This window comes from Paenibacillus sp. OSY-SE (genome assembly GCF_000283315.1).
In the GTDB taxonomy this organism is placed as follows: Bacteria; Bacillota; Bacilli; order Paenibacillales; family Paenibacillaceae; genus Paenibacillus_B; species Paenibacillus_B profundus.
On record NZ_ALKF01000205.1, the window covers coordinates 1 to 57,671 of the forward strand.

Consider the following 57,671-nt stretch of genomic DNA (forward strand, 5'->3'; position numbering starts at 1 on the left):
TATCCGCTTCCGTCGCTGTTGAATCCAAGTCATTGAGATGAGACTATGCGGGGATGACTCGGATTCAAAGGCGATCGCCAGGTCTATCCAGCGCATACCCTTCACCCGTATTTGTTTCATTTTCAACCTCCGGTACTGACACCGGTTCGGCCTGTTATTACGAGTCTATTTCTCTGCCATCTTATCACAAAACGCTTTGCCGTAGGCTGCCAGATCCGGCGGTCTGCGCGCAGATACCAAGTTGCCGTCGATAACGACCTCTTGATCGAGCCACGTTGCGCCTGCATTTTCCATATCGTCCCGAATGCCGGGAGTCGACGTTACCGTACGGCCTTGCAAAATTTTAGCAGAGATAAGAACCCAGCCTGCATGACAAATCTGTCCGATCGGCTTATCAGCCTCGTTCATCTGTCTGACGATGTTCAATGCATCCTCATAGCGGCGCAGCTTATCGGGAGCCCAGCCTCCTGGAACGAGCAGACCGTCGTAGGTGCTGGCATCGACATCTTTAAATGCGTAATTAGAAGTTGCTGGCACGCCATATTTCCCGATGTAAGTCTTACCAGGCTCGTCTCCGACCAGATGCACTTCAGCACCTTCTTCACGGGCGCGGTATATCGGATACCACAATTCTAAATCTTCAAATTCTTCATCCACAAAAGAGATGATTCGCTTTCCGCTTAAACGCATGAATGTTGTCCCTCCTTCGTATCTTGTACAGAGAAGCTTATTACCCAACTTCGCAATAAGCCGTTCCTATTTCCCAAATGATGTGTATTGAGTCTTTCCGATATATGACCTACGATGGTTTCAATAGGTTACATTGCTCGTGTATGGGTTGTTCGTTCTACTTTCTATTTAACCATAATGTCATGAAAATTAACATGTTTATTTAAAAGCGATCAGAATATTGTGATTTATATCATTGTTAAAAATGTTTTGTCATTCCAGTTGGTTTCTAGTTGTGTAAAAAAATACATCTTTTTGCATAGAAGGAGAATGAAAGACAAAGTCGAAATATACGTTAATCATAACGCGTAAGAGGCTATAGCATTAGGGTTCGAACTTCATTAACATCATCAAAAACATGAAAAATTAGGGGTGGACCGTATGTATAAACGTTGTACCTGTGGTCATTATATGGATTTAACGCTACGAACCGTTGTACACGCGCGTTCGGTGCATATTCACCGTGTTCCTGTATTTACTTGTACGAGTTGTGAACGTTCTGAACTGCTGTCGCTCGTTAAGAAAGAGATTGCAGAACTCATTCGAAATCGTATGAGCCTAATCGCTGCCAACTCGCATATCACCCAGCACGGACCGCTCGTGGTGTCATTTGATGAAGTTCATGAATTATCCAGCGTCCTGGCAGAATGTGTGGAAGAAGACGGTTGCGACGATATGGTGCCGGTGTTCGAACGCCGGATGGATGAACGCGTCAACCAACTGCTTGATCTGTATCTGATCGCGAAGACATGCAACGATACAATCTGGATGATGGACCTTCAGCGCAGATTAAAACAAGTTACATGTTTTAGTTTACAGCCATATAGGGTTAAAATAAGTTAAGAGGTTCCATAGATATCAGTTTGAATACAGATTGGCTGTTTTCAAGTAAGCGGATAAATTGTTAGCAGGAGGAGGTAAGCATGAAAGCTGTCAGTTCCTTGGAAAATTTGCAGGAAGCCATCGATTTGTCTTCACAGCAAATCGTAGTCTTATTCAAGCACAGCACGCGCTGTCCGATAAGCGCGCAGGCGGATGAAGAAATGGCGAAGGTGGAGGAGGACTATGGAAATAAGGGCGTAGGGTTCGGGCGTATACTCGTCGTGGAGAACCGTGATGTGTCCCTAGCTTGTGCAGAGAAGCTCGGCATCAAGCATGAGTCCCCTCAAGTGCTTGTACTAAAGAATGGCGAAGTCGCTTGGCACGCTTCACATAATGCGATCCGATACGACAAGTTGGAGTCTGTTTTGACAATGTAAAGGTAAGTTATGGTAAATCAAGGCGGTTTTGGCCGTGACATTGCGAATTTTCTGAAAATATCGTATCATTGAATGTAATATGTATGTTCGCATTAAATTTTCGGTAATTGGAGAGAAGGATCGTGACGGTAACTATTTATGATGTAGCGAGAGAAGCGGGCGTCTCAATGGCCACCGTTTCCCGGGTTGTGAATAACAATCCGAACGTGAAGCCGCAAACGCGTAAAAAAGTGTACGAAGCGATTGAACGTTTAGGTTATCGCCCGAATGCGGTCGCACGCGGACTTGCGAGCAAGAAGACGACGACCGTTGGGGTCGTCATTCCTGACATTTCCAATTCCATCTTTGCTGAAGTCGCGCGCGGTATTGAAGATATTGCGAATATGTATCATTACAATATCATTTTGTGCAACGCGGATAAGAAGAAGGATAAGGAAATACGTGTTATCAATACGCTCTTGGAGAAACAAGTGGACGGGCTCTTATTTATGGGCGGCGTTGTCACGGAAGACCACATTCAGGCCTTCCGCACCGCATCCGTGCCAATTGTGCTTTGTGCAACGACAGATGAGAATGGTATTATTCCGTCAGTCGATATCGATCATGAGGCGGCGGCTTTTGACGCGGTGAATACACTTATTCGCCACGGCCATCGTGATATTGCGATGATTAGCGGCACGCTTCAAGATCCGGCTAACGGATTTGCCCGGTTCCAAGGGTACAAGAAAGCACTGGAAGGTGCAGGAATCGAGTATAAGGAAGACTTGGTTCGAATCGGTAACTATCGTTATGAATCCGGTGTCGAAGCGATGAAGTATTTCCTTGGCTTGAAGAAGCGCCCGACTGCCATTTTTGCGGCAACAGATGAGATGGCCATCGGTGCAATCCACTGTATTCAAGATGCCAACCTGAAGGTGCCGGATGATTTCTCCGTCATTAGTGTCGATAATATTCGTATGGCCTCCATGGTACGTCCGCAACTGACTACAGTTGCACAGCCAATGTATGATATTGGTGCCGTAGCCATGCGTTTATTAACGAAGTTGATGAAGAAAGAGAACGTAGACAATTCACGCGTCATCTTGCCGCATGAGACGATTCTTCGTCTGTCGGTAAGCCAAGTGAACGAATAGCACACTGCCTAGTTGCAGGACAGAAGCCCCAGGACGATGGGGCTTTTTGTGTGAGCATGTATTTATCGAGACATAAGAGGAGGAATGGGTATGGCAATGGAAGCTGCCATTGGCATTATCGGCGCCATGGACGAAGAAATTGAATTGCTGCTGAAAGCCGCGCAACCGATTGAGGAAATTCAAGTGGCAGGGCTGCGTTATTTTCAAGGCAGTCTATTTGGCAAGCGCGTCGTCATTTGCAAGTCCGGAGTAGGGAAGGTTAATGCAGCCATTACGACACAAGTTCTCATCGACCGCTTTCACACGAAGACGGTGCTGTTCACCGGAGTAGCCGGTGCGGTTCATCCAGAGCTGAACATCGGGGATATCGTCATTTCAACGGCGTGCATGCATCATGATATGGATGTGACGGCGCTGGGGTTTGCGCCAGGTGTCATACCGTTCCAGGAGACGTCGCAATTTGCGGCTGACCCGAAGCTGATGCAGTTGGCTGAACGCGTATGTGAGGAGCATTTCCCAGGCCGCTACCAGACGGGCTTGATTTTGTCGGGCGATCAATTTATCGCGAGCCGGGATAAGGTGCGGGAGCTGTACGAGACGTTCGAAGGTGCCGCGTGCACGGAAATGGAAGGCGCGGCTGTAGCGCAAGCATGCTTTATTAACCAAGTTCCGTTTGTCGTCATTCGCTCTATGTCAGATAAAGCAGACGGCTCAGCGCATGTGAATTTTGCAGAATTTACGGTTGAGGCTTCTGAGCATTCTTATCGAATTGTGGAAAGCATGGTCAAGGAAATCGTCGTGTAACACGAGCAATTGAACTTTACAACTAGCAGGCCGTTGATATTGCGCATCTCATAGCCTTCCTCGTAGAGAAGGATGGAGCAAGCGTATGTCAACGGCCTATTTCAATCCCGCTGGTAGTTGAAGGACTTCATTCTCGAGTCAGTTCTAGCGCACATATTCCAGCGCCAGATTCTTCACATGAGCATTGCGCTCCTCAATGAAGTTCCGTCTAGGCATTGGGACCCAGCTCTCGACGTCATCAAGCCATGTCCCCGGCAGGGGCATAGGAGATTTCTGTGACCAATGGGTGACCCACGGGACAGGCAATTGGCGCAGTGGTTCATTCTCTAACAGCAGCCGCAGCGGGTCTTCGTTCATTTCTAACCAGAGCAGGCTCCACGCGCGCGGAACGACTTGCCATATTTCGTAGCCGCCGCCGCCAAGAGCGACCCATCTTCCGTCGCAATGCTCGTGCGCCAGCTGATGGATGAGTCGCGGCATCTCCGCGTAAATCCGCATGCTGCAGTGCATGTGTGACAGCGGATCCAGCGCATGTGCGTCGCAGCCGTGCTGACTGACGATCATATCGGGCTTGAACGAGCGGGCAACCTGTTGAATGGTCTCCCTGAAGCATTGCAGCCACGATTCGTCCTCTGTATACGGTTCCAACGGAACATTGACGCAGGCGCCGAATCCCTCTCCCGCCCCGCGCTCATGCACGAAGCCGGTCCCGGGAAATAAATATTTTCCCGTTTCGTGAATAGAGTAAGTAAAGACATCCGGGTCCGTATAGAACGACCATTGCACACCGTCTCCATGGTGAGCATCCGTATCGATATATAGGATGCGCGCGCCATAATGCTTGCGCAGCCAGGCTATGGCAACGGAGGCGTCGTTGTAGACGCAGAAGCCTGCGCCTTTCTCCCCAAACGCATGGTGAAGCCCTCCGCCCAAATGAAGGGCGTGTGCGGCTTGTCCCGACATAACTGCATCACATGCCGCGATAGAACCTCCTACAATGGCGCAAGCGGCGTCATGCATTCCGGGGAAGTAGGGGGTATCTTCTGTATGCAGCCCGTATTTATCTGCCCGTGACGTCCACTCCAGATGGGGACGAGGGTCACTGAGCCGCCTCACCGTTTCAATATAATCATCACGGTGAATTAATCCCAGCCATCGCTCCCACTCAGCGAGGGTTCCCTTGGGCCGGATAATTTGCGCTTCGTGCAAAGCTCCGGCATGATAGAGAAGGTCGTTCGTCATCACGACCCGCTGCTGATCGAATGGATGATCGGCGTGAAAGCGATAGCGGAGGGAATCATTGTGCATGAAGTATAGAGCATTTCCTGACATCTGATATCCATCCCTCTCATACAAACTAATAGAGGCAGTTCTAAGCGCAAAAACGCATGCAACACAATTAGTAGTGCGTGTTCAAAAAGGCCACTTTTCAGCACCGAAAAGGTTGCAAGAACCCGAAGCGTATGCTTCCGAAGTGGGTTTTGCTCCGCAAAACTTATAAGGAGGAGCGGAGTGTAGATGAGGCTACATGAGCACCTGAAATGTTTCCAAAGGAAACATACTCCGGAAGAATAAGCTCTTGAGGGTGAATGCAAGATTCGACGCCGAATAACATCTTGAGATGCTTCGTGATCAAAAGGGGGATTTTTGAACAACCTCTAATACATGAACCGTTGTCTAAAACGGACGCGATCGAACTGTTCCTTTGAATCGAGCGGCACGTCCTTTCCGATACGTACCATCAAACAGTTGGCAGGGTGGGCACAAATCTCGGGATCGTCAGTCGCATACCATATCATCTCGACCGACTGCATCAGCTTTTCCATCATTTTTCGGTAGTCCCATACGCTCAACCCCGTACCTTCCATATCCCAATGCCAATAATATTCGGTCGTAAATACGATATAGCTTTCCAATTGATCATCTTCAAATGCGGTGATGATGAGCTTTTTGCCTAATCCTAGAGAACGATAGTCATTTGCCACTTCGATGGCGCCGAGCTCGATTAAATCTTCCATATTTCCTTCGGACCAACGTTCCAGCTCATCGGGATAATGAAACGTGACATAGCCTACGATCGTCTGTCCGTCACGTGCAATAATGATGCGCCCTTCTGGCAGTTCCGCAATTTCGATGAGCGCCTGATGCTGTTCTTTCGGCCTTCGGAACGCGTTCAAATCGGCATGCATGCTTAAGGTGCGCAGCGCCTCAGGCTGAATGGGTCCTTCAACCACAACGATGCGTTCCTCATGAGGAATGATTTGCGCGTGATAACATTTTCGATGTTCCACACCTAGCAGCTCCTTTCGTCTCTATCCTATCGTTATAGCAAAAAAAGGGTGCTTTGAAAAGGAAAAGAATAGGCGAAAAGGTTTGCATGTGATATAATAATTTTGCCATAAAATTCATGGAATCTCCCCTTGACAGCACGAACGACATCATCGTCCTTGGAATTACAGCTTTCTGAAAGCGGTTTTATTGCATCGTCTGAAATCGTCTGATGGCTGAAGCGACCAATAAAGAAGGGAAAGAAATAGGAGGATGAAACGACTATGAGTAACGTGCAAGGAGAAATCATTGCTGCATCAGCAAGTAACCCGAATATGCAGAGCTATGAAAATTGGGCAGGAAATTTTAATTGGGAAGACGTGGAGAAGCAATTCTCTTGGTATGACACGGGAAAAGTAAACATGGCGTATGAAGCGATCGATCGCCATGCCGCGAATGGACGCGGAGACAAGGTGGCGCTTCATTACAGCGATGCGGAGCGGGATGAATCATACACATACGATGACATGCGCCGCAAGACGAATCAATTCGCGAATGTATTGCGTAAACACGGCATCCAGAAGGGTGACCGCGTCTTTATCTTTATGCCGCGCACGCCAGAGCTGTATTTTAGCTTTATGGGCGTATTGAAGGTGGGGGCGGTTGTAGGGCCATTATTCGAGGCATTTATGGAGACTGCCGTCAAAGATCGGCTGGAGGACAGCGGCGCGGTAGCGATCGTCACGACGTCAACGCTGCTTCAACGTGTGAAGCGCGAGGAACTGCCCCAATTGAAACATGTTATCGTGGTCGGCAACGATGTGCAGACCGGCGACGGACTGATTGATTTCCATGCTGAGATGGCCGATGCAGTGGAAGAAGCGGACATCGAATGGCTGGAGCGGGAAGACGGCCTTATTATGCATTATACATCCGGTTCGACTGGCAAGCCGAAGGGTGTCTATCATGTCCAGAATGCGATGATTCAACAAGCTTATTCAGGGAAGATCGTGTTGGATCTCAAGGAGGATGACATCTACTGGTGTACGGGCGATCCAGGTTGGGTCACAGGCACGGCCTACGGCATCTTCTCCCCATGGCTGAACGGCGTCACTAACGTCGTTCGCGGCGGGCGCTTCAGTCCTCAGGACTGGTACGGCACGATTGAAAAATATAAAGTGACGGTGTGGTACAGCGCGCCTACCGCTTTCCGCATGCTGATGAGCGCTGGCAACGACGTCATCGCGAACTTCGACTTGTCCAGCCTGCGCCATGTGTTGTCCGTAGGCGAGCCACTGAATCCGGAAGTGGTGCGCTGGGGGATGAAAGCATACAACCATCGCATTCACGACACGTGGTGGATGACGGAAACGGGCGCGCATATGATATGCAATTATCCTGCCATGCCTATCAAGCCGGGCTCGATGGGGCGTCCTGTGCCGGGGATCGAAGCGGCTATTCTCGACGATCGAGGCAACGTGCTGCCGCCATATCGCATGGGCAACCTGGCGATTCGCACGCCATGGCCGGCGATGATGCGCAAAGTATGGAACAACCCAGCCAAGTACGAAGAATATTTCCGCTTCTCCGGCTGGTACATCTCCGGGGATTCCGCGTATATGGATGAAGAAGGCTACTTCTGGTTCCAGGGTCGTGTCGATGACGTCATCAACACGTCTGGAGAACGAGTCGGTCCATTCGATGTCGAGAGCAAGCTGGTGGAGCACCCAGCTGTGGCGGAAGCCGGTGTCATCGGCAAGCCGGATCCGATTCGCGGGGAGATCATCAAGGCATTCATTTCCTTGCGCGAAGGGTATACGCCTTCCGACGAGCTCAAAGCGGAGATTGCCCAATTCGTCAAACAGGGGCTGTCCGCTCATTCCGCACCGCGGGAAATCGAGTTCAAGGACAAATTGCCAAAGACACGTTCTGGTAAGATAATGCGCCGTGTGCTGAAGGCATGGGAGCTGAGCCTGCCGACCGGAGACCTGTCTACGATTGAAGATTAATGTTCCGCACTCGTTCTATAAAGTGTTGACAAATTCATAATTGTGGGATATTATCCCAGTAGCGAAGCGAATTTGCAACGCGAAACGACAAGTACAGAAGAATGGACATAACATGTTACCGCAAGGGCATTCGTTATGGAAGTTCAGTCGCTATGTGACTGCCTTCTTAACGTATGCCCTTTTTGTCGTTCCGCTGTTTTCGCTTGCTTTACTTCCAATTTGGAGAGGGGTAATCGATATGAACGCAAAGCGTCCCACTTGGGGCAACTCCCTGAGGCTGCTCATCATATGCGTGCTGGTCGTGATGATGGCAGCAGGTTGCAATTCCGGCAGCAAGACGAATGAAACGGCGAGCAGCAACGGCAGCGGCACGGAGACCATGCAGAAAGAGGAGTCGAAGCAGGAGAACACCGATCAAGGCAATGATGAAGTGTCGGGCGATTTTGAAATCCAATATTTTGTAGGCGGCTACGGCGATCAAGGCTGGAAGATGATTTTGGCGGAATTCCAAAAGAAATACCCGAACGTGAAAATTAAGGAATCGGCTGGTTCTAAAATCAATGATCAGATGAAACCACGCTGGATTCAAGGCAACCCTCCTGATTTCGTATACATTGATGGTGCGGGATCGAATGCGACGCAAATGGTGCTTGACGATCAATTGATGGATTTAACCGATTATTATAAGGATGCCAAAAACGCGGATGACAATATCATTAAGGATGAGCTTCTGTTGAAGCCGATTGAATACGACGGTAAAATTTACACGCTTCCATTCGTGTTTGGTTCTTGGGGTGTGTTCTACGACAAAAAGCTATTTGCCGATAATGGGTGGACCGAGCCGAAAGATTTCGACAGCTTCTTGAGCGAGTCGAAGAAGATTAAAGATTCCGGCAAAGTGAATGCGCCGCTCATCTACACAGGGAAATATCCGTACTATTTCCACGGTGGCATTCTGGATTCGGCGTTTGTCGTGAACAACAATGACGATACGTCGATTTTACTCGATATGGCAGCATTAAAAGAAGGTATCTTCAAGAGTGACCCCGTAAAGAAAGCGTTGGCGCAAATGGTGCAAATAAGGGATGCCGGCATCATTGATCCAGCCTCAGCACCGATCAATCACATCGACTCGCAGATGCTATTCCTCCAGCATAAGAATGCATTTATACCGAACGGTCTCTGGTTAGAAAATGAAATGCAGAAAGATGTGCCGCAAGGTTTTGAATTCGGTTTCATACCTTCGATTACACAGCCAGCAGGCGGCAAACATATTGCGATACCGTTTACAGCAACGGTCGGCATTGCGAAGAAAGCGAAAAATCCTGCGGCGGCGAAAGCCTTCCTGGAATTTTTGTTCACGAAGCAGTCAGCTATTACATGGGCGGAACAGACCGGAGCTCTCGGCAATCTGAAGGCAGATCTCGACAATTCCAATGCAAGCGCCCTCGTGAAGTCAGCGATGAAATTTTATGGTTCTGACAATACGATCGTAGCGCCTTACGTGCAGCTGAATGCGGATGTCGACAAGGTGAAGCAAGATTCTACGCTCGCGCTTATGACCGACAGCATTACGCCAGAAGAATGGATGGATCGAATGGAGAAAGCGGCAGCGAAGGTGCGGAAATAACGGTAAAGATGAGGCGTATGCGCAAAGAAACGGATGTGTGTGGCCATTCGCCGCATGCATCCTTCCCAATACAATGTGAAATGGAGGGAGACACACGTGAACAGTACGCCACCTGTTCTAGGCGTGCCGGTTAAGCCGGAAGCGCCCCGCGGTTTCACTTGGAAGAAGAAACGAAACATGTTCATGTTCGTGTTCACCGTACCGACGCTGCTGTTTTTTTGCTTATTTATGATATATCCGATCTTTCACGGGCTCTACTTCAGCTTTACCGATTGGTCCGGCGGCTCAGAGACGAAAAACTTCATCGGATTCGACAATTATAAAGAGATGCTGAATGATCCGATTATCGGCACAGCGATTGTAAATGACTACTTCCTCGTGTTTTGGAAAGTGATCGGCATTGTCGGACTTGGTGTATTGTTCGCCGTCGTATTGACGAGGTTTCGGCTGCGTGGAACCGTATTTTTCCGATCTGTCTTTTTTATTCCGAACATATTATCCGTAGTTGTCATCGGGGTGCTGTGGAATTACATTTACAATCCGAGTATCGGATTTTTGAATTCATTTCTATCCTTATTTACGAGCGAGAACGTGCAGACGCCATGGCTCGGCGATACAAAGCTTGCAATATGGATGCTTCTGCCGCCCTCGATTTGGGCAGGAATTGGATTTGTTATGGTTCTCGTCATCGCGGCAATATTGAACATTCCAAAAGATTTGTACGAGGCGGCGAGCATCGATGGCGCGCAAGAGTGGCAGCAATTTTGTCGGATTACGATGCCGCTTGCATGGGAGCAGATTAAAGTCTCGATCTTGTGGGTCGTCATGACGACGCTGAACGGCTCCTTCGTGATCGTATGGATGATGACGGAAGGGGGACCGGATAATTCGACACAGGTAATGGGCTCCTACTTATATCAGATGGGATTCCGTCAATACCACTTCGGCTATGCTTCCGCTATCGGCGTCCTTATTCTTATTTTGTCATTAATTACGACTTTGGCTTTGCAGCGCCTCATGCGCAGAGATATGGTGGAATTAGCTTGATGCTTCGTGATCAAAAGGGGGCTTTTTGAACAACCTCAAATAATAAGCGTTCAAAAAGGTCGCTTTTCAGCACCGAGAAGGTTGCAAGAACACGAAGAAAGAGGAGCGGAGTGTAGGCGAGACTACATGAGCACCGGACTTCGAGAGTGAATGCAAGATTCGATGCCGAATGTGATCTTGGGATGCTTCGTGATCAAAAGGGGGCTTTTTGAACAACCTCTAATAATAAGCGTACAGAAGGGGGGACCTATATGCAATCTGCATGGCAGCATAAGCGCAACAACCCAGTCATCCGTTGGTTGCTTTACGCATTGATGGCGGTGTGGAGCGTCTGCGTCATATATCCGCTTATATGGACCGTTCTCGGCTCGTTGAAGAGCAATCAACAATTTATGCTCAAAGCACCGTGGAGCCTGCCGGACTGGCCGTTTCGCTGGGACAACTTCGCGAACGTTTGGAACAATTACAATTTAGGAACGTACTTTATGAATTCTCTCCTGGTGACGACTGTGAGTACGGTGCTGGCGTTATTGTTGGCATCGACAACCTCTTACATCATTGCGCGTTTTCCGTTTCGCGGCAGCCTTGCCCTATATAACCTCTACTTAGCCAGCATGATGATTCCACTTATATTAGGATTGATTCCATTGTTTTTCCTGTTATCGGATCTAGGGCTAGATAATTCGTTGTTTGGTCTTAGTCTCGTTTATACAGCGATTAATTTACCTTTCGGCATATTTGTGCTCGTCGGATTTTTCAAATCGCTGCCCAAAGAATTGGATGAAGCGGCTTCGATCGATGGAAGCTCCCATTACGGCGTGTTTTTTCGCATCATGCTTCCGCTCGCCAAGCCGGGAATTATTTCGGTTGGCATGATGAACGTATTGAACATTTGGAACGAATATATTATCGGTACAGTGCTTGTGAACGATCCTGGCAAGTATACCATTCCTGTCGGTATTGCGGTCATGCAAGCCGAAATGCAATACCGCACGGAGTGGGGAGCCTTGTTTGCAGGACTGCTGTTGTCCATCGTACCGGTTCTAATCTTATATACGATTTTCCAAAGACAGATTACGAGCGGCATGATGGCGGGAGCTGTGAAATAATGTGAACTAAAGTGCGAGATCAAAAGGGGACTTATTGAACAACCTCTTAAAGTAGGTGCGGAGCATGAGATTGATGTCTTATATGCAGCAGATCGGGCGTTCGCTCATGATACCGATTGCAGTACTTCCCGCGGCGTCGATCTTGGTTCGAATCGGAGAATTTCAATTTGAGACCCCTTGGCTTGCGGCGGTTGCCAGCGTCTGCAAGTTAGGGGGCGATGCCATTTTTGGGAACTTGCCCATTTTTTTTGCCATCGGCGTGGCGATTGGATTGACTTCCGGTCAAGGTGTGGCTGCGTTGGCGGCGGCGGTAGGCTATTTCGTATTTACAAATGTGCTGAAGCATTTCGAGACAGGGGCCGCTGCAGAGCTCGATACTGGCGTGCTTGGGGGCATGCTTTGCGGCGGACTTGCCGCATGGCTGTATCAACGATTTCATCAGGTTAAACTGCCGGAGGCCTTAGGATTTTTCGGCGGAAAAAGGTTTGTTCCGCTCATTACTTCGCTCATCATGGTCGTCGTCGGGGTCGGAGTGGGCTTCATCTGGCCTTCAGTGCAGCAATTGATCCGAGAAGTGGGCACGGGGGCGATGACGTCCAGTGAATGGGGGGCGGGGATTTACGGCATATTGAACCGCTTGCTCATCCCAACGGGACTGCACCATATTTTGAACAATATCGCATGGTTTCAACTTGGCGAATTCACGAATACAGCAGGCAGCATCATTCGTGGCGATATGTGGAGATTCCACGCGGGCGACCCGACGGCCGGTCTCTTTATGGCAGGCTTCTTCCCTGTCATGATGTTCGGACTTCCAGGCTACGCTATGGCCATCGTCCACGCGGCACATCGAGAGGAACGCAAGCGCATCGCATCGATTATGCTCACCGCATCGTTAACGAGTTTTTTGACGGGCATTACCGAGCCGCTGGAATTTGCCTTCATGCTGACCGTTCCTTTGTTGTATGCCATCCATGCAGTGTTCACTGGGGTTGCAATGATGCTGACAGCCTGGCTTGATATTCGGGCAGGCTTCGGATTTTCGGCCGGGTTTATCGATATGGTCATCACGTGGACGAATGGTCGCCATATGTGGCTGCTCCTCTTGTTGGGGCTCATTTACTTCGGGCTGTATTACACCGTGGCTTCCCTTGCCATTAAAGTATTTCATCTACAGACGCCAGGAAGACGCGAGACAGCGCTGCATGAAGCGGTTCAGCCGACAGGACTGCTGTCTGATGAGCTGGAGAGCAAGCTCGAGCAAATTATCGGTTGTGTCGGTGGGATGAGCAACATTCGTTCAGTGGATGCCTGTATTACTAGACTGAGGCTGCAGCTGTGGGACGATGCGAAAGTGGATGAAGCGGGACTATTGATGTTGGGAGCATTTGGATTCATGCGGGTAGCGAAAGGACATGTTCATATTATTATGGGAACCGATTCCGATATTTTGCGTGAAAAAATAGAGCAAAGACTTGGCGTAGCCGCATATATCAATGGGTAGTGCATAGGAGTGGCATAGAGTGGGGTGGACGTTTCTTGGATTAGATGGAGGGGGAATCAAATGATTGAACGTAAAATTGTTCATATCCTATCTCATAACGTTGTCATGACCAAGCTGTCAACGGGTAAGAACTCCATCGCTTTTGGCAAGGGGATCGGATTCCAGAGAAAACCGGGCATGCCCGTCAATGAGGCTGACATCAAACAGGAATTTTTGTTGCAAACCTCTGCAGTTCTGGAACACTATGAGCATATATTGAATGCTGTTGATTTCAAGATTATCGGAGTCGTAGAGGAAGTGATCGCCTTTGCTCAAGGGCATTTGGAGGGCGATTTCTCCGAAACGATTCACTCTGCGTTAGTGGACCATATTAATTTGGCGATTGAGCGTACGAAGCGCGGTCTCTTCATTCGCAATCCGTTCACGTTTGAAATTCAGCATTTATACCGGGATGAATATCGCGTTGCGGAGCATGCGATTGATTATTTGAACGAGCAGCTTGAGGTCGAGCTGCCGCCTGATGAGGTAGCCTTTCTCGCGATGCATTTTCACGGGGCAAGACGGAGCGAGAAGGGCGGACATGCCGTTTCTGAAATCAAGATCATTTCTAAGGTGCTGGAAGAAGGCAAAAAGATAGGCATCCGTTTTGATGAATCCCTTTCTACCATACTGTTTATCGGACATGTAAAAGGGTTGATTGACAGAGTGAAGGCAGGAAAGACCTTGAATAATTCACTGCTGGTTCAGATTCGCGAGGAATATGAAGATGCGTACGAACAAGCAATCATGCTGGCTGGAGCGATTGCGGACGGACTGAAGAAGCCCGTGCCTGCGGAGGAGATCGGATTTCTGACAATGCATCTGGAACGATTGGTTCAACGTCAGAATTTTGTTATATAAGTGCGAGATCAAAAGGGGGTTTTTGAACAACCTCAATAAAAAAAGAGGACAGGGCTGCAAATTGCACCCTGTCCTCTTGCTCTGTGTAAGGGAATCAATCTTCCGTTACTGAACTTTGACAGAAGCGGTTGGTTCGGATTCTCCAGCACCGTTCACTGCGGATACTCGATACCAGCCTTCAGGCGTCATTGTAATCAGTTCGAACCCTGGTGTTGGAGAAGAACCGATATGCTCAAAGGTGCCGCTGCTGCTCGAACTGAAATAAACACGGTACTCGCTTGGATTGTTGGAGGAAGCTTTCCAAGAAAGCTTTACCCCCATGTCCGTCAACGAGGATTGGAGTCCACCCGGTGTGCCCGGAGGTCCGGCTGCTGCCGGTGGTTCTTCGGTACCGGTGGAATCGCTGCTATTGTCTGTCGATCCGCTGTTGTCAGACGTCTCTCCGTCATCGGTCTGCGTCGGATCGGTAGTATCAGGCACACCCTCTCCCTGACCGGTCTGTTCGGGAGGATTGTTCGGCTCGATAGGCACGCCGTCTCCCCATTGAACAGTCGCTGACGGTGTGGACTCATGGCCGCCGACATCAACAGCGGTCACGTAGAACCCGTATTGCTTGCCTGAAGATACGTAATTTTTGAACCGCGTCTCATCGCCTGTCAGCACCGTTCCTTCAGCGCGCTGGAACGCTCCGCCGTTTAACGAGCGATACAGCCTATAACCGACGACGTCAGAACTGCCGCTTGGGGAGAAGCTGATGCGCACCGTCCCATCCCCGGGTGCTTCCACATTAAGATTCCCCGGAGCCGTAGGTGCTTTCCCATCGTCTTTGCGCGGGTCAACCTTCGCTGGCGCATCCGAAGTGGCATCTTCTGGCAAATAGCTTGATAATGAGCGACGACGGCTGCTGGAAGACAAGTGGCCGAGCGCCTTTTTCAACTCCTCGATAAGCTCTTGAATCGGCTTCTCGCGCTTAATAACGACCTTCTCACGCGTCATATCATCTGGTGTGTTCTCCTGCGGAATGTAATTCACACCGTCATAGGTGATGTATTTCGCCCGTACGAGCACATCTTCTTTTTCTGTCGGTATATATTTGCGGTTGAAAATATCGGTCACATAGCGGCCGGCTTGACGTGTTAATTCGTCTGGCAGCTTGCCGCTGTATCCGGATACCGTCATGCTTACGATGCCGTCCGGACGCTTGAATTCCTTTGTCTTCAACAATTCAGGTTTTGCCTTCGTCACTTCGTTCATCACTTTTGACCAGATCTCGGTTGACCGTGAATAGGCACTGCGGTTCAAGACGTGAATCGGCTGATCATATCCGACCCAGACGCCCATCGTGACGTCAGGCGTATATCCGACAAACCACGTGTCCGCATAGTTCTGCGTCGAACCGGTCTTGGCCGCGACTTCGACCGAACCATATTGATTGAACTCAGATTTGACGCGTCGGGCCGTACCTCTTGGGCCGGAGATGACTGACTTCATCATATCCGTCATCAGGTAGGCGCTCTGCTTCGAGACGACCGTTTGCGGCTCTGCCTTGTGCTGATACACGATATTCCCTTTGGAGTCCATAATTTTTGAAATCAAATAAGCGTCATTAAAAACACCTTCATTCGCGATGACTCCGAATGCATTGGTAATTTCCTCGACCGTAACCCCATAGCGCAGACCGCCGATTACGCCTGTCTGTGCATAATAGTCTTCCGGCTGAATAGTTGTAATACCGAGCTTCTGCACGAAGTCAAGCGCCTTCTTCACGCCGAGCTTCTCAATGTAAATATTGAGCGCCGGCAAGTTCAGCGATTGGCTTAGCGCATCACGTGCGGTCACTAGCCCTTGATAGCGGCCGGTGGCGTTGCCCGGGATGTGGTAGCCCTTCGAGCCGTCCTTCAGCACCATCGGCGCATCGTCCAGTATTGAGGCAGGCTGCACCTTGCCTTCTTCAATCGCCGGTAAGTATGCGGCGAGCGGCTTCATGGTAGAACCCGGCTGACGCAGCATCTGCGTGGCAAAGTTCATCTGCTCAAGATAGAAATCACGGCCTTCAATCATGCCGAGAATGGCCCCGGTCCGGTGATCGAGCATAAGCGCGGCCACCTGCTCTTCGCCCTTCGTATCGCTAGTAGGGGAGAAGTTGTCCTTATTGTTCGAGACGCGCTTCATTGAGCTGTATATGTCTTTGTCGATCGTGGTGTAGACCAAATATCCGCCACGAAGCAGCTGCTCACGCGCATTCTGCAACAGCTCGTTGTTCTCGCGCTTGCGCAGATCCGCTTTGGTGAGTTCCGGATTTTGTTGAAGCAAGAGAACTTCGGCCGCAGCGCGCTCTGCTTCCAGCATCAGATAAGGGTATGTAGCATAAGCTTTCTCTTTGGGTTTCGCAATCGAGGCGCGAATGTCGAACGCCACGGCTTCGTTATATTGCTGCTGCGTAATTTTGTGTTCCTCCAGCATGCGCTTGAGTACTAATTTCTGGCGTTCTATAGCACGGGTTAACCCTTTCTCGTTCGGTTCGCCCTTCCCGTTGAACGCGGAATAAGCGGAAGGAAGCTGCGGAAGCCCGGCTAAATAGGCGGACTGTGCAATATTGAGTTGATCCAATTTATCAATGTTAAAAATTCCTTTGGCTGCCGCTTTAATTCCATACAGATTATACCCTGTCGAACCGTTTCCAAACGGTACTTTGTTTAAGTAGGCTGTAATTATTTCTTCCTTAGACAGGACGCGTTCCATGCGCAAAGATAATAGGATTTCTTTGGCTTTACGGCTATCGGTACGGTCTAAATTAAGAAATACTCGTCTTGCCAATTGCTGTGTGAGCGTACTGCCTCCTGTTTGTACAGGTCGTCTCAGGACCTTTTGCATTACAGCACGAGATAGACCTCTAATATCAATGCCCATATGTTCGAAGAAGCGATTATCTTCGGTTGCGATTAAAGCATCGATGACGGATTGCGGTATTTCATTCAAGGAGACGGGTCGTCGGTCTTCCTCGGTGCGCAGTTGTCCGATTTGAGTGCCGTCATTGAAATAGACAAAGCCCGTAACGGCATTTTCCTGAATTTTCTGCTCAATCAATTCGCGCGGGCGAATCGGTTCATCCTTGACTAAGGACGTGACGTAACCGGCGCCTGCACCACCAACGAACAAGCCGCATAGCAGGCCGAACAGCATGAGCCACTTTATAACGGACCAAATTCGACGACCAATCGACCTTTTCCTCGTCGGTTGCTCGTCATTCTCCGTCAATTTCTCCTCAACCATGCATTTTTTCCTCCTTAATAATTGCAGCGCTTTCCATTATACCATAAAATTTGATTGGGTAGATGTCACTTTTATTAGCGGATTGTAGGCGTTAAACAGGCGGTGCGACAAGGTCTAATGACCTATGCTTCAGGTCGTATTCCGGCCCGATTCAGCCTTGCAAATTGATGAGCGCAGGAGTAAAAAGATGATTACGAGCGTCACATGTGTCGGCACCAGAGCACACCAACCACTAGCATGGTCATGGAATGAAGCCGCACTTCCGTGCAGAATGGATTCACTGCGTCCGGATTGGTCTCTATATGAGAGAACGCGAACTCCACAGTCAAGCTACCTACCTGTATTTGAAGGCGTTCATTTTGTTTTAACCGCTGAATCGAGGCAAGCTATCTCGTCATTGTTCCTTCGCGTCACCCTCCCTCTTGGTCAGAATAAGGATGCACATGTTCATGATAGTGTGCCCTTCTTGGCTCCCTCCTCTGGCTCAATCTCTGAGGCTGTGCACAACCGCAGTGGAAGGTGTCATCTGAATGATGGGGGGAGTGGGCAGAAGATGAGAAAGGTTACACCGAGGTTGAAGTTTGACATCTGAATGATGGGGAGAGTGGATAGAAGATGTGAGAGGTCACACCGCGGTGGAAGTTACTATCTGAATGACGGGGAGGGTAGGTAGAAGATGCGAAAGGACATCCCTTCTTCGGGCAGGATAGAGTGACGGTGACTCTTGTGCGCGATGACAGAATGAAAACCCTATGAAAGGTCGTTCGTAAAAGTCCCCCTTTTGTACATTAAGGAATATTATAATTCCGTGAAGCGTTAAAGCGAAGCAAACATTCCTTTTGGCGATAAAATCCACCTATACACGCGGTCGCTCATCTTCGAAAGCCTCAATAGAGGTTTTCTCATCGTGAAGCGTCCCAGGTGCGAACTTCAGCAACTTGCCCTCATAGGTCTAACGAGATACACGTATGATGTGGGGGACCAAGAATGATACTGAGCAGATAATTATGCCATTGCGCACTAGTATAACGCAAAAAAAATCGCCACCCTGCAAAGGATGGCGATTGTCGTCTTGCACGCGATAATCTTATCGGCTGTACAACTCGACGATTTGTTTTTCATCGATGTCTTGGGACAATTCACCGCGTTCAGGCAAACGTACATATTTGCCTTCTACAGCAGCTTCATTGAATTCCAAGTAGTTCGGCAAGTGATGGCGGCCTTCGATCGCCTCTTTAATCACTTTCAAACCACGGCTTCTTTCGCGCAAGCCGATAACGTCACCAGTAGATACGAGGTAGGACGCGATATCGACCTTCTTGCCGTTCACCGTTACGTGACCGTGAGCTACCAATTGGCGAGCTCCTGCACGAGAGTTGGAGAAACCAAGACGGTATACCAAGTTGTCCAAACGACTCTCAAGCAAGAACATGAAGTTCTCACCCGGGATACCCGGCAATTTGGTTGCGCGGTTGAACAAGTTGCGGAATTGCTTCTCGCCCAAGCCGTACATGTGGCGGAGCTTCTGCTTTTCTTGCAATTGAACACCGTAACCGCTCAATTTCTTGCGTTGTCCTGGACCATGTTGTCCTGGAGGATACGCGCGTTTCAATTCTTTGCCTGTGCCGCTCAGAGAGATTCCGAGACGACGGCTTAATTTAAATTTAGGACCTGTGTAACGTGCCATATTAAAGTTGACTCCTTCTCAATCGAATTTAGATTGTGGGGTCTCTTTGCGCCGAATTTCATGCAACGCTGCAAAAAAGTGCAGCTCCGACACGAGGTTTCAGCCGCAGCTCGGCCGGCGATGAAATTCGTGAGGGTGACACAACAGCTTCTCCCATATACATCACATAATATTATAAGAAGAAGCAGCTATATGTCAAGTTTGAATTGCCCATGCTTCAAAAATCAATCGTCGACAAATATCTTCAGCAAAAGGGTGCATCGTTCGACATAGTTCTTATGACCTAAAAAAGTTTCGAAGGTTATGTTGATTTAGTACATTTTAATTGAAAAATATTGTATGATAGTTGGAGACTAACCTTTCTATAGAAGGAGAAGAGGATGACGGAACGTCAACTCCACCACCAGCAAATTGAATCAGAAACTACCGTCAAAGACTCGAACGATCCTTTCGAACTCGATTGCGAGCGTCGTGATCGACACCCAGAGCTAGACGGCTGGTTGCTGCAGCGCGATATCACCGTACATGATTTCCCGTATATCGAATCGTTGCTGCAGACTGCATACGAAGACTGGCGTGAAGATCTGCCCACGCATTCGCTCGTTGTTCAGGGTGATATAGCGCTTTACGACTATACCGGCAAGTGGATTGCCGGCGATTGCGAATTGCAGCATCATGATGACGCGCGCCAAGCCGCGGAGTGTTCCCTGCGCGAGAAGCGAACCGTCATGTATGTAGGAACAGACAGCAGTCGCTATGCCGCTTGCCCATTGAAGTTACGATTGGGACAAGACTGCTTTGCGGTCGCTGTGTGCCGGCTGGACAAGCCTTCTGTCGATAGTCCCGAAGCGTTGTTAGAAGTATGGGTGCACACACTGCGAGCTCAATTCTATCGCAGATTTGAATATATGTTTATTGAAGAACTTATCTACACACAGCGTGCAGTGGAGCGCGAATCCAAACGACGCGATGTCTTTTATCATGTTATTCGCCACATGCATGATCGTATCGATGTGGATGCGGTCTTATCGCAAATTATGAAGAGCGTAGAGCTTCTTGTGCCGGAAGCTGGCATTGAAGTGTATTTATCACAGGATCATAGCAGCGTGAATCCGAAAGTGAAGACGCTGTTATTCAAGCCGTGGAGCGACCCGATTGTCATGGAAGCCTTTATGAAGGGGGAACTATGTTACCGCCGTTCCGATACAGGCGAACGTACAGAAGTGGCATTCGCCCTGTGCGGCAAGCAAGGCTCATACGGAGTGCTTAAGATAAGTTTTCCGATGGTGTCACCCGATCCGTCAGACATTCAGTTGATTCAGCTCATCGTCGAAACGGCAGGCACTGCCTTTGAGAACGCGCGGCTGCATGAACAATCGAACGAAGTGATACAGGAATTGCGTTTTATTAATGATTTGACCAAACGAATTAACCAGAGCTTGCGCTTGCGTGATGTATTCCATGATGCGACCCACGAATTGCTGCGGGTATTCAAGGCGGAATTTTGCGTGCTGCTGCAGTTGAATGATGATAAGAAGCGTTTTGAGGTTGTGTCGTGCAACTTGGACGAATTTGACGGTTCGCATTTCCCGTCAGATGAAGGATTATTTGGATATATGTATTCGATGCGGGATTCCGTTATCGTGTCCGACAGTAGAGATCAATCGCCGACACGTATGCATTTTTTTGAGAAGCTTGGCCTCCATTCCGTTATTGCCGCCCCTCTGTTCGGCAGCGGTGAAATGGTAGGCATTGTTGTGCTGGCGGACAAGCGACCGCAATTTTTCACCTATGATAATTTGAAATTGCTGCAAATGCTTGCTACGCACATCGGGCTTGCAATCGCCAATGCGACGCTGCACGCGCGCGTAAAGCATTTGGCGAATAAGGACCAGCTGACAGGTCTGTATGCGCGCCATTATTTGGACAAACAAATTGACCGGCAACAAAAGAGCGATTTTTGCGGTTCGCTCATTATTGTAGATATCGATTATTTCAAGCAAATCAATGATACGTATGGACACCAAATCGGTGATAAAATATTAAATCAAGTCAGTCAAATTATCCGCACCTCCATTCGTGAAACGGATATCGCTGCACGATGGGGCGGAGAAGAAATCGCCATCTATTTGCCTCAGCTCAATGTCAGCCAGACGATACGTGTTGCTGAACGGATTCGTTCGCGTGTCGCAAATGAGACCAATCCGCAGGTTACCGTGTCTTGCGGCATTGCGGAGTGGAATTGGCAGGACGAGAAAATCAGTGTCGAATCGCTGTTCTATCGTGCCGATATGGCCCTCTATCAAGCGAAGAACAGCGGGCGTAACCAGATTCGCATCAGCAATTCATATGCATAAAGCCAAATCGTGTGTGAGACGATAGTAGAGATGGGTCATGACCCATCTCTTTCTTATTTCGGCATAACATCGTGAATTGTTTAGAGCGCAATAGAAATGTAGCTTTACGAATGATGAAGGGTGGAGGCACATGCTACACAGATTTCCTCGATTTGAAAGAACGAAGCGAGCAACGATTTTGACGCTAGCTTCCATTCTGTTGGTGACATCGGGTACGGGATGTCTCCCGCCCTCAAAGACGCCACCGAATGTGCTGCTGGACAGAGCGTTAAGCGGGATGGCTGGTCAAGACCAGCTTCGCTTTGACGGAGAAGCGGAACTTCGGGTTGGAGAAGACATGATCGTCACGAAGCAGTTCCGCTATGAAGGAGAAGTTCGGCAGCATAAAGGGATTTACATGCGTCTCAGTCCGCAAGTGGAACACACGACGACCGAGAAACGATGGAACCCGCTAAAGCAGCTGGATGAGCTGAGAATGACTTCGCAGAAGAAGGTCGAACGTCTGTCACAAGCTCATGTGACAGCACAGGGAGCATCTGTGGAAAGCGGTGCATCGAAGGTGCCTGAAGCTCTGGGCATGCAAGCAAAAGATCTGATCCCGCTGGAAGTAATACTTTCCGACGAAGACGCCAAACGCATTTATTCCGCCCAAATTGAAGAAGACTTCAACCGCTTAGTTATTCCTAATGTGCAACTCAATCAAGTGAAGACATCGCTCAGTCAGCGTGAGCGGCAACAACTTGAGGCGAAGCTGACGACTATCGCACATGAAGGGCGGCAAGAACTGCAAAAACGGCTGAAAGCAGCGAAGGTGCAAGCGAAATATATGATATGGGTGGAGCGGCGCCAATCATTGCCTGCTTATATGGAGGGATGGATTACCGCTTTTTATACGGAACAAGAACAGCCGAGGAAAGAGACAATTCATGTGAAGTCCCGGTTCAGCTATCGGTAAATGGGTATATGGCGATAACGAGTACTCGCGAATGCGCTGACTTCCCTGTACCATCATGTTACAATGAGAAAGGTTCGTTTTATTTTATACCGACCGAGGAGGAACGTAACATGAAAGACCCGCGATTGGAACAGCTGGCAAAAAACTTGGTTGGATATTCTATTGATGTGCAACCGGGAGAAAACGTATTGGTTGAGATGATTGGCTCGGAACGAGAACTGGTTAAATTAGTAGTAGATGAGATTGCGAAGCGCGGCGGCCGTCCGTTCGTGCAGTTGACAGATCGTGCTGTGCTCCGGTCCATGCTGATGAACGCTACGAAAGAGCAGATGGAAACATGGGCAGAGTACGACTTGCTGCGTATGCAAAATATGCAGGGGTATATTGGAATTCGTGCAGGAGAAAACGCGAACGAGCTGGCGGATGTGCCTAAAGATAAAATGAAACTATACGAAGCCATCTATTCCCATCCCGTACATATGGAAGAGCGTGTGAAGCGCACAAAGTGGGTCGTGCTGCGTTATCCGAACGCATCGATGGCCCAATTGGCCAACACGTCAACGGAAGCGTTTGAAGATTTCTATTTTGATGTGTGCAACTTGGACTACTCAAAGATGGACAAGGCGATGGATGCGCTGAAGACGTTGATGGATCGTACAGACAAAGTGCGCTTGGTTGGTCCAGGCACGGATCTGACGTTCTCCATTAAAGGCATCGGTTCGATCAAGTGCTCCGGTCAATGCAACATACCGGATGGAGAAGTATATACCGCTCCGGTTCGTGATTCGATTAACGGGACGTTATCCTACAATACGCCGTCCATTTATAATGGCTTTACGTTCGAAAATGTGCAGTTCCGCTTTGAAAACGGCAAAGTTGTGGAGGCGACGAGCAACGATACGAAGCGTCTGAACGATATTCTGGATTCAGATGAAGGCGCGCGTCACATCGGGGAATTTGCGGTTGGCGTCAATCCTTACATTTTGCACCCGATGAAAGATATTTTGTTCGACGAAAAGATTGCTGGCAGCATTCATTTCACTCCAGGACAAGCGTATGAAACGGCGGACAATGGCAATCGTTCGTCCATCCACTGGGATCTGGTGCTTATTCAGCGACCGGAGTATGGCGGAGGCGAAATGTACTTTGATGACGTGCTCGTGCGCAAAGACGGGCGGTTTGTCACTCCGGAGCTGGAGTGCTTGAATCCCGAACATTTGAAGTAGTCTAAATTTGCTGGCGTTTTAAGCGGATTATATCTTGCGCCCAGCATCTCATTCACGGTATGATGGAATGGTAGTATTGACAAGATTCATTCGATGACGGAGGGATTTCGATGTCCAATAACTCAGCAATTGTGGAAATCTCGCAAACAGCCAACAAATTCAGATCTTCGATTGTGTTGCAAGCCGACAACAAATACATTGATGTAAAGAGCATTCTTGGTCTGTTTACGACCCTCGTAGGCAACCAAGCGTATGAGCTTCACGTACACGGCCCTGATGTCGATGAAGCGAAGGCGGCAATGGCTGAAGTATTCGCTAAACATGGATTAAACGTTACAGTAGTAGCTGAATAACAAGTAGAGCCGGAACGACTCCGTTCCGGCTCTTTTGTATATCCAAGTTGTGCGAATGATCACAGAAGTTTGCCGAGCATCTTGTGTTACAAGTCATGATCGTCTAATATTAGGAATAGAACAATCGTGACTTCAAGTCATAGGGGGGAAATCAGGCATGTCTTCGTCGAATGTGGTACAACAGATTAATGACAAAGCGCTCGCTTTGCTTGAAGATGAGGCGCATCAAATAGAGAAGCTCATTCAAGTTCAGATGGAGAACTTGGCGACGCGTTACTGCCCTCTCTATGAGGAAGTGCTGGACACGCAGATGTATGGTTTTTCTCGGCAAGTGGACTTTGCCGTTCGGGCTGGCCTTATACAGGAGAACGTAGGCAAGCAGCTTGTCAGCAAATTAGAGCGCAACCTCGCAATCCTATATGAAGCTTTGAACAAGGCCGAGTAATAGCACAGTGAACGGAAAAATGCGAGTATGAACAGGACAAGAAAGCTTGGGACAATGAGCCCCAAGCTTTTTTTTATTGTATCCTCTTATAGAGGTTGTCAAAAAGTCCGCTTTTGATCACGCACTTATACCAAGTAGAAGGATACACCCAAAATAATATATACGACGAGCAGGAGCAAGCCCTCATACCAATTCGTTCTCCCGTCTTGGGAAATGGACTTGGCGATAAATACCGCTACCCCGATGGCGACCATCTCGATAGTTGTGAAGACGATATCCATCGTATTGCCGAATAGAGAACTGATGAAGACGAGCACTGGCGCCACAAAGAGCGCAATTTGCAAGCTGCTGCCGATAGCAATTTCCACAGCGGCCCCGATTTTGTTCTTCATCGCTAACATGACCGCTGCACTGTGCTCCGCTGCATTGCCCACAATAGCGATGACGAAGGCCCCGACGAACAGCTCGGACAAGCCGAATTGTGAGGTGAATGTATCAAGCGTTTCTACAAGCCATTCGCTGACAAGTGCGACCATGACTGTGGAAATGACAAGAAATATAATCGACAGCTTCTTGGACCAGAGAGGAGATTCTTCCTCCCGCTCTTCTGCTCGTTCCGATTCGTCGGACAGCATGTCTTTATGCGTAATCATAGAGAAGACCAACCAGAGCAAATAGGCGACGATGAGAATACCTGCTACGACCAAGCTCAGCGTCTTCGTTCCTTCCGCGTTGATGGAATGCGTCGTGAAGAAAGCCGCCGGTACGAACAGCGCGATTACGGCCAGCAGCATTAAAGAACCATTCATCCCGGCTAAGTCCGCATTGAAGCGTTGCGTTTTGAATTTCAGTCCGCCCACGAATACGCTCAACCCGAGCACAAGCAGCAAATTTCCGATTATTGCTCCAGTTAAACTTGCCTTCACCATATCGAATAAACCATCGCGCACAAGAAAAATCGCAATGATGAGCTCCGCCGCGTTACCGAACGTGGCGTTCAGAAATCCGCCCAAGCGCTGTCCAGCATAATGGGAGACGCTCTCTGTGGCGCGTCCGAGAAATCCAGCCACGAAAATGATCGCAATCGCGGATATGACGAATTGCAGCGTCATGTTCCAATGCAAATAGTGCCCGGCCCCACTTAAAGCGAAGGCTACTATAAGAGGCACGAAAAATAATCGGTTACCCAGACCGATCACTCCTAACATGATCTTGAATTTTTTTGAAAACTTCCCGATAATAAATATATCCAACTGCTTTTCATTTGTAAACAATGGAAGAACCTTGAAAAGCGTTCGACGTTTGCTTTCATGTTCAGGGACCGCTACAATAAAGAGGAGATCGAAAGGAGGATGACGATGACAGAGGAACAATTAAACACACAAGAGGGTAATATTCGTATTTCTAACGATGTCGTCGCCACAATCGCAGGTCTTGCTGCGCTGGAAACTCCAGGAATTGCCGCCATGTCAGGGGGGCTATCCGAAGGTTGGGCCAAACGCCTAAGCGGCAAGAATGTGCAGAAGGGCATAACTGTAGAAGTGGGGCAACTAGAAGCCGCTGTAGATTTAAGAGTGATTGTTATGTATGGCATGCCGATTCAGGAAGTATGCCGACAGCTGCAATTAAACGTTCGTGAAGCGATTCAAAATATGACAGGTCTTTCCATCGTTGAAATTAACGTGAAAGTGGAAGGCGTTGCATTTAAAGATGAAGAGTTGGAAGAGATTCAACGGATTAAATAAGCACTCATGATTGGTAGACAGAAAAAAGACTACACAGGCCGCAGCGGCCGGTAGTCTTTTTTCTGTGATTGGGTTGTTGATTTGGACGCGGATTTTTTTTGCGGATGCACCCTGTTGTACTCCCTCGAGACACTGAGTAATATACCGATGCTTCCCAATGTAATAAATAACGAGGAGCCGCCATAACTGATAAGCGGCAGCGTAACTCCCGTAATCGGAATCGTGCGCGTCACCCCGCCGATATTAATGAATGCCTGAATCGCAATAATTCCGACGATGCCGACACTTACGAGCGTGCCATAAATGTCCGGGCAGCGGACAGCGATAAGAATGCCCCGCCAAATAAACAGCAAATAGACAACAAGAAAGATGCTTGTTCCGATAAAGCCCCATTCTTCTGCAATGATGGCGAAAATAAAATCATTGTATGGATACGGAAGATAGAGCAGCTTCTGAATGCTCTGTCCAAAGCCGGCCCCTGTCCATCCGCCATGCGCAATTGCCTTCAACGAGTGCAGCAGATTGTAGCTTGCTGCTTGCGTATCGTGAAAAGGGTCAAGCCACGATTGAATCCGGGCGAATTTGTAGCCGCCAGTCAGCTTGTCCGGAGAAAAAAGCATGCTGAGTCCGAGCACGACGAGCACTCCGGTCAGCCCAACCAGCATACAGTTCATAATGTGCTTCAGGTTCGCTCCGCCAGCGATAACGATGACGCCTGCGCAGGCCGCCAAAATTAACGCTCCCCCCATGTCAGGCTGCAGCATAATAAGTCCGACGACGAAGCCGACGATAATCATGATGGGGAACAGCCCTTTCTTGAAATCGCGGAACTTCTCGCCTTTCTTTGTAATCAAAGCAGCGAGATACAGAACCGTCGCAATCTTGGCCAGCTCTGTCGGCTGGACGCCGATGGAACCGATACCGAACCAGCTTCTTGCGCCGTTAATATCTTTACCGATATAAGGGACGAGCATGAGCATAATGATTGTAACGATAAATAGAGGGATGAACAATTTTTTGTAGGCCGTATACCGGATATTCATCGCAATGAACATTGCAATAATGCCGATAACGGCCCACATTAGCTGACGTTTGCCGAAGTATAGTGCATCATGGTTGTATAGTTTTGAAACGGCAGCTAAGCTCGAGCTCGCGCTAACCACCATGACGACACCGAACCCCACGAGAAGCAACGTGAGCACAAGCAATAGAAAATCAGGCGTGCCTTTGTTGATGGGAGTCGGGTTCTCTCGTTTCATGGGTCTATATGTTCTAGTCAATGGAGAACCATTACGCGCTAAGCGCTTGCTTCAATTCATTCAGCTTCTGCGTAGCTGAATTGAGAATTGGCTGCGGAATCGGCGTGTCGTAATCCAATCCGTGCGGGAAGGAAGCACGACCCATGTAAACCGCTTCTACCGCCAGTATCGTGTCAGGCTTCTCCAGCTTGCCTTCCTTTACACGAGTGTTGATGCGCAGAAAGTATTCTTCTCCGTTGGCTTCAAATTTCAAGTCATATGTAGCACGGTAATATTCCCATTGCCAGCGTACAAAACCAATATCTTCTGTCACTTCGTCCAGATAAGCCAGGTCAGATTCGAGCCCGATAAGGCCGGAATTTTCGATAATCATGCACCTTTTCCTCCTTCAAATGATTGCCTAGCATTTAGTAGTTCGTATTCCAAACAGATCCTCATGATCCTCTTTATCATGATAGTATGTTTCCAAGTCTTGTGCAAGACATCCCTTGTCCCTCGCGGCATGATTTGGCCTCATATGTTGGCAAACCGAAAATGCGTCGTCGCAACGCACAGGCGTATGGTACAATATAGAAAATGAATCAATGCACCGAATGGCTAGTTAGGGGGGAGAGAGTGTGACACGTACGTTCGTATCTCATTGGAAGGAAGCGCTCACAGCGAACTATGAGCAGACCATTGCCTGGCGGCGTCATTTGCATCAATATCCGGAAGCTTCCTATGAGGAGCGGGAGACAGCCCGGTTCGTGGCTGACCATTTGATATCGTTCGGCATAGATATCCAGAGGGGTGTCGGCGGTCAAGGCGTGGTCGGCGTCATTCAGAACGGAGAAGGACCGGTCGTCGCTCTGAGGGCGGATATGGATGCCCTGAATATGCAGGACGAGAAGGACTGCGCATACCGCTCGAAGGTACCGGGCGTGATGCATGCATGCGGTCATGACGGGCATACAGCCGTCCTGTTGTCCGTCGCCAAGGTGCTGGCGGAGCATCGGGACAACTGGTCGGGAGAAATCAGATTCCTGTTCCAACCGGCTGAAGAAGTCAGTCCTGGCGGAGCGCAGGCGATGATTGGCGATGGAGCGATCGAAGGCGTGGACAGCATGTACGGCGTGCACTTATGGACGCCGCTGCAAGCCGGTGTAATCGCAACGCGCACGGGTCCGATGATGGCGGCAGTGGACGATTTCTTTTTGACGATATACGGCAAAGGCGGACACGGCGGTATGCCGCATGCATGCATCGATGCGGTTGTGGTAGGCGCAGCACTGGTGCAGCAGCTGCAGACTATCGTAAGCCGCAACGTGTCCCCGCTGCAGCCAGCCGTCGTATCCGTAGGGGCGCTGCAGGCAGGGATGACCCAGAACGTCATTGCGGATCACGCGATATTGAAGGGGACAATTCGCTCGTTCGATTCGACGACCAGGAAGCTTCTGCGGGAGAGATTCGAGAAAATAGTAGAGCACACGTGCGCCATGTACGAAGCTCACTATGAGCTTGAATATCGCGTCGGATATCCGGCCCTCATTAATGACGGCGCGGAGGCCGCCCGCGTCATGCGCGTCGCGGAAGCATGCTTCGGTGCAGACAAGGTGCAGGAGGCGGAAATGATTATGCCTGCCGAAGATTTTGCCTATTATCTGAAGAAGGTTCCAGGCTGCTTCGTGCTCGTCGGGGCTGGCAACGGGGAGGAAGCCCGCTTTCCGCACCATCATCCGAAGTTCGACCTCGTCGAGTCTTCCATGCTCACGGCGGGAGAACTTCTTCTTACATTGGCATTGGATGCATTGCAGGATACAATATAAATGGTAAGGGCATAACTTTGGTTGATTCGGGCATCCTATGCATGCATGTTCAAAAAGGTCACTTTTAAATGGAGTTTTTTTGAACAACCTCTAGCTAGCGTGAATAGGAGAATGATTATGCCAACGGTTAAAGATGTAATGACATCGCAATGTGCGACTTGCACAGCAGCAGACAATATTTATGAAGCCGCCGTGTTGATGAAACAGTATGATACCGGATTTATTCCTGTCGTTGACGGGGAGCGGCTGCTTGGTGTCGTCACCGACCGAGATCTAGTCATTCGTGGCGTGGCAGAGAAACATCCCGGTTCTACCCGGATCAGCCATGTCATGACCGAAGAAATTGTCTCTATCGATCCGGACATTTCCATTGACGAGGCAGCGGAGCTGATGGCAGAGCAGCAAGTGCGACGCTTGCCGGTCGTCAAGAATGGCAAGCTGCTCGGTATTGTGTCGCTTGGCGACCTTGCCGTGCGGACTCCGTTCTCAGATGAAGCGGGTCAGGCGTTAAGCGAAATTTCGGAGTCTCCATATACCCATTAAGTGTGTGTTCAAAAGGTCGCTTTTCAACACAAGATTCGATGCCGAATCACATCTTGAGCAGCTTCGTGATCAAAAGGGGACTTTTTAACAACCTCATTAAGACTTGGACGACAATGCGTGCAAGTTCATCCTGTCCCTTTAGGGAGGGATGAACTTTTTTTCGTTCTAACGCTGATAAGGCAAAGGGGGATGGTCATGGGAAACGTTTCGTTCATATTGGCAGTGCAGCAGGACTTGACGATATTAGTAAATGAGCAAAGTCCGGATTATGCCCATATTCGGGCAGCTTTGCAAGGATTTGCGGAACTGGTGAAAAATCCGGGGGGCATACATACGTTTAAAATGACGCCTATCTCTTTATGGAATGCGGCGGCGAGCGGCAAGACGACAGAAGACATTGTACAGTTGCTGGAACGTTATTGCTCCTATCCGATCCCGATGAAGGCGAAGCAAGAAATATTTATGTGGATGGGACGCTACGGCTTGTTCGTTCTAGAAGGCGAAGACAAGGAAGCATATTTGACGCTTCATTCTACAGATGAGCGGGTGCTGGAGCGGTTTATGACTGATCCCGAAGTCGGGGTTCTCTATTCTGGCAAACCGCAGTGCGGTCGGATTGCAATTCAGGCGAAGCATCGGGGCAGACTGAAGCGGGCACTCGCCAGAGCAGGCTATCCGGTTATCGATAAGGTAGGTTTCCATGACGGAGAGCCTTTATCTTTTCGACTGGCTGGCAATGGCGGATTTCGACTGCGTCCATACCAAGAGGCGGCGGTGCAATCATTTATAGGAAGCGGCGAGCGCGCGGCAGGAGATGGGGTCGTCGTGCTGCCTTGTGGAGCGGGCAAGACGATTGTCGGCATCGGTGCAATGACGAGCTTGCAAAGCGAAACGCTTATCTTGACGTCCAATACAACGTCAGTAAAGCAGTGGAAACAAGAAATTTTGAAATGCACGACATTAAAAGAAGAACAAATAGGTGAATATACGGGGGCGGCGAAGAAGGTGCGTCCCGTAACGATATCCACTTACCAAATGATGACCTACCGCCAACAGCAAAATAGCGAATGGCATCATATGCGCTTGTTTCATGAACGGGATTGGGGTCTCATTATATATGACGAGGTCCATTTGTTGCCCGCTCCCGTCTTCCGTACGACGGCTGATCTTCAAGCGACACGCCGCTTAGGATTGACGGCAACGCTTGTTCGGGAAGATGGATGCGAGCGCGACGTATTCTCATTAATCGGGCCCAAACGATATGAACTGCCGTGGCGGCAGCTGGAAGAGGCGGGGTGGATTGCGCAGGTCGTCTGTACAGAGGTGCGCGTGCCGCTTACCGAGCAGGGGCGCAAACGCTATAATCAAGCGGGTGAACGGGAGAAAGCGCGGATTGCCGGTGAAAATGAAACGAAGGCTGAGACGGCCAAGCATATTCTTGAGCGTCATCCCGGTGTGCCTACATTAGTAATAGGGCAGTATTTGACCCAATTAAAGGAATTGTCAGAGGCGCTGCAAGCGCCGGTGCTGACCGGACAGACTCCGCAGGAGGAACGCGAACGCTTATATTCGCAGTTCAAACAGGGTGAGATTCAAGTGCTTGTCGTCTCCAAGGTGGCTAATTTTGCCGTTGATTTGCCAGATGCGACCGTGGCCATCCAAGTATCTGGCAGCTTCGGCTCCAGGCAAGAAGAAGCGCAGCGGCTTGGCAGACTGCTGCGGCCGAAGTCGGATGGACGGAAGGCCTATTTCTATACGCTCGTGAGCGAAGAGACGAAGGAAAGAGACTATGCCATGAAACGCCAATTGTTTCTAGTGGAACAGGGCTATCGTTACCATATTGAGAAAGGGGAGGAACAACATAAATACGTGGCAGCTATTCCAGCGGACGGAACCGGTTGATGATTACCAGCCCCGGCAGTACTGGATGCGGTATGCAGAATGCCCGGGCGAGATCGTAAGGGTGTTTGCATCACTAAGCATGGCGCTGCGTTCGTCTTTTACGATCATGCTGAGAGAAGCGGGACCGCTCCCGTTTACATTTGACACGCTTAGGAGCTGGCATGGTCCCGAAATGCCAGGTGCAATGCTGCAAATGGCGTGCAGCCCGTTGATGGACCTTGGTCTTCTCGCCAGTGTTCGCAAGACATGGGGAGAACGCATGCTATTTATTCCATCAGATGTGTACGAGCGGTTATTGGGTTATTTACTCGAACAGCAGCATCTTCAGCCAACGACCGTAGTGATCGATGAGACCCTCCTGCAACCGATCGGCGGGGCTATTGAAGTCGGCTCTTCCATCGAAGCGGCCAAGGGGCTGCCGCTCGATATGTTTCACTTGCTTGTGTTCGCCATGAAGGAGGGACTGCCCCTCACTTCCAAAGGGACGCTTCATAAGCGGGCCATCTCACGGCTCGCTGCGCAATTCAGGACGGATGAGTCGGCTCTCTCTAGCTTCGGGGTGAACTATCCGTTTGCAGACACGCTTCCGCTTACCGTCGCGATCGTCATTGATATGGCGCTTCGATTCGGACTGCTGAACAAGGAAGCGAACCGTTATGTCGTGAACGAAGCGGAAATGAGAGTATGGTTGCATCGCACCATTCAGCAATGGCTGGATGTAATCGCGCAAAATTTGGTGGAGCATTACGTGACGGCGGAACCGCGTGTGCGGCATATGATTCACGCCGTCCTTGAACTCGGACGTGGAACAGCGTGGCATTCGGACAGTGAAGTGATAGCTCGGCTTCTTGCGATGGGCTGGCTTGCGAATGACGAGTCACAGCGAGTCCGCAATCGTGAACTCATCCGGACGTGGCTCCGGGCTGCACATGCAGTCGGTCTGTGCGATGTTGGGACGAGTGGCGAGGATTGGGTGTTTCGCATCGTGGAACGTGATGCGGAAGCGGGAGAAGGGGGCTTCTTCGTACAGCCTGATTTTGAAATTGTGCTCCCGTCCGATACACCGTTCGTGCTGCGCTGGGAGCTTGAGGCGTTTGCCGAAGCACAGAGCTCTGATCAGATGGATATTTACCGGTTGACGAGGGGCTCGTTCGAGCGCGGCATCGAGCAAGGTCGGACGAAACAATCGGTGCTGTTATTTTTGGAGAAGCATGCCTGGTCTGGCGTGCCCGAAAATGTTCAAGATGCGCTTGAACTGTGGAGCCAGCAATACGGGCGCGTCCAATTCGCCGAGGTCGTTCTGCTGCGATGCGCCGACAAGGATGCTGCGGACATGATCAAAGAGGAATTGGCCAGTGCTGAGCCGTATGCACAGTGGATTCAACCTATTGGCGAGCAGGACTTCGCAGTCGATCGTCATCATATTGCCGAGTTGTCGCGATCATTAGAGCGAATCGGTCTTTCTCCGCTGCAACGCTGGGAAGGAACGGAGGAAGATGCGGGTCGTATGGCGCAAATATGGGAGGACGAATATACGTCAATCCCGCTTGAACAGGAGGGCACAGCGAAAGGGATGGTTTACAGCCCTTCCTCATTGCAGTATTATGAAATTGAAACCGAATCGCTGGGTGGGGACGAAATCTCGTCGTCGTTTCACGATGTACCTAGTTTGTGGACGAAGGCGCTTCGGCCTTTCCATGAATCTACGAAGAAGGACATGGTGACGACCGCCATCCAACGGCAGCTGCAGTTGGAGGTAGAGCGTGCGGGCGAATCCGTCCTCCTGCTTCCTGTATCGCTGGTGGTGACGGATGATGGAGCGTGGAAGGTGGAGGCGCATATTGTTGCCGGTCCGTCTTCATCCCAACTTCAGCTTCTGTCAGCGAGCGAATGGGAACAAATGAGACTGATATTGCCCGATGTGACGATTTGAGCGTCCGACCTTACAACTATATACAGAATTGAGCGTGATAACGTGCCTGTAGAAAATGTTGAACCCGCTGTCGATATGGCCGTTCTGCTCACAAACGCTTACGAATTGGGAGATATGATTAACCAGTCGGCGGAAGTTGCCGAATATTTATACTGGAAAGAACGTGTCGATAGCAGCGAGGCAGTCAAAGACCTTGTGCGCGAATTCTCCCGCAAGAAGGAGAGGTTTGAAGAAGCGGAACGATTCGGACACTTTCACCCTGATTATCATAAGGCCCAGGAAGAAGTGCTCGCCGTTCAAAGCCAGTTGGATGCCATAGAAGAAGTATCTTATTTCAAGCAAGCCGAGCAAGCGGTGGATGAACTGCTGCACCGTTTGTCTGAGACGATCGCATTTGCGGTATCAGATACAATTAAAGTTCCTGGCAATGACCCTCAACCATCCGGAGGCTGCGGCAATGGTTGCAGTGGCAGTTGCAGCAGTTGTTCGTAAAGGAATCACACGCACTTATAGTGTGTGATCAAAAGGGGACTTTTTGAACAACCTCTTATTAGGAAAGCGAGGAAAATCATGTTTCCTGAACGCACAGGTTTTATCATATGGGTGAGTGACGTGAAAGCGGCACGAAATCTGGAAAAATACGGAGCGCTCCATTATATTTCGCGTAAAATGCTGTACGCTGTGCTCTATGTCAACGCAGACCGGGCGGAAGACACGCTTAAAAATGTACGACGTCTCAATTATGTAAAAAAGATAGAGCGATCCTACCGCAATGAGCTCAAAACGGAATACAGCAGCGAAGTTCCGGATAAGACCCGCTTTTACGGAATGTAAAGGACAAACCAAACCGTCTTCTTTCAAACATTACTGAAAGAAGACGGTTTTTTTTGCTTGAATGTTAAAGTTTGCCTAAATTCTGGTTTAATATGATATGCTAAACTTGAGAACGAAGTGAGCTTCATGTAATATAATGGGTAAATATACATAGACAAAAAGACCTAACGTGGTGGAGAGTGGAGGTATCCAGTGAGAGACAAGGTAATGGAGCGATGGAGCACATATGAACCTTTCTATGTCTTGTTAGGCGATCAGAAAGTGGCGGATATCGTCATTACAAATCACGCCAAGTCCCGCTGGAGCGACCGGATCGCGAAAGAGGAGGCGGATGCCGAATCGATCGCCGCGTTTATGTGGGATTGTCTTAAGCAAGAACGGATAGCGTCATATTATCGCAATGAACAAGATGTTTATTTGATCGATGAAGACATTGTGGTCGTAGCTGAGTTTGCCCAATCCGATCGGGATTTTGATCTAACTGGTGAACCAATGGTCAAAATGATCGTCGTTACATTCCTCGGCAAAATGTCGGAGACGATGGAGTTGCGTGATTTGAAGACGTACTACTCTTGGTTGCGACATACGAGACGCATGACGCTGGTCAAGAACAGCCGCAAGCATAAATAACGATATAACGTAAGAGCCGTTTCCAATAGGGGAGACGGCATTTTATTTCTTTGATAACGAGTCATTATGATGGAACATCATTGGATGAAACAGCGTGAAGCCGTTTCGATTTGCCCGCTCTTATGCGTTATAATACATATACTTAAGGCTTGAGAGAGGATGAAGGGCGGATGGGGTTGAATTTTCACCAGCTTCATATATTTTATAGCGTAGCGACGCGAGGGAGCTTCTCTGCTGCTGCGCAAGCGCTGCACATGACGCAGCCGGCGGTGACGATGCAAATCCAAGCGCTGGAAGAGTATTTCGGAACGAAGCTGCTGCATCGTTCTACGAAGAAGCTGCAGCTTTCTGAAGCTGGACAGAAGCTTTTTCCTTATGCGCAGCGCTGTCTCGAGCTTGTTCGTGAGACAGAGGAAATGATGTCGAACTACACGCTCGATCTGCAGGGGAAGCTTGTGCTGGCCGCTAGCTTGACGATTGGAGAATATGTGCTCCCCCATGTGCTCGGCACATTCGCGAAGCTGCATCCGCAGCTTGATATTCACCTCCGAGTTATGAATTCATCGCAAATCGCTGAAGGAATTCGTTCGCAGCAGCTCCATCTCGGCCTTGTCGAGGCGCCGGTAGCTGATACCGATATTAGCTTGGAGCCGGTCATGGAAGATGAACTGTTGCTCATCGTGCCAAGAGAGCACCCGTTGGCGCAGACGAACGAAGTGGAACTGCAGGACGTGTTGACGTATCCGTTCGTTCTGCGGGAGCAAGGCTCGGGTACGCGTCTCGTTATGGAAGAGGCTTTGCGCGAGCAAGGAGTGCACCCAGAGCAATTGCAGGTTGTGATGGAGCTCGGCAGTACGGGAGCGGTCAAGTCGGCAGTGGAGGCCGGAATTGGCGTGACGATGCTCTCGCCTTCAGTCGTAAGGCATGAGCAAGCGCTTGGCTTGGTGAAAGCTGTCCGGATTCAGCATATTCGTATGAAACGCCAATTTTATGCCGTGCATGCGCAGTCTGGACTGCTATCGCTGCCGGCGACTACATTTCTTACATTTCTGCGAAATAGGCAAGGAAAGGGGGTGCTGCAATGACACCATTTTTCGATGGACCTGAGTCTATGGCAACGAACGATGCTTCATTACTATCGACAGAAGGGCTTGAGGGGTCTCCCGCCTCAGCAGGCGGCGCCGATCTGCACAGTCATACGACATCTTCTGATGGGATGATGACGCCGTCAGATAACGTCCGCCTTGCCTGCAAGGCGGGGCTTGAGGCGCTTGCGATAACAGATCACGATACGGTTGCCGGGGTGAAGGAAGCGCTGAAGGCTGGACAGGAATACGGCGTGCGCATTGTGCCAGGGGTTGAGATTAGCACGGTGGAGGACGGAATTGATATTCATGTGCTCGGTTATTTCATGAATATTGAGGATGAGCTGTTCCTAGAGCGCTTGGCCAGCCTGCGCGCCATCCGTGATCGGCGCAATGACATGCTCGTGGCCAAGCTGACCGAGCTGGGCATACCGCTAACGATGGACGAAGTCATCGCTGAATTGGGGCGCCCGTTATCCCCAGGCGAGACGGTAGGACGCCCCCATATTGCCGATGCGCTTGTACGGCGCGGAGTGGTGCGCAATATGCAGGAGGCGTTTGAGCTTTATCTTGGCACCGGCGGAAAGGCTTACGTCAACCCGCCGCGTATCCGCCCGCACGAGGCGGTGGCTTGGATACATGCGGCCGGAGGTGCCGCTGTGCTCGCCCATCCGGGCTTGTATGGGTCGGATGAATTGGTGGAGCGCATTGTGGGAGCTTCGCCTTGGGACGGCATAGAGGTGTGGCATTCTGATCATTCGTTAGAGGACAGCAAGCGTTACGGCGTTCTGGCAGCGCGTTGCGGGCTCATTATGACAGCAGGATCGGACTTCCACGGCGCCCGCCGCGGCGAAGTGTTCCATGGAGCGCTGGGCGGCCGCCGGGTCGGAATGGAGGCAGTGGAGCGGCTTCGAAGCAAAGGCGACAAGTATAAAGTAAAGGGATTATAGTACACAGGAAGGCTAAATATCGTTAAGGAACGCCACGAAATTCTAACTGTGATTGCGTTTTACTGGGAGAGGAGGGGCGAAATTATTGAATCAACAACATTTCGATCCCAATGTTCTATCTGAACGGCAGCTCTCAAATGAGAAGCTGATACGTGACCGACGACTTTTTGTAAAAGCGGCTATTTTGTATGCCGTGTTGTTCATGCTCAGCATCCGATTTCCCCACGGATATACTTGGTTCGAAGGAATAATGAATTGGCTCGGCATCCCTACCGTATTTCAGATCGGGAATAATACGAGAATAATTCTAACCGGACTTCCCCTATTGATTGGGGTGATCGTGATGTTGCGGATGCTTGCCCGCTCCTTGAGCCGCAAGCGGGTGCGGATCGGCATTGTGGCATTCCTGCTGCTGGTGTGGGCGCCGAATTATGCGGTCAACTTGTATCAGACTTGGTTCGGAGAAGGGATCTACGCGCTTCAGTTCGAACAGACTATAGGCAGATGCCAATTACAACACGGAGTTGCGTACTGGAAAGGGGAATGCAGCCTAAAGGCCGTTAATTACGAGTCGCGGACGGTGCGAGCATATGTGACTCTCCACGCAGATGATCTGGACGGAACGCACGCTTCCTTGAAGGAACTTCCGCTCGGCGAGGTCGATTTCTCTCCTGGACATAGTGTGGCGGTAGTCAAAGTCCATCTGCCGGATTCTGAAGCTAACTCTAAAAATTCCACAAATGTTGCTGTTTCCAGCACGATATTATTCCAGCAAGCAATCGTGACGGATGGCAAGCGTGTCCGCAATTTGTCAGACACGCGGTGGCGCAGAGCCGATACATGATCAGTATGCTTCGCAAGACGTAGAGTGGGCGAAGCAGAGCTGCTATCATAATTTAAGGCTGTCGAAACTCTCTCGACAGCCTTGCTTTAGCCTGACACGGAGTCAGGCTTATTATTTTTTGATTATCAATGGCTGCTCTGCAATTTTTTTGTTGCACTTGAGCTGCGATATGCAGTTGAGTACCGGATGGGCACCGTCCGACAGTGAGCAATGTTTCGCGCTTTTATCCCCCGGACTTCATCGTGACCGGCATTTGGTCGATTCGCTTGCTGTCCGGCGTGATGAACAGCGTCTTCTGCCGTTCATAAATGACGAATCCGGGCTTCGCTCCATTCGGCTTGCGGACGTGGCGAATCAGCGTGTAGTCGACAGGGACTTGGCTTGAATTTTTGGCTTGGCTGAAATAGGCGGCAAGCTGCGCCGCTTCCTCTAGTGTAGTGTCTCCGTATTGCTCGCTTCGAATAACGACGTGCGATCCTGGGATATCCTTCGTATGCAGCCACGTATCGTTCGGCTTTCCTAGCCGATTGCTTACATATTCATTTTGCAGATTGTTCTTGCCGACATAAATCGGAATACCCTCTGACGAAGTAAAGCAATGCAGCGTAGGGCGGCTATCCTTCTTTTTACGTTTCCCCTTGCGATTGCGATCGCGCAAATATCCTTGCTCGACAAGCTCCTCCCTTATTTCCTGCGCGTCCTGCACGTTCGCCTCACTCAGCTGCAGCAGCAGCGTCTCGAAATAACGATTCTCCTCTTGCGCCGCTTCCATCTGCTCTTGCACGACCGCAATGCTGTTTTTCGCTTTGTTGTATTTTTTAAAATACCGTTGAGCGTTATCAGAAGGCGACAGCAGCGGGTCGAGCGGTATCGTTATCGTTGCGCCGTTCTCATCGTAGAAATTGAGGAGATCCACCTCTTTGTCACCCTTGGAAATGGTGTGGAGCGAGGTGAACAGCAGCTCGCCCATAATACGGTGGCGATCTGCGTCTCGGGCCTCATGCAGTGTCTCGGAAAGCTTCTCCAGCTTCTTGGTATTCTTCGTGCGCTCCTGTTGCAGGAAGCGGGTTAAGTCTCCGACCCGTTGCTTGATCATATCCCGTTCCGCTTTGTTCCCGTAGAAGGCTTCTATACAGTCGCTCATCGACTCGAACGTCGACGCAATGCCGGAAATATGCGTCAACGATACTGCTGAGAAGTAGGTTTTGCCATGATCGTCTTCGACAAGCGTAGGCATATAATGATGCTCGCGAATCTCATTCATGAGTCCAGCAAAAGCATTCCACAGAGACTGGATATGCGACTCGGTCGTGAGGCTTTCCTCGCGCGCGAGGCCAGAGCGAAACACAATCTCTTCAGCCAAACGGGGGCTAATGCCAGACATGTGCTGGACAAGCCATTTGGAGCCGGTCATGTTCACCCGCGTCTGTTCGCTCTCTTGCGCTTGCTCGTTCTCCTGTGTGTCGCTTTCATTGTTCCACAGGGAACGGAACTGTGACTCGCTAACCGTCAGCGGATTGGACTTATGCTGCTCGGGAGGCGCCGTATAAGCAAATCCAGGCATGACGATGCGATAACTGCTGATGGCCGGCGTGACATGGTGTATGCCGTCGATGATCGTTGTGGCCGATGGATCGAGCAGGATGACGTTGCTGTGTCGTCCGGTCAGCTCCACGACGAGCGTCTTCACGGACTCATCTCCGAGCTCGTCCCGCTGGCGAATTTGCATATGGACGACGCGCTCCATGCCGACTTGTTCGACACGCTCAATAATGCCGCCTTCGCAATTTTTCCGCATCAGCATGCAGAACATTGGCGGTTCTGGTGGATTGGAGAAGGTTTGCTCCGTGAAATGAATGCGTGGATAGGTCGGATTGGCGGAGAGCAGCAGCTTGCGATTTTTGCCGGCTACCCGCATGTGCAGCAATAAGTCGTGATCAGTCGGTTGATAAATTTTATGAATGCGTGCGCCGATCGTCTGCTGCAGTTCATGAACGATTGCGCGGGTTACGATTCCATCTAAAGACATAATAGTTCTCCTATCTATCGCCTCTGCGATCCAATGGATAAGTACGTGTTCAAAAAGGGATAACCCCTATAAGTGCTGCTGGGCAACCAGAGCAGGACTCATACGGATGGGACTGCATCCCTTAATGTTGGAGCTATCTCCTATGATGCCATATTTTTGCGCAAAACTTAAGCACTGGAAGGAACAATGGGATATTTTTAGACTCGTCCGAATAGATTTAGCCTAAAGGCTGTCTGCTTGGACGCGCTGTACGGCCGCCAATGCATAGCCATTATTGCGTGACAACCTCTATTATTGGGTAGGAAAGGGGAACGGACCATGGATCAAATCAAGTGGCACCAGTTAACGGCGAATGACTTGCTTCATGCGCTGGGGGTCCACGCCGAACAAGGATTGTCGGACGAAGATGCGGCAGCGCGTCAGGAACGCTACGGGCGCAATGAGCTGTCGGAGGGGAAACGCGTGTCGCCATTGGCGTTGTTTTTCAACCAATTTAAAGATTTCATGGTGCTCGTGCTGGCCGGGGCCACGCTTGTATCGGGAATGCTCGGGGAATATCTCGATGCCATCACGATCATCACGATCATTCTCCTTAATGGAGTGCTCGGCTTCGTGCAGGAATTCCGGGCGGAGCGTTCGCTGCGTGCACTGAAGCAGCTCTCTGCCCCTATGGCAAAGGTGATGCGATCCAGCAAGCTATGCCACATCAATGCGAACGATCTAGTGCCAGGTGATATCGTGCTCCTGGAAAGCGGGGACCGCTTGCCAGCTGACGTCAGATGGCTCTCGACGAGCAGCTGCTATGTGGAGGAATCGGCGTTGACAGGAGAATCGGTTCCTGTAAACAAGCACCATAAATCGATTAGACAGGACGAATTGCCGTTAGGAGATTTGAAAAATATCGGCTTCATGGGAACGATGATGACCCGAGGTACGGGGAGGGGCGTCGTTATACGGACAGGGATGGACACGGAGATGGGCAAAATTGCGCACATGATTGAAAACACCGAATCCATGGATACGCCACTGCAGCATCGTCTGGAGCAGCTCGGTAAAATTCTCATTATTGTCGCGCTTGCGCTCACCGTAATGGTCGTCGTTGCCGGCATACTTCACGGACAACCAGCGATGGGCATGTTCTTGGCCGGCGTCAGTCTGGCCGTGGCTGCTATTCCTGAAGGGCTGCCTGCCATTGTGACGATTGCGCTCGCGCTTGGCGTTCAGCGCATGATTAAGCGCAAAGCGATCGTGCGCAAGCTGCCTTCCGTGGAGACGTTGGGCTGCGCTTCGGTCATTTGTTCGGATAAGACCGGGACGCTTACGCAGAACAAAATGACAGTTACTCGCATTTGGATGGGCGGAAGAGCACTGGAAGTAAGCGGGGAAGGCTTTGAGCCTGCAGGTCAAGTCACCGAGCAGGGTAAGCTGCTCGACATGAAAAATGATCAGGCGCTGCGTCGGTTTCTGCAAATTAGCGCGCTATGCAACAATGCTGTGCTGTCTGAGTCCTATCCGTCCGAGTTGCGTTCGACGAAGGGGATCGGCCAACAGACGAAGAAGGCAAAAGAAGCGAAGAAACAGGGAAGTGAGGAGTTAAAACCGATATGGGACATTAAAGGAGACCCGACAGAAGGAGCGCTGCTTGTACTGGCTGCCAAGCTGGGAATGACATCGCAGACATTGGGCGGTATGTACGCGCGTATGGAGGAGTATCCTTTTGACTCGGAACGGAAAAGAATGTCCGTCATCATAACACATCAAGGCGGAAGAAACGTGCTTACCAAAGGAGCGCCTGACGTGCTGCTTGACCGCTGCAACTATATATTGTGGGATGGCAAGGTGGTTCCGCTCACAGCTGGCTTGAAGCAGAAGGCTCTCGCCGCGAACGAGGAAATGGCCAAACAGGCCTTGCGAGTATTGGGACTAGCTTACCGCGAATTAAAAGCAAGCGAATCCTCGGCTCATGAATCCGCGGTTGAATCGCAGCTTATCTTCGTGGGCTTGGCAGGCATGATAGATCCGCCGCGCCGTGAAGCGAGGGATGCGATTGCGGTCTGCCGCCGCGCTGGCATTAAGACGGTCATGATCACGGGTGACCATCAGCTGACAGCGGAAGCGATTGCGCATCAGCTTGGCATCATACCACATGGCGGACAGACGGTGAACGGTGTCCAGTTGGCACAGATGGATGACGATGCGCTCGACAAGGTCATCGATACTATATACGTGTACGCGCGCGTATCGCCAGAGCATAAGCTGCGCATCGTAAAATCGCTTCAGCGTAAAGGGCATGTCGTCGCCATGACCGGCGACGGGGTGAATGATGCGCCAGCGATTAAAGCGGCCGATATCGGCATCGCAATGGGCATTACGGGAACGGATGTGTCGAAAGAGGCGTCGGCGCTCATTTTAAGCGACGATAACTTTGCCACCATCGTTGCCGCGATCGAGGAAGGCAGGGGCATTTACGAGAACATTCGCAAATTTATCCGCTATTTGCTTGCTTCCAATGTCGGCGAAATATTGGTAATGTTCTTTGCTATGATGCTCGGACTTCCGCTGCCGCTCATCCCTATTCAGATTTTATGGGTGAATCTGGTGACCGATGGACTGCCTGCCATGGCGCTCGGTGTTGATCAGCCGGAGAAGGATTTAATGGAGCATCGGCCGCGCACGGCGAAAGAGAACATTTTCGCTCGGCGTCTGGGATGGAAAATAATAAGCCGGGGGCTGCTCATTGGCGTATGTACACTGATCGCGTTCTGGCTTACGTGGAGTGTTGACCCGAACAGCGCGGAGCAGCTGACGAAGGCGCAATCAGTTGCGTTCGCGACGCTTGTAATGGCTCAATTGATTCACGTCTTTGATTGCCGCAGCTCACGTTCCATCTTTCACCGGAATATTTTCCAGAACCGGTATTTGGTACTGGCCGTCGCATCGTCAATCCTGCTTCTGTTGGCTGTCTTATATGTCGAGCCGCTGCAGCCTATATTTAAGACGGTTCCGCTTCATTTCAGAGATTGGGCGATTACGTTTGTCATGGCTGGCATTCCGACATTTTTAATGGGCATCGGCTCCGTATTGAGCGGACAAAAATCCGGGAAATCTAGAGGGAAGCCGGCATATACTTCCAATCGGCGTGCCGCGTAGTTCTGATTGCAGAAGCTTTCCGTAGGAAACATACTTCGGAAGCATCGGCTCTTCGAGGGTGAACACAAGATTCGACGTCGAATCTATTTCCTGTTACACTGCGTGAGCAAAAGGGAATTTTTGAACTAGAGGAATAGTACAAACATTGGTGCACTCCGTGAATACACATTCCCGCTCGGATTGCGGTATCCTAGTGACATCAGTCAGGGACGGCCGCCCGCAAGAGGAGTTGGGGATGAAATGTTATTCACGAAAATGCATGGGTTAGGCAACGATTTTGTCATCGTATACGGAGAAGAGACACTGCCCGACCGGGTGGCAGAGCTGGCGATTACCGTCTGTGACCGTCACTTTGGCGTAGGTGCAGACGGGTTAGTATATATTTTGCCTTCCGTGCGGGCTGATTTTATGATGCGAATCATTAATTCTGACGGAACGGAAGCTGAACAGTGCGGCAATGCGATCCGCTGTGTTGCCAAATATGTCGTCGATAACCGCCACGCTGTCTCAGACGAGCTGACGATCGAGACGAGAGGCGCTGGTGTGCAGCGGGTGCAGCTGAACCAAGTTAACGGGAAAGTTGAATCGGTACGGGTCGACATGGGTGAACCTGTCTTGGAGGGGCTGAAGGTGCCGACCACGATCGATGAGAAGCAGATTGTCGCTCATCCTATAGAAGTGGACGGCAGGTCATTCCAGTTCACGGCGGTATCGATGGGCAATCCGCATTGTGTCATTTATGTGGAAGATGCTGCTTCCTTCGACCTCGCTGCATGGGGGCCGAGGCTGGAAACCCATTCGCTGTTCCCTCGCAAAATAAATGTAGAATTTGCAACGGTCAAGTCGCACAGCGAAGTGGACATGCGCGTATGGGAGCGAGGAGCAGGGCCAACGCTTGCCTGCGGAACGGGGGCATGCGCCACGCTTGTGGCGAGCGTGCTGAACGGATTGACGGACCGTCAGACGACCGTATCGCTTGCTGGCGGCGAACTGTGGATCGAATGGGATGCGGCGGATAATCATGTGTATATGACCGGGGCCGCTGAGGTTGTATTTGAAGGCCGCTGGGCGTAAGTTAAGTTTGGTCCGCGGATGTCCTGTCCGTCCCATCAGGACGGACGACCGTTTTTGTAAGGTGTACACGCACAAGCGTAGAAACGAAACGCACATATATGCATTTTCATGAAAAAAAGACGCTCCAGCGGGGCGTCTTTTGTTTCAAGAATGAACGTTTCTTGTTAGAATGTAGGATAAGTCATGTTGAACAATCATGGGAGAATGGGGTGCAAGACAGGATGAAAGACTTTCGCGAGGCGTTACAAGAGCAGATCATTGTCGGCGATGGTGCGATGGGAACCTATTTATATCAGCTTGGATATCCTGTTGGCATTTCATATGAAGCATTAAATGTAAGCGAGCCAGATATGATTCGCGATATCCATCAGCGTTATGTAGCAGCGGGAGCCCGCTTGCTTGAAACAAATACATTTACGGCCAATCGTGAGAAGTTGTCCAAGCACGGTTTGGAAGACAAGGTAAAGGAAATTAACCGCGCAGCAGTCCGCTTAGCTCGTGAAGCGGCGCAGGACCGCGCATATGTGGTGGGGGCGTTAGGCTCCATCCGTGCGGGGAAACGGGAAAATATTCATACCGATCAGGTGAAGCTCGATTATACGGAACAGTTGTCTTCTTTATTAGAAGAAGGCGTGGACGGCATCATGTTCGAAACGTTCTATGATTTGGAGGAAATGCGGCTTGCACTCCAGATTGTTCGCAGCTTGGATGAACAGGTCCCTATCATTTGCCAGTTCGCCGTAGAAGAATCGCAGCGGACAAAGGATGGGGTAAGGCTGCTCGATGCTTTCCGTATTTTGCGTGAAGATGGGGCTGATGTGGTCGGCTTGAATTGCCGTATGGGTCCAAATGGACTGTTGCGAGCGATGGAAAGTGTCCAAGGTCAAATTGCGCTTCCGATGTCCGCATTTCCGAATGCGGGGCTTCCCGACTATGTTGACGGACGCTATAATTTCGTCGCGACTGCCGAATATATGGCGGAGAGCGCTGTTCATTTTGCCCAGATGGGCGCCCGGCTTATCGGAGGGTGCTGCGGAACGACGCCTGAACATATTCAGACGATTGCCGCAGCATTGCAAGATATCGATGTTCCTGCATTGCCGCTCAATACTGAATTGGATGCAGCCAACGGGGATATGAACAGATTGGAGGTTCAACAATATCCCCATAATATAGAAGAGACAGGGGACGGCGATCAGGCGGCGAGCTCCATCGTCGATATGGTTCGTACGCGACATACTGTCATTGTTGAACTGGACCCGCCGCGCGACTTGGACATTGCGAAGTTCATGAAGGGAGCGGAGGCGCTGCAAAAAGCCGGGGCAGATGCGATTACGTTGGCGGATAACTCGCTTGCCGTTACGAGAATGAGCAATATGGCGCTCGGTTATCTGGTATTGGATAAGCTTGGCATGCGGCCGTTGGTTCATATCGCATGCCGCGACCGCAATCTCATCGGCACTCAGTCCCATATGATGGGTTTGAACGCACTTGGCATCGACCACGTGCTGGCCGTCACGGGGGATCCGGCGCGATTCGGTGATTTGCCTGATTCCAGCTCGGTTTACGATTTGACTTCCTTTGAAATTATACGCATGATTAAGCAGTTGAACACAGGGTTAGCGTTCTCTGGTAAGCCGCTCAAACAGCGAGCGACCTTTGTCGTCGGGGCAGCCTTCAATCCGAACGTGAAGCATTTGGACAAAGCCATCGCGCGTCTCGAGCGGAAGATTGAAGCGGGAGCGGACTACATTATGACGCAACCGGTATATGACGTCGCGCTAATCGAACGCATTGCTGAAGGAACGAAGCATCTGAACGTGCCGATCTTTATCGGCATCATGCCGCTGGCGAGCGGAAGAAACGCGGAGTATTTGCATAATGAGGTTCCAGGCATCGAGCTTTCCGATGAAGTCCGAGGCCGTATGAAAGGACTCGAAGGTGAGGCGGGGCGCCAGGAAGGCGTAGCAATCGCCAAAGAATTGCTGGACGTAGCAGTAAATCATTTTAAAGGCATTTATTTTATGACTCCATTTATGTTCTATGAAATGACGGCCGAATTGACGCAATACGTATGGGAAAAAGCGGAACGGCAGACAGACCCCTTGTTTCGACTAACATAATCAATTAAAATAGGATAATGGATGTGGTTCTCATGGTTTACAGCATGACCGGATATGGTCAGTCCGCACGCGAGATTGGCGGATACAAACTAAGCATTGAAGTGAAATCCGTAAACCATCGATATTGTGAAATCATGCTCCGCATGCCGCGTGAATGGACAAGCCACGAAGATCGTCTGCGCCGTATCGTGCAGCAGCACGTGAAGCGCGGCCGAATTGATGTGTTTATTAACAAGGAGCGTGAAGGTGAAGCGAAGACGCTGGTCGAAATTAACGACCAGACGCTCGAAGCTTACATGCAAGCCTCTCAATTGCTCCGTGATAAATATGGCGTATCGGGAGAATTGTCCGTTGATGATTGGCTTCGCCTGCCTGATATTATTACGATCCGAGAAGAGACATCATGGTCCGAGGAAGAACTTGCTTCTTGCTTGGAATCGGGATTGACCGAAGCAATGGATGGATTATGCCGGATGCGCGCCATGGAAGGCAGCCACCTCAACCGGGATCTGGCAGAACGGCTGGGCCGCTTACAGTCGCTTCATGTGGAAATGATGGAGTGGGCTCCGGTTGTTGTGACCGAGTACCGAGCCAAGCTTAAACAGCGTATAGAGCAACTGTTGCATGCGAATTCTTCCTTTGACGATCACAAGTTCGGCATGGAAGTAGCATTGTTTGCGGAACGCTCCAACATTGACGAAGAATTGACGCGGTTAAAGAGCCATTTTGGACAGTTCGGACAGCTGCTCCATAGCAGTGAACCGATAGGACGCAAGCTTGATTTTCTTATCCAGGAAATGAATCGGGAAACGAACACCATCGGCTCCAAGGCGAACCATTTGGAACTTGTCAACCGGGTCGTCGATATGAAAGCTGAGCTGGAAAAGATTCGCGAACAAGCCGCGAATATTGAATAAACTAGGAGCGTTCGAATTTAGAGGGAGGACCTGTAATGGCGATCAAGCTGATTAACATCGGTTTTGGTAATATTGTATCTGCCAACCGAATTATTTCCATCGTGAGCCCGGAATCGGCTCCGATCAAACGAATCATTCAAGAAGCACGTGACCGCCATATGCTTATTGACGCTACATACGGTCGTCGAACACGTGCGGTTATCATTACGGACAGTGACCATGTCATCTTATCCGCCGTACAACCGGAGACGGTAGCGCACCGTTTATCAACTAAGGATGACGACAACGACGAATAAAGATGGAGACGAACATGAATAAGGGGTTATTATTTGTGCTTTCCGGCCCGTCTGGAGTCGGTAAAGGCACGGTGTGCAAGGCGCTTCTGAAAAAAATGCCTGATTTGATCTATTCCGTGTCCGCCACGACCCGCCAGCCGCGGATCGGCGAGACGGACGGCGTGAATTATTTTTTCAAATCACGCGAACAATTTATGCAGATGATCGAAGAGGATCAATTGCTTGAATATGCCGAGTATGTAGGGAATTATTACGGCACGCCGCGCGATTTCGTCGAGCGCACACTCGAGGAAGGACGCGACATCATCTTGGAGATTGAAGTCCAAGGTGCGCTGAAAGTAAAAGAAAAGTTCCCTGACGGCATTTTTATATTCTTGCTTCCGCCTTCGCTGGACGAGTTGAAGGACCGTATTCGCGGTCGCGGAACGGAGAACGACCACGTCATCGATCATCGTATGAATGTAGCGGTTGAAGAGATCGCGCTCATGGCGAACTATGATTACGCGGTCGTGAATGACGAGATTGACTTGGCTTGCGAACGTATAGAGAGCATCGTTATTGCCGAACATTGTAAAATTGAGCCTAATGAATAGGCTGAGCAGGGCGCACTTTTCACGAAGTGTGCCTTGTCACGGTTCATTGTCGATACACGCTTCGGACTAAGTAAATCAGTCAAGAAGCACTAAGAAAAGGAGTGTTGAACTATGCTTTATCCATCTATTGATGAACTGATGAAGAAGGTAGACAGTAAATATTCTTTGGTCGTTGCCGCTTCTCGCCGGGCGCGTCAGCTGCGTGACGGAAACCGTACGGAGATGACTCAGCCAAAATCGCACAAGCAGGTTGGTGTGGCGTTGGAGGAAATTTACGGTGATAATATTTTTATTCAACAAGGTACACAAACGCAAGAACGCTCAAAAACGGTTCTGTAATTGCGTGTTCAAAAAGGGGCTTTTTGAACAACCTCTGTAACGGAAAACGCGTATCGTATGCGGGCTGCTTGGATCGGGGTCTGCTTATTCAAGCAGGGATATCGAACCAAGTATGCTCTTAAATGAGTCTATAATCCAAATAACAACCGAAAGGTTGTTATTTTTTTCAAGGTTGTATATTTTTAATGTAATGAAAAAACGCTTGCATGAAACGTAACGGAAAGGCGGGAGCGTATGCTGCAAGGGAAAACGATAGTGCTCGGAGTTACTGGTGGGATCGCGGCTTATAAAGCCGCGGCTCTATGCAGCAAATTAAAGCAGGAGGGTGCGGAGGTGCACGTCATTATGACGTCGTCCGCCACTCAATTCATCTCGGAATTGACGTTTCAGACGCTGTCGCGTCAGAACGTGTATACAGATACGTTCGATGAACGGGATGCATCGGTCGTGTCCCATATTCATTTGGCGGATCATGCCGATTTGGTCCTTATCGCACCGGCGACGGCCAATGTGATCGCGAAGATGGCTCATGGACTTGCCGATGATATGCTAACGACGACCGTGCTGGCGACGATGGCCCCGATCTTGGTGGCTCCGGCCATGAATGTGCATATGTACGCTCACCCTGCGGTGCAGCAGAACATGGACGTGCTGCGGCAACGAGGCGTCATGTTCATTGAACCGGAAGAGGGTCTGCTTGCTTGCGGATATACGGGCAAAGGCCGGATGGCTGAACCGGAGCATATCGTGGAGCATGTGAAGCAGTGGTGTGCCACAGCAAAGGAACAAGCGGTCAGTGAGGTGGCGCTGCCAAGCAAGCTGGGCCATGATGCCGAACTTCAACCTGGACTGGGCGGCGGGGAAGAGTTGCTGTCCGGCCGAACGGTGCTGGTCACCGCAGGCGGTACGCTGGAACGAATTGATCCGGTCCGCTATATTACGAACGATTCTTCCGGGAAAATGGGGTTCGCCGTTGCAGATGCGGCACGCAGTATGGGAGCGAAGGTTATTCTCATAGCGGGACAGACTCAGGTTGCTCCACCGGAAGGCATGGAGGTTATCGCGGTCGAATCGACCCAAGATATGTTCGATGCGGTGACGTCCCAATACGACAACGCCGATATTGTCATTATGACAGCGGCCGTGGCGGATTATCGGCCAGTTAACCGGGCGACGCAGAAATTAAAAAAGACCGGTGAAAAGCTAATTATCGAGCTGGAGCGCAATCCGGATATTTTGGAGGAGCTGGGCAAGCGGAAAATGCATCAGTTCCTCGTCGGGTTCGCGGCAGAGACGGAGCACGTAGAGCAGTACGCCATCGATAAGCTGCGGCGCAAACGGCTTGATCTGATTGTAGCGAACGATGTGTCGCGTTCTGATGCAGGGTTCCGTTCGGACAATAATGAAGTGTTGATCTATGAGGAACAAGGCTTGGTGGAACGCATTCCGCTCATGGCGAAGACGGGAATCGCGAAGCGTCTGCTGCACATCGTAGCTGAACGGCTTCCGGCAGGTTCCGGTCAGCGGATGCTTACTGCCGAAGAGGTGCGTTCGCTTGAATAGAGATGGAGTAGTGATGACGATGAGCTTCGGGACAGAGTCGGGCTTCGAAGAGGAACGGCATGGTCTTGTGGCTCAAGTCATTGTGGATGTATCAAGTAAAGCAACGAACCGTCCGTTTGACTACGCGGTTCCCGACGACATCGCGTCGTGGGTGGAAGTCGGCAGCCGGGTTGGCGTGCCGTTCGGCGGACGCACGGTTCAAGGCTTCGTCATCAGATTGTCGCATTATACCGATGTGCCGCTACATCGTTTGAAGCCGCTGCAGCAATTGCTTGATGTCGTCCCGCCGCTGCCGCCAGACTTGGTGGAACTGGCACAATGGATGAGCGCCCGCTATGTCTGTACGCAGACAGCCGCCCTGCAGGCGATGATTCCTGGGGCGATGAAAGGCAAGCGGGAGAAGGCGGTGCAGCTTGGGGAGGATGCGATTATTTTTCTGCAGCATCCTCATCATTCCGCTGCCTCCCTGCTCGGGGAACAGCTCGAGCTACGGCCTGCCTCTGTGCTGGATCACCCGCTGACGCGTGAATTGTTGGCTTATGTGAAGCGGCATGAACCGATAGCAGCACCGAAGCTGCTGCAGGCTTTTCCGGATGCGGCACGACTTATCAAAGAGGCAGTGCAGCACGGATGGCTCGTAGAGACGGAGCGAATTAAGGACCGTATCGGAGTTAAAAAGCTGAAGCGGGTGCAGCTAGCTGTCGAGCAGGCGGAGCTCAATGAACTGCTCGAAGCGCTCGGCAGTCGAGCTCAGCGCCAGCGCGAGGTGCTGGCACAGCTGCTGGAATTCGGAGGCGAGCTGCCGCTTAAGGATTTGAATACTTCCGCCGTGAAGGCGCTGCAAGCGAAAGGCTATGTCGTTGTCGATGAAGTGGAGGTTATGCGCGATCCATTTGCGCACCGCCAGTTCCAGCCGTCGCGACCGTTGCCGCTCACAGAAGAGCAGCAAGGTGTATTTGACTCCTTGATCGAGGCGTTGGATGCTGAACGGCATCAATCGTTCCTGCTGCACGGCGTGACCGGCAGCGGAAAGACGGAAGTGTATTTGCAAGCGATTGATCGCTGTCTGCAGTCAGGCAGAGAAGCGATCGTGCTCGTGCCGGAAATTTCGCTCACACCGCAGATGGTTGAGCGTTTCAAAGGCAGATTTGGTTCCAAGGTGGCTGTGCTTCACAGCCGTCTGTCGCAAGGGGAACGGTATGACGAATGGAGAAAGATTCGCGAACGCCGCGTACAGGTGGCTATTGGCGCGCGTTCTGCCGTGTTCGCCCCCTTCGCCCGCATCGGGCTTATTATAATGGATGAAGAGCATGAGACGTCTTATAAGCAGGAAGAAACGCCAAAATATCATGCGCGGGATGTGGCGATAGAACGTGCGCGGCAGCACGGGGCAGTCGTTGTACTCGGTTCCGCTACCCCGTCGATGGAAACATATTATGCAGCCAGGCTGTATGGCAGCGATACTTTGCCGCGCGGTCTAGAGCCGCCGGCCTGGAACTTAGCGTCGGTCGCCATGCCGACCCGTGTCGGCGGGAGAGAGCTGCCGCCGGTCACAATTGTAGATATGCGAGAGCAGCTGAAGCTGGGCAACCGCTCTATGTTCAGCGCTCCGCTGGAGAAGGCACTGGAAGAGCGGCTTGAACGGAACGAACAGACGGTGCTCCTCCTGAACCGCCGCGGTTACTCCACCTTTGTCATGTGCCGGACGTGCGGCTATGTGGCTCAGTGCCCAGAATGCGACATTTCGCTTACGTACCATATGAAGACCGGCCATATGCGCTGCCATTATTGCGGCCATGCGGAACGGGCTCCTTCGGTTTGCCCTTCCTGCGAGAGCGAGCATATTCGCTATTTCGGAACGGGTACGCAGCGGGTGGAGGAGCAGCTGGCAAGACGATTTCCAGGCATTCGCGTCATCCGCATGGATGTGGACACAACATCGGAAAAAGGCTCACATGAACGGATGCTGCAGCAATTCCGTGAACGGAAGGCCGATGTGCTGTTAGGCACACAAATGGTGGCAAAGGGACTTGATTTTCCCTATGTTACGCTGGTTGGCGTTATTGCGGCGGATTCGGCATTGCATATGCCTGATTTCCGGGCGGCAGAGAAGACGTTCCAATTGCTCACCCAGGTGGCCGGCCGCGCAGGACGGCACGATTTGCCGGGCGAAGTTGTCGTGCAGACGTATGCGCCTGAGCATTATTCCGTCCTTCACGCGTCGAAGCACGATTATGCGGCGTTTGCATCTGACGAGCTGCGCCATCGGCGCAATCAAATCGTGCCTCCGTTCTGCCGCTTGGCGCTCCTGTCGATGACGCATGAGCAGTTGCCGCTGCTCGTCCGCGTAGCGGAGAATGCTGCAATGCGCTTAAAGGAGCTGGCTGAACAGCATGGTTGGCTCAAGCCGCTTGATTCGCACGCGGACGCGGTGGACATTCTCGGTCCGGTCGCTTCTCCGATTCCACGGATAAAGAACCGCTACCGTTTTCAATGCGTCATCAAATGCAGAGGCAACGTGGATTTATCGGGACTGATGGCAGAAGCGATGGCTGAATTCGATTCCATTTCGAAAGAGCAGGATATTTGGTTTAGCGTCGATATAGATCCGCAGATGATGATGTAGTTGTATTGAAAATAGTTATGAGAAATCATTTATAGATAAAAAAGGAAGGTGTGCCTGATGGCATTGCGCATCATTGTACTTGAACCGGATCCGGTTCTTCATCAAATCGCGAAGGAAGTACCTAAAATTACGCCCAATATTCATAAGCTGCTGAACGATATGGCGGATACGATGTACCATGCCGAAGGCGTAGGGCTCGCCGCTCCGCAAATCGGCATTTTAAAGCGCGTTATTGTCGTTGATGTCGGTGACGAGCACGGATTAATCGAAATGATTAACCCCGTGATTGTGGAGACGGAAGGGGAGCAGTTCGGACCTGAAGGCTGCTTGAGCATTCCCGGGCTGAACGGTGACGTTCGTCGGCATCAGAAGGTAAAGGTGAAGGGACTGGATCGCCACGGCAATGAATTTACGCTGGAAGCGACTGATTTCTTGGCCCGCGCCTTCCAACATGAGATCGACCATTTAAACGGGGTACTCTTTACTGAAATTGCGGAACTCGTATATGAGGTGCCCCGCGAAAGTAGGGAATAAGCAATGACCAAAATTGTATTTATGGGAACGCCGGCATTTGCCGTGCCATCCTTGGAGATGTTACTGCAAGAAGGCTATGAAGTAGATGCTGTCGTTACGCAGCCGGACCGTCCGGTTGGCCGCAAGCGGGTATTGACGCCGACTGCGGTCAAAGCGGCGGCGCTGCAGCACAACCTTACCGTATGGCAGCCGGAGAAGCTGCGTGTCTCCTCTACGATTGAAGATATTCGCTCGCTGCAGCCGGATCTTATCGTGACGGCGGCTTACGGGCAAATCTTACCGAAATCGGTGCTCGACATTCCACGCCTCGGCTGCATTAATGTCCATGGGTCGCTGCTGCCGAAATATCGCGGCGGCGCGCCGATTCAGCGTTCGATTATGAACGGGGAGCCGGTGACGGGTGTGACGATTATGTACATGGCGGAAGGGATGGATACGGGGGACATGATAAGCCGTGTTGAAGTTCCGATCACAGACGCCGATAACGCGGGGACGATGTTCGAGAAGCTGAGCGCGGCGGGCTCTGACCTGCTGCGCCGCACGTTGCCGGAATTGATTGCGGGACGCGCGGAAGCTGCACCGCAAAATAATGACGAAGCAACGTATGCCCCGAACTTGAAGCGCGAGGATGAGCAAATCGATTGGACGCGTCCGGCACAGGACCTCTTCAATCAAGTACGGGGACTCGTTCCGTTCTCCGGCGCGTTTACGATGTGGAACGAAGAAGTGTTCAAAGTGTGGGCGTGCGAAGCGCCTGCCGACGCGTCTTCGAACGCCGGTGGACGTGAGCCGGGAACCGTATTGACCGCGGATGCGCGTGGGATTGAAGTGCAGACGGGCGCAGGCACGCTGCGTCTGACCGAGGTACAGCCAGCGGGCAAGAAGGCGATGCCGGCTGCTGAATTCGTGCGCAGCGGGAAGCTGAGTCAAGGGACGGTGCTGAAGTGAGCGAGCGTGGGTCCCAACCAACCGGCAAGCGGCGCACGGCGCGTGACGTAGCGCTCGAGGTGCTCGTTCAGGTGGAGAAGGAGCATTCGTACAGCAATCTGAAGCTGAATGAAGCGCTGCAAGTGGCGAAGCTGGAACGTGTCGACGCGGCGCTTGCGACAGAGCTTGTGTACGGCACGATACAGCGGCTGAACACGATTGACGGCGTTCTCGAGCAGAAGGTGCAGCGCGGGCTGGCGAAGCTGAAGCCGTGGATGCGCAATCTGCTGCGTATGAGCGTGTACCAGCTTCGGTATTTGGATCGCGTGCCGCCCCATGCGGCGGTGAACGAAGCGGTCGCGATTGCAAAGCGGCGCGGCCAGCAGGCGATGGGCGGCTTCGTGAACGGCGTGCTGCGCGCCGTTATGCGCGAGCCAGAGCTGTGGAATGCTCCGGCTGCGGACGAAGCGGTCAGCCGCATTGCATGGGAGCATTCGCACCCGGCGTGGCTCGTGGACCGCTGGATCGAAGCTTACGGCGAAGCGGAGACGGAAGCGATGTGCGCGGCCAACAACCGGCCGCCGCACGGCAGTGCACGTGTGAATCGGCTGCAGGCCGACCGGGAGGCGCTGCTCGCCGACATGCAGGCGAGCGGGTTGAACGTCAAGGCGTCCGCGGTGACGCCGGACGGCATCGTCGCGGAAGGGGCGGGCAATCTTGCGCACAGCGTCTGGTACCGCGAGGGTCGCTTGTCCGTGCAGGACGAGAGCTCGATGCTCGTCGTGCAAGCGCTGCGGCCGGAAGCGGGGAAGCGTGTGCTTGACTGCTGCGCCGCCCCTGGCGGCAAGTCCACCCATATCGCCGAAGTGATGGGCGACACAGGGGAAGTCGTCGCGAACGACGTTCACGCCCATAAGGTGGCGCTTATCGCCGAGCAGGCCGCCCGCCTTGGGCTGAAGTCGTTGCGCACGATGAACGCCGATGCGGCGACGCTCAGCGAAGTGCTGCCGCAAAGCAGCTTCGATGCGGTTCTGCTCGACGCGCCGTGTACCGGCTTCGGCGTTATCCGCCGCAAGCCGGACATCAAATGGACGAAGCATCCGGAGGATGTATCGTCCATTGCGGCGCTGCAGGAGCGGCTGCTCGCCGAAGCTGCGCGGCTCGTGCGGCCGGGCGGCCGTCTCGTCTACTCCACGTGCACCGTGGAGCACGTGGAGAACGAAGCCGTCGTGCGCGCATTCCTCTCCGAGCAGGCGCACGACGGCTGGGAGCTTGATGAGACGTGGAAGGCCGCACTGCCTGCCGAAGCGCTCGCTGCGGCGCTCGAGCGCAGCCCTGCCGGGATGCTGCAGGTGCTGCCGCAGGACGCTGGCTCCGACGGCTTCTTCATCGCCTGCTTGACGAAGCGCAAACGCGGCCGTCTAGCAGGCGTCGGAACGCGGAGTCCAGAGCGGAACAGTCTTCAGGCATTGCCACGAAAGCCTTCTTCCTGAGCAGGCTTATAGAGGTATTGCAAAAAGTTCATTTTTTAATACCAGGCATCCCAAGATGTGATTCGACATCGAATCTTGCATTCACTCTAGAAGAGCCTATGCTTCCGAAGTTGTTTTCCTGCGAAAACCTGTACTTCCCGGTGCTAAAAAGTGACCTTTTTGAACACGCACTTCTATTCAAATCCAAAGCCGCAATGTTCAAGAGAATACTCCTGAATATTGCGGCTTTTGTTGTGCGTGATCCGCTCTGGGACTGGCTTCCAAGCTATGGCTTTTAGCATGACTGCCATTTGTGGTAAAATAGATCGACTGCATGACGAGTTAAGAATTGAGAGGTTGGACAGACACATGAAACCATTTATATACGATTTAACTTTTGAACAGCTGCAGCAGTGGCTAAAGGAGCAGAACGAGCCTGCATTTCGCGCCGGACAAATATTTGATTGGCTCTATGTCAAGCGAATCAATGATTTTCACGAAATGACCAATCTGTCCAAATCGCTGCGGGATAAGCTGGAGGAGCATTATCAATTTGTGACTCTGAAAGAAATTACACACATGAAATCGCAGGATGGAACGTATAAATTTCTATTCGGCTTGCATGATGACCATGCTATCGAAACCGTAATTATGCAGCACAACTACGGGAACAGCATCTGCGTAACGACACAAGTCGGCTGCCGCGTCGGCTGCACGTTCTGCGCCTCCACGCTTGGCGGGCTGAAGCGGAACCTGACTGCCGGAGAGATTGTGGCCCAAGTGGTCGCCGCACAGAAGATATTGGATGAAACGGATGAGCGCGTCAGCAGTATCGTTATCATGGGGACAGGGGAGCCTTTCGAGAATTACGATGCGACCATGGCATTCCTTCGCATTATGATTCATGAAAAAGGGCTCAATATCGGCCAGCGGCACATTACGGTGTCGACGAGCGGCATCGTGCCGAGCATTTACAAGTTCGCGGATGAAGACACCCAGATTAACTTGGCGATCTCCATCCATGCGCCGAATGATGCGCTCCGCTCCAAGCTGATGCCGGTCAATCGCCGCTTTCCGTTTGAGGAAGTGATGCAATCACTCAAGTACTATCAGGATAAGACCGGCCGGCGCATTACGTTCGAGTATGCGCTCATCGGTGGCGTCAATGACAAAGTGGAACAAGCGGAGGAGTTGGCAGATGTGCTGAAGCGGATGGACATGCTGGCACACGTCAATCTCATTCCGGTAAACTATGTGCCGGAGCGGGATTATGTCCGCACCCCGCGCAATGATATTTTTAAGTTTCACCGCGCGCTGCAGGATCGGGGAATCAATGCTACGATTCGCCGTGAGCAAGGACATGATATTGCAGCAGCATGCGGTCAGTTGCGTGCGAAGCACATGGAGTCTAAGGCGAGGTGAGTTAGAATGAAAGCTGTGCATCGTTCCGATATCGGACGTGTACGCGCAGTGAACGAGGACCGTGCATACGTTGCTGTGCTTGATAACGGCTACTGCTTGGCCATTGTGGCCGACGGGATGGGCGGTCATCAAGCTGGTGATATAGCAAGCCGCTTGGCGGTGGAGACCGTAGTGTCTGAGCTCTCTGCGCTGCCGCAAGATTTGCAGGCCAACCAGTTGGAACGTGCGCTGGAAGCTGCTATTTTGCGCGCCAATCAAACAATATTTCATATTGCCTCACAGGATGAAAAGTATTATCACATGGGAACAACCATCGTTGCGGCCTTATTTGACCATTCGCAGTGCAATGGTTATATCGGACATATCGGCGATAGCCGGGCCTATTCTG

Annotated in this window: 49 protein-coding genes (1 of these 49 running past the window's edge); 40 read left to right on the forward strand and 9 right to left on the reverse strand. The window is 51.0% G+C overall.

Going from position 1 to position 57,671, the window contains the following annotated elements:
* Positions 1 to 165: 165 nt before the first annotated feature.
* The gene (locus A372_RS0130920) at positions 166 to 690 is read right to left on the reverse strand and encodes a type 1 glutamine amidotransferase domain-containing protein (protein ID WP_019424821.1); all 525 of its coding nucleotides are present in this window, start codon (positions 688 to 690) and stop codon (positions 166 to 168) included.
* Between the two features lie 420 nt (positions 691 to 1,110).
* On the opposite strand from A372_RS0130920, the gene A372_RS0130925 reads away from it, so the two are divergent.
* From A372_RS0130925 to A372_RS0130940, 4 genes are all read left to right on the forward strand, one after another.
* A complete protein-coding gene (locus tag A372_RS0130925; protein ID WP_019424822.1) occupies positions 1,111 to 1,572 on the forward strand; it encodes a hypothetical protein in 462 nt (153 codons plus the stop codon).
* Between the two features lie 80 nt (positions 1,573 to 1,652).
* Positions 1,653 to 1,988, forward strand: coding sequence for a bacillithiol system redox-active protein YtxJ (ytxJ, locus tag A372_RS0130930; protein ID WP_019424823.1), 336 nt, complete (start codon positions 1,653 to 1,655; stop codon positions 1,986 to 1,988).
* A gap of 122 nt (positions 1,989 to 2,110) precedes the next feature.
* The gene (gene ccpA / locus A372_RS0130935; protein WP_019424824.1) at positions 2,111 to 3,121 is read left to right on the forward strand and encodes a catabolite control protein A; all 1,011 of its coding nucleotides are present in this window, start codon (positions 2,111 to 2,113) and stop codon (positions 3,119 to 3,121) included.
* Between the two features lie 96 nt (positions 3,122 to 3,217).
* A complete protein-coding gene (locus A372_RS0130940; protein WP_026011397.1) occupies positions 3,218 to 3,925 on the forward strand; it encodes a 5'-methylthioadenosine/adenosylhomocysteine nucleosidase in 708 nt (235 codons plus the stop codon).
* A 144-nt stretch (positions 3,926 to 4,069) separates the two neighbouring features.
* On the opposite strand, the gene A372_RS0130945 is transcribed toward A372_RS0130940, so the two are convergent.
* Both A372_RS0130945 and A372_RS0130950 read right to left on the reverse strand, forming a co-directional pair.
* Positions 4,070 to 5,257, reverse strand: a complete 1,188-nt coding sequence (locus A372_RS0130945; protein WP_019424826.1) for an acetoin utilization protein AcuC — start codon at positions 5,255 to 5,257, stop codon at positions 4,070 to 4,072.
* 326 nt (positions 5,258 to 5,583) lie between these two features.
* Entirely contained in the window at positions 5,584 to 6,216 is a 633-nt protein-coding gene (locus tag A372_RS0130950; RefSeq protein WP_019424827.1) for a GNAT family N-acetyltransferase, read from the reverse strand.
* 261 nt (positions 6,217 to 6,477) lie between these two features.
* Here A372_RS0130950 and acsA point away from each other — a divergent pair, with 261 nt between their 5' ends.
* The 6 genes from acsA (at position 6,478) to A372_RS0130980 (ending at position 14,392) form a co-directional block, all read left to right on the forward strand.
* Complete coding sequence (acsA, locus tag A372_RS0130955; protein ID WP_019424828.1) at positions 6,478 to 8,202, forward strand: acetate--CoA ligase; 1,725 nt, start codon at positions 6,478 to 6,480, stop codon at positions 8,200 to 8,202.
* A gap of 238 nt (positions 8,203 to 8,440) precedes the next feature.
* The gene (locus tag A372_RS0130960) at positions 8,441 to 9,832 is read left to right on the forward strand and encodes an extracellular solute-binding protein (RefSeq protein ID WP_026011398.1); all 1,392 of its coding nucleotides are present in this window, start codon (positions 8,441 to 8,443) and stop codon (positions 9,830 to 9,832) included.
* 96 nt (positions 9,833 to 9,928) lie between these two features.
* Positions 9,929 to 10,879: a carbohydrate ABC transporter permease gene (locus tag A372_RS0130965; RefSeq protein WP_019424830.1), complete on the forward strand. Its 951-nt coding sequence runs from the start codon at positions 9,929 to 9,931 to the stop codon at positions 10,877 to 10,879.
* A 251-nt stretch (positions 10,880 to 11,130) separates the two neighbouring features.
* The gene (locus A372_RS0130970; RefSeq protein ID WP_019424831.1) at positions 11,131 to 11,988 is read left to right on the forward strand and encodes a carbohydrate ABC transporter permease; all 858 of its coding nucleotides are present in this window, start codon (positions 11,131 to 11,133) and stop codon (positions 11,986 to 11,988) included.
* Positions 11,989 to 12,052: 64 nt separating this feature from the next.
* Positions 12,053 to 13,492 carry a PTS transporter subunit EIIC gene (locus tag A372_RS0130975; protein ID WP_237728716.1) on the forward strand — a complete coding sequence of 480 codons (1,440 nt, stop codon included), beginning with the start codon at positions 12,053 to 12,055 and terminating at the stop codon, positions 13,490 to 13,492.
* A gap of 60 nt (positions 13,493 to 13,552) precedes the next feature.
* Positions 13,553 to 14,392 (forward strand): PRD domain-containing protein, encoded by an 840-nt coding sequence (locus tag A372_RS0130980; protein ID WP_019424833.1) that lies wholly within the window; start codon positions 13,553 to 13,555, stop codon positions 14,390 to 14,392.
* A gap of 105 nt (positions 14,393 to 14,497) precedes the next feature.
* On the opposite strand, the gene A372_RS0130985 is transcribed toward A372_RS0130980, so the two are convergent.
* Positions 14,498 to 17,665, reverse strand: coding sequence for a transglycosylase domain-containing protein (locus A372_RS0130985; protein WP_019424834.1), 3,168 nt, complete (start codon positions 17,663 to 17,665; stop codon positions 14,498 to 14,500).
* A gap of 1,087 nt (positions 17,666 to 18,752) precedes the next feature.
* A complete protein-coding gene (gene rpsD, locus A372_RS0130990; protein WP_019424835.1) occupies positions 18,753 to 19,352 on the reverse strand; it encodes a 30S ribosomal protein S4 in 600 nt (199 codons plus the stop codon).
* A gap of 380 nt (positions 19,353 to 19,732) precedes the next feature.
* On the opposite strand from rpsD, the gene A372_RS0130995 reads away from it, so the two are divergent.
* The 5 genes from A372_RS0130995 to A372_RS0131015 all read left to right on the forward strand — a co-directional run bounded on the left by A372_RS0130995 (position 19,733) and on the right by A372_RS0131015 (position 24,688).
* The gene (locus tag A372_RS0130995) at positions 19,733 to 21,709 is read left to right on the forward strand and encodes a sensor domain-containing diguanylate cyclase (RefSeq protein WP_019424836.1); all 1,977 of its coding nucleotides are present in this window, start codon (positions 19,733 to 19,735) and stop codon (positions 21,707 to 21,709) included.
* A 130-nt stretch (positions 21,710 to 21,839) separates the two neighbouring features.
* Complete coding sequence (locus A372_RS0131000) at positions 21,840 to 22,664, forward strand: hypothetical protein (RefSeq protein ID WP_019424837.1); 825 nt, start codon at positions 21,840 to 21,842, stop codon at positions 22,662 to 22,664.
* A gap of 110 nt (positions 22,665 to 22,774) precedes the next feature.
* Complete coding sequence (locus A372_RS0131005) at positions 22,775 to 23,890, forward strand: aminopeptidase (protein ID WP_019424838.1); 1,116 nt, start codon at positions 22,775 to 22,777, stop codon at positions 23,888 to 23,890.
* 110 nt (positions 23,891 to 24,000) lie between these two features.
* Complete coding sequence (locus A372_RS0131010) at positions 24,001 to 24,243, forward strand: HPr family phosphocarrier protein (RefSeq protein ID WP_019424839.1); 243 nt, start codon at positions 24,001 to 24,003, stop codon at positions 24,241 to 24,243.
* Positions 24,244 to 24,400: 157 nt separating this feature from the next.
* Positions 24,401 to 24,688: a YlaN family protein gene (locus tag A372_RS0131015; protein ID WP_019424840.1), complete on the forward strand. Its 288-nt coding sequence runs from the start codon at positions 24,401 to 24,403 to the stop codon at positions 24,686 to 24,688.
* Between the two features lie 125 nt (positions 24,689 to 24,813).
* Here the strand turns inward: A372_RS0131015 and cax are convergent, their stop codons facing one another.
* Positions 24,814 to 25,896: a calcium/proton exchanger gene (gene cax / locus A372_RS0131020; RefSeq protein WP_051004567.1), complete on the reverse strand. Its 1,083-nt coding sequence runs from the start codon at positions 25,894 to 25,896 to the stop codon at positions 24,814 to 24,816.
* A 150-nt stretch (positions 25,897 to 26,046) separates the two neighbouring features.
* Between cax and A372_RS0131025 the strand changes: the two genes are divergently transcribed.
* The gene (locus tag A372_RS0131025) at positions 26,047 to 26,433 is read left to right on the forward strand and encodes an Asp23/Gls24 family envelope stress response protein (RefSeq protein WP_019424842.1); all 387 of its coding nucleotides are present in this window, start codon (positions 26,047 to 26,049) and stop codon (positions 26,431 to 26,433) included.
* A 29-nt stretch (positions 26,434 to 26,462) separates the two neighbouring features.
* On the opposite strand, the gene ftsW is transcribed toward A372_RS0131025, so the two are convergent.
* Positions 26,463 to 27,692, reverse strand: a complete 1,230-nt coding sequence (gene ftsW, locus A372_RS0131030) for a putative lipid II flippase FtsW (protein WP_019424843.1) — start codon at positions 27,690 to 27,692, stop codon at positions 26,463 to 26,465.
* Positions 27,693 to 27,723: 31 nt separating this feature from the next.
* Positions 27,724 to 28,065, reverse strand: a complete 342-nt coding sequence (locus tag A372_RS0131035) for a YugN family protein (protein WP_019424844.1) — start codon at positions 28,063 to 28,065, stop codon at positions 27,724 to 27,726.
* 244 nt (positions 28,066 to 28,309) lie between these two features.
* Between A372_RS0131035 and A372_RS0131045 the strand changes: the two genes are divergently transcribed.
* From A372_RS0131045 to A372_RS0131090, 10 genes are all read left to right on the forward strand, one after another.
* On the forward strand, positions 28,310 to 29,497 hold the full coding sequence (locus A372_RS0131045; RefSeq protein ID WP_019424846.1) for an amidohydrolase: 1,188 nt from the start codon (positions 28,310 to 28,312) through the stop codon (positions 29,495 to 29,497).
* A gap of 117 nt (positions 29,498 to 29,614) precedes the next feature.
* A complete protein-coding gene (locus A372_RS0131050) occupies positions 29,615 to 30,040 on the forward strand; it encodes a CBS domain-containing protein (protein WP_019424847.1) in 426 nt (141 codons plus the stop codon).
* Positions 30,041 to 30,235: 195 nt separating this feature from the next.
* Positions 30,236 to 31,942, forward strand: a complete 1,707-nt coding sequence (locus A372_RS0131055) for a DNA repair helicase XPB (RefSeq protein WP_019424848.1) — start codon at positions 30,236 to 30,238, stop codon at positions 31,940 to 31,942.
* Positions 31,943 to 32,003: 61 nt separating this feature from the next.
* Positions 32,004 to 33,875, forward strand: a complete 1,872-nt coding sequence (locus A372_RS0131060) for a helicase-associated domain-containing protein (protein ID WP_157259894.1) — start codon at positions 32,004 to 32,006, stop codon at positions 33,873 to 33,875.
* 75 nt (positions 33,876 to 33,950) lie between these two features.
* The gene (locus A372_RS0131065) at positions 33,951 to 34,367 is read left to right on the forward strand and encodes a YlbF family regulator (RefSeq protein ID WP_036705773.1); all 417 of its coding nucleotides are present in this window, start codon (positions 33,951 to 33,953) and stop codon (positions 34,365 to 34,367) included.
* A 78-nt stretch (positions 34,368 to 34,445) separates the two neighbouring features.
* Complete coding sequence (locus A372_RS0131070; RefSeq protein WP_019424851.1) at positions 34,446 to 34,709, forward strand: YlbG family protein; 264 nt, start codon at positions 34,446 to 34,448, stop codon at positions 34,707 to 34,709.
* Positions 34,710 to 34,901: 192 nt separating this feature from the next.
* On the forward strand, positions 34,902 to 35,339 hold the full coding sequence (locus tag A372_RS0131075) for a hypothetical protein (RefSeq protein WP_019424852.1): 438 nt from the start codon (positions 34,902 to 34,904) through the stop codon (positions 35,337 to 35,339).
* 170 nt (positions 35,340 to 35,509) lie between these two features.
* A complete protein-coding gene (locus A372_RS0131080) occupies positions 35,510 to 36,424 on the forward strand; it encodes a selenium metabolism-associated LysR family transcriptional regulator (RefSeq protein ID WP_019424853.1) in 915 nt (304 codons plus the stop codon).
* A complete protein-coding gene (locus A372_RS0131085) occupies positions 36,421 to 37,374 on the forward strand; it encodes a PHP domain-containing protein (RefSeq protein ID WP_019424854.1) in 954 nt (317 codons plus the stop codon). Before A372_RS0131080 ends, A372_RS0131085 begins: the two co-directional genes overlap by 4 nt.
* Before the next feature lie 85 nt (positions 37,375 to 37,459).
* The gene (locus A372_RS0131090) at positions 37,460 to 38,218 is read left to right on the forward strand and encodes a hypothetical protein (protein ID WP_019424855.1); all 759 of its coding nucleotides are present in this window, start codon (positions 37,460 to 37,462) and stop codon (positions 38,216 to 38,218) included.
* Between the two features lie 223 nt (positions 38,219 to 38,441).
* Here A372_RS0131090 and A372_RS0131095 read toward each other — a convergent pair whose 3' ends face one another.
* Positions 38,442 to 40,247 carry an Rqc2 family fibronectin-binding protein gene (locus tag A372_RS0131095; RefSeq protein ID WP_019424856.1) on the reverse strand — a complete coding sequence of 602 codons (1,806 nt, stop codon included), beginning with the start codon at positions 40,245 to 40,247 and terminating at the stop codon, positions 38,442 to 38,444.
* Positions 40,248 to 40,565: 318 nt separating this feature from the next.
* Here A372_RS0131095 and A372_RS0131100 point away from each other — a divergent pair, with 318 nt between their 5' ends.
* The 14 genes from A372_RS0131100 to A372_RS0131170 form a co-directional block, all read left to right on the forward strand.
* Positions 40,566 to 43,397 (forward strand): calcium-translocating P-type ATPase, SERCA-type, encoded by a 2,832-nt coding sequence (locus A372_RS0131100; protein ID WP_019424857.1) that lies wholly within the window; start codon positions 40,566 to 40,568, stop codon positions 43,395 to 43,397.
* A 240-nt stretch (positions 43,398 to 43,637) separates the two neighbouring features.
* Positions 43,638 to 44,471 (forward strand): diaminopimelate epimerase, encoded by an 834-nt coding sequence (dapF, locus tag A372_RS0131105; protein WP_019424858.1) that lies wholly within the window; start codon positions 43,638 to 43,640, stop codon positions 44,469 to 44,471.
* Between the two features lie 221 nt (positions 44,472 to 44,692).
* Positions 44,693 to 46,594, forward strand: a complete 1,902-nt coding sequence (locus A372_RS0131110) for a bifunctional homocysteine S-methyltransferase/methylenetetrahydrofolate reductase (RefSeq protein WP_019424859.1) — start codon at positions 44,693 to 44,695, stop codon at positions 46,592 to 46,594.
* Positions 46,595 to 46,626: 32 nt separating this feature from the next.
* Positions 46,627 to 47,511 carry a YicC/YloC family endoribonuclease gene (locus A372_RS0131115; protein ID WP_019424860.1) on the forward strand — a complete coding sequence of 295 codons (885 nt, stop codon included), beginning with the start codon at positions 46,627 to 46,629 and terminating at the stop codon, positions 47,509 to 47,511.
* 35 nt (positions 47,512 to 47,546) lie between these two features.
* A complete protein-coding gene (remA, locus tag A372_RS0131120) occupies positions 47,547 to 47,807 on the forward strand; it encodes an extracellular matrix/biofilm regulator RemA (RefSeq protein ID WP_005548256.1) in 261 nt (86 codons plus the stop codon).
* Between the two features lie 14 nt (positions 47,808 to 47,821).
* The gene (gmk, locus tag A372_RS0131125; protein WP_026011406.1) at positions 47,822 to 48,400 is read left to right on the forward strand and encodes a guanylate kinase; all 579 of its coding nucleotides are present in this window, start codon (positions 47,822 to 47,824) and stop codon (positions 48,398 to 48,400) included.
* A gap of 111 nt (positions 48,401 to 48,511) precedes the next feature.
* Entirely contained in the window at positions 48,512 to 48,739 is a 228-nt protein-coding gene (gene rpoZ / locus A372_RS0131130) for a DNA-directed RNA polymerase subunit omega (protein WP_019424862.1), read from the forward strand.
* A gap of 234 nt (positions 48,740 to 48,973) precedes the next feature.
* Positions 48,974 to 50,302 (forward strand): bifunctional phosphopantothenoylcysteine decarboxylase/phosphopantothenate--cysteine ligase CoaBC, encoded by a 1,329-nt coding sequence (coaBC, locus tag A372_RS0131135; protein ID WP_019424863.1) that lies wholly within the window; start codon positions 48,974 to 48,976, stop codon positions 50,300 to 50,302.
* A gap of 19 nt (positions 50,303 to 50,321) precedes the next feature.
* A complete protein-coding gene (gene priA / locus A372_RS0131140; RefSeq protein WP_192813656.1) occupies positions 50,322 to 52,928 on the forward strand; it encodes a primosomal protein N' in 2,607 nt (868 codons plus the stop codon).
* Between the two features lie 57 nt (positions 52,929 to 52,985).
* Positions 52,986 to 53,462 carry a peptide deformylase gene (def, locus tag A372_RS0131145; protein ID WP_019424865.1) on the forward strand — a complete coding sequence of 159 codons (477 nt, stop codon included), beginning with the start codon at positions 52,986 to 52,988 and terminating at the stop codon, positions 53,460 to 53,462.
* A 3-nt stretch (positions 53,463 to 53,465) separates the two neighbouring features.
* Entirely contained in the window at positions 53,466 to 54,410 is a 945-nt protein-coding gene (fmt, locus tag A372_RS0131150; RefSeq protein WP_019424866.1) for a methionyl-tRNA formyltransferase, read from the forward strand.
* Positions 54,407 to 55,882, forward strand: coding sequence for a 16S rRNA (cytosine(967)-C(5))-methyltransferase RsmB (gene rsmB / locus A372_RS0131155; protein ID WP_019424867.1), 1,476 nt, complete (start codon positions 54,407 to 54,409; stop codon positions 55,880 to 55,882). The genes fmt and rsmB overlap by 4 nt, the downstream gene beginning before the upstream one ends.
* Positions 55,883 to 56,230: 348 nt before the next feature.
* A complete protein-coding gene (rlmN, locus tag A372_RS0131165) occupies positions 56,231 to 57,283 on the forward strand; it encodes a 23S rRNA (adenine(2503)-C(2))-methyltransferase RlmN (RefSeq protein WP_019424869.1) in 1,053 nt (350 codons plus the stop codon).
* Between the two features lie 6 nt (positions 57,284 to 57,289).
* Positions 57,290 to 57,671, forward strand: the 5' portion of a protein-coding gene (locus A372_RS0131170; protein WP_019424870.1) for a Stp1/IreP family PP2C-type Ser/Thr phosphatase. The gene runs 392 nt beyond the window's last position; 382 of the gene's 774 nt are visible here — the first part of the coding sequence; it begins with the start codon at positions 57,290 to 57,292; the stop codon falls past the right edge of the window.

Coding starts and splice junctions, on each gene's coding strand:
- A372_RS0130920 (WP_019424821.1), bottom strand. CDS start 690: ATGCGTTTAAGCGGAAAGCGAATCATCTCTTTTGTGGATGAAGAATTT.
- A372_RS0130925 (WP_019424822.1), top strand. CDS start 1,111: ATGTATAAACGTTGTACCTGTGGTCATTATATGGATTTAACGCTACGA.
- ytxJ (WP_019424823.1), top strand. CDS start 1,653: ATGAAAGCTGTCAGTTCCTTGGAAAATTTGCAGGAAGCCATCGATTTG.
- A372_RS0130940 (WP_026011397.1), top strand. CDS start 3,218: ATGGAAGCTGCCATTGGCATTATCGGCGCCATGGACGAAGAAATTGAA.
- A372_RS0130945 (WP_019424826.1), bottom strand. CDS start 5,257: ATGTCAGGAAATGCTCTATACTTCATGCACAATGATTCCCTCCGCTAT.
- acsA (WP_019424828.1), top strand. CDS start 6,478: ATGAGTAACGTGCAAGGAGAAATCATTGCTGCATCAGCAAGTAACCCG.
- A372_RS0130960 (WP_026011398.1), top strand. CDS start 8,441: ATGAACGCAAAGCGTCCCACTTGGGGCAACTCCCTGAGGCTGCTCATC.
- A372_RS0130970 (WP_019424831.1), top strand. CDS start 11,131: ATGCAATCTGCATGGCAGCATAAGCGCAACAACCCAGTCATCCGTTGG.
- A372_RS0130975 (WP_237728716.1), top strand. CDS start 12,053: ATGAGATTGATGTCTTATATGCAGCAGATCGGGCGTTCGCTCATGATA.
- A372_RS0130980 (WP_019424833.1), top strand. CDS start 13,553: ATGATTGAACGTAAAATTGTTCATATCCTATCTCATAACGTTGTCATG.
- A372_RS0130985 (WP_019424834.1), bottom strand. CDS start 17,665: ATGGTTGAGGAGAAATTGACGGAGAATGACGAGCAACCGACGAGGAAA.
- rpsD (WP_019424835.1), bottom strand. CDS start 19,352: ATGGCACGTTACACAGGTCCTAAATTTAAATTAAGCCGTCGTCTCGGA.
- A372_RS0130995 (WP_019424836.1), top strand. CDS start 19,733: ATGACGGAACGTCAACTCCACCACCAGCAAATTGAATCAGAAACTACC.
- A372_RS0131000 (WP_019424837.1), top strand. CDS start 21,840: ATGCTACACAGATTTCCTCGATTTGAAAGAACGAAGCGAGCAACGATT.
- A372_RS0131005 (WP_019424838.1), top strand. CDS start 22,775: ATGAAAGACCCGCGATTGGAACAGCTGGCAAAAAACTTGGTTGGATAT.
- A372_RS0131010 (WP_019424839.1), top strand. CDS start 24,001: ATGTCCAATAACTCAGCAATTGTGGAAATCTCGCAAACAGCCAACAAA.
- A372_RS0131015 (WP_019424840.1), top strand. CDS start 24,401: ATGTCTTCGTCGAATGTGGTACAACAGATTAATGACAAAGCGCTCGCT.
- cax (WP_051004567.1), bottom strand. CDS start 25,896: ATGTTAGGAGTGATCGGTCTGGGTAACCGATTATTTTTCGTGCCTCTT.
- A372_RS0131025 (WP_019424842.1), top strand. CDS start 26,047: ATGACAGAGGAACAATTAAACACACAAGAGGGTAATATTCGTATTTCT.
- ftsW (WP_019424843.1), bottom strand. CDS start 27,692: ATGAAACGAGAGAACCCGACTCCCATCAACAAAGGCACGCCTGATTTT.
- A372_RS0131035 (WP_019424844.1), bottom strand. CDS start 28,065: ATGATTATCGAAAATTCCGGCCTTATCGGGCTCGAATCTGACCTGGCT.
- A372_RS0131050 (WP_019424847.1), top strand. CDS start 29,615: ATGCCAACGGTTAAAGATGTAATGACATCGCAATGTGCGACTTGCACA.
- A372_RS0131055 (WP_019424848.1), top strand. CDS start 30,236: ATGGGAAACGTTTCGTTCATATTGGCAGTGCAGCAGGACTTGACGATA.
- A372_RS0131065 (WP_036705773.1), top strand. CDS start 33,951: ATGGCCGTTCTGCTCACAAACGCTTACGAATTGGGAGATATGATTAAC.
- A372_RS0131070 (WP_019424851.1), top strand. CDS start 34,446: ATGTTTCCTGAACGCACAGGTTTTATCATATGGGTGAGTGACGTGAAA.
- A372_RS0131080 (WP_019424853.1), top strand. CDS start 35,510: ATGGGGTTGAATTTTCACCAGCTTCATATATTTTATAGCGTAGCGACG.
- A372_RS0131085 (WP_019424854.1), top strand. CDS start 36,421: ATGACACCATTTTTCGATGGACCTGAGTCTATGGCAACGAACGATGCT.
- A372_RS0131095 (WP_019424856.1), bottom strand. CDS start 40,247: ATGTCTTTAGATGGAATCGTAACCCGCGCAATCGTTCATGAACTGCAG.
- A372_RS0131100 (WP_019424857.1), top strand. CDS start 40,566: ATGGATCAAATCAAGTGGCACCAGTTAACGGCGAATGACTTGCTTCAT.
- dapF (WP_019424858.1), top strand. CDS start 43,638: ATGTTATTCACGAAAATGCATGGGTTAGGCAACGATTTTGTCATCGTA.
- A372_RS0131110 (WP_019424859.1), top strand. CDS start 44,693: ATGAAAGACTTTCGCGAGGCGTTACAAGAGCAGATCATTGTCGGCGAT.
- A372_RS0131115 (WP_019424860.1), top strand. CDS start 46,627: ATGGTTTACAGCATGACCGGATATGGTCAGTCCGCACGCGAGATTGGC.
- remA (WP_005548256.1), top strand. CDS start 47,547: ATGGCGATCAAGCTGATTAACATCGGTTTTGGTAATATTGTATCTGCC.
- gmk (WP_026011406.1), top strand. CDS start 47,822: ATGAATAAGGGGTTATTATTTGTGCTTTCCGGCCCGTCTGGAGTCGGT.
- rpoZ (WP_019424862.1), top strand. CDS start 48,512: ATGCTTTATCCATCTATTGATGAACTGATGAAGAAGGTAGACAGTAAA.
- coaBC (WP_019424863.1), top strand. CDS start 48,974: ATGCTGCAAGGGAAAACGATAGTGCTCGGAGTTACTGGTGGGATCGCG.
- priA (WP_192813656.1), top strand. CDS start 50,322: ATGAGCTTCGGGACAGAGTCGGGCTTCGAAGAGGAACGGCATGGTCTT.
- def (WP_019424865.1), top strand. CDS start 52,986: ATGGCATTGCGCATCATTGTACTTGAACCGGATCCGGTTCTTCATCAA.
- fmt (WP_019424866.1), top strand. CDS start 53,466: ATGACCAAAATTGTATTTATGGGAACGCCGGCATTTGCCGTGCCATCC.
- rlmN (WP_019424869.1), top strand. CDS start 56,231: ATGAAACCATTTATATACGATTTAACTTTTGAACAGCTGCAGCAGTGG.